Origin of the sequence: Microbacterium sp. WHRI 7836 (genome assembly GCF_040223885.2) — a bacterium.
In the GTDB taxonomy this organism is placed as follows: Bacteria; Actinomycetota; Actinomycetes; order Actinomycetales; family Microbacteriaceae; genus Microbacterium; species Microbacterium oxydans.
The window spans coordinates 2,929,473-2,983,784 of sequence record NZ_CP168171.1 but is presented as its reverse complement, the minus strand read 5'-3'; the positions used below and the strand labels follow the sequence as shown (position 1 = coordinate 2,983,784).

Annotated in this window: 65 protein-coding genes (2 of these 65 running past the window's edge); 54 read left to right on the top strand and 11 right to left on the bottom strand. The window is 67.4% G+C overall.

The window, feature by feature from the left end:
• Positions 1–492, top strand: partial view of a tetracycline efflux MFS transporter Tet(42) gene (gene tet(42) / locus ABRP18_RS14405; RefSeq protein WP_349884875.1) — the 3' end only. 795 nt of this gene lie to the left of the window's left edge; the window shows 492 of its 1,287 coding nt (coding positions 796–1,287); the start codon falls outside the window, past its left edge; its stop codon occupies positions 490–492.
• A gap of 3 nt (positions 493–495) precedes the next feature.
• Here tet(42) and ABRP18_RS14400 read toward each other — a convergent pair whose 3' ends face one another.
• The 5 genes from ABRP18_RS14400 to ABRP18_RS14380 all read right to left on the bottom strand — a co-directional run bounded on the left by ABRP18_RS14400 (position 496) and on the right by ABRP18_RS14380 (position 5,535).
• Positions 496–1,329: a nucleotidyltransferase domain-containing protein gene (locus ABRP18_RS14400; RefSeq protein ID WP_349884874.1), complete on the bottom strand. Its 834-nt coding sequence runs from the start codon at positions 1,327–1,329 to the stop codon at positions 496–498.
• A gap of 30 nt (positions 1,330–1,359) precedes the next feature.
• Positions 1,360–3,435 (bottom strand): DUF2156 domain-containing protein, encoded by a 2,076-nt coding sequence (locus tag ABRP18_RS14395; protein ID WP_349884873.1) that lies wholly within the window; start codon positions 3,433–3,435, stop codon positions 1,360–1,362.
• 45 nt (positions 3,436–3,480) lie between these two features.
• On the bottom strand, positions 3,481–4,293 hold the full coding sequence (locus ABRP18_RS14390; protein WP_349884872.1) for a tyrosine-protein phosphatase: 813 nt from the start codon (positions 4,291–4,293) through the stop codon (positions 3,481–3,483).
• Positions 4,294–4,382: 89 nt separating this feature from the next.
• Complete coding sequence (locus tag ABRP18_RS14385) at positions 4,383–5,036, bottom strand: thioredoxin domain-containing protein (protein WP_046747790.1); 654 nt, start codon at positions 5,034–5,036, stop codon at positions 4,383–4,385.
• Between the two features lie 70 nt (positions 5,037–5,106).
• Positions 5,107–5,535: a hypothetical protein gene (locus tag ABRP18_RS14380; protein ID WP_349884871.1), complete on the bottom strand. Its 429-nt coding sequence runs from the start codon at positions 5,533–5,535 to the stop codon at positions 5,107–5,109.
• Positions 5,536–5,610: 75 nt separating this feature from the next.
• Between ABRP18_RS14380 and ABRP18_RS14375 the strand changes: the two genes are divergently transcribed.
• From ABRP18_RS14375 to ABRP18_RS14365, 3 genes are read left to right on the top strand one after another with little or no spacing between them, the layout of a single operon-like run.
• Complete coding sequence (locus ABRP18_RS14375) at positions 5,611–5,961, top strand: PLD nuclease N-terminal domain-containing protein (protein ID WP_046747792.1); 351 nt, start codon at positions 5,611–5,613, stop codon at positions 5,959–5,961.
• Between the two features lie 14 nt (positions 5,962–5,975).
• Entirely contained in the window at positions 5,976–7,625 is a 1,650-nt protein-coding gene (gene menD, locus ABRP18_RS14370; RefSeq protein WP_349885362.1) for a 2-succinyl-5-enolpyruvyl-6-hydroxy-3-cyclohexene-1-carboxylic-acid synthase, read from the top strand.
• A gap of 16 nt (positions 7,626–7,641) precedes the next feature.
• Complete coding sequence (locus ABRP18_RS14365) at positions 7,642–8,484, top strand: polyphosphate kinase 2 family protein (RefSeq protein WP_349884870.1); 843 nt, start codon at positions 7,642–7,644, stop codon at positions 8,482–8,484.
• Between the two features lie 13 nt (positions 8,485–8,497).
• Here the strand turns inward: ABRP18_RS14365 and ABRP18_RS14360 are convergent, their stop codons facing one another.
• Positions 8,498–9,766 carry an isochorismate synthase MenF gene (locus tag ABRP18_RS14360; protein ID WP_061016897.1) on the bottom strand — a complete coding sequence of 423 codons (1,269 nt, stop codon included), beginning with the start codon at positions 9,764–9,766 and terminating at the stop codon, positions 8,498–8,500.
• Positions 9,767–9,822: 56 nt separating this feature from the next.
• Between ABRP18_RS14360 and ABRP18_RS14355 the strand changes: the two genes are divergently transcribed.
• The 5 genes from ABRP18_RS14355 (at position 9,823) to ABRP18_RS14335 (ending at position 14,724) form a co-directional block, all read left to right on the top strand.
• Positions 9,823–10,386, top strand: a complete 564-nt coding sequence (locus ABRP18_RS14355; protein ID WP_058632561.1) for a DUF402 domain-containing protein — start codon at positions 9,823–9,825, stop codon at positions 10,384–10,386.
• Positions 10,383–11,102, top strand: a complete 720-nt coding sequence (locus ABRP18_RS14350) for a class I SAM-dependent methyltransferase (RefSeq protein ID WP_349884869.1) — start codon at positions 10,383–10,385, stop codon at positions 11,100–11,102. The genes ABRP18_RS14355 and ABRP18_RS14350 overlap by 4 nt, the downstream gene beginning before the upstream one ends.
• A gap of 46 nt (positions 11,103–11,148) precedes the next feature.
• The gene (locus ABRP18_RS14345) at positions 11,149–12,210 is read left to right on the top strand and encodes a polyprenyl synthetase family protein (RefSeq protein ID WP_061016898.1); all 1,062 of its coding nucleotides are present in this window, start codon (positions 11,149–11,151) and stop codon (positions 12,208–12,210) included.
• A gap of 61 nt (positions 12,211–12,271) precedes the next feature.
• A complete protein-coding gene (locus tag ABRP18_RS14340; RefSeq protein WP_349884868.1) occupies positions 12,272–13,645 on the top strand; it encodes an FAD-dependent oxidoreductase in 1,374 nt (457 codons plus the stop codon).
• Between the two features lie 71 nt (positions 13,646–13,716).
• Complete coding sequence (locus ABRP18_RS14335) at positions 13,717–14,724, top strand: alpha/beta hydrolase (RefSeq protein ID WP_061016903.1); 1,008 nt, start codon at positions 13,717–13,719, stop codon at positions 14,722–14,724.
• 4 nt (positions 14,725–14,728) lie between these two features.
• On the opposite strand, the gene ABRP18_RS14330 is transcribed toward ABRP18_RS14335, so the two are convergent.
• The 3 genes from ABRP18_RS14330 to ABRP18_RS14320 all read right to left on the bottom strand — a co-directional run bounded on the left by ABRP18_RS14330 (position 14,729) and on the right by ABRP18_RS14320 (position 16,764).
• On the bottom strand, positions 14,729–15,361 hold the full coding sequence (locus ABRP18_RS14330) for a GntR family transcriptional regulator (protein WP_046747800.1): 633 nt from the start codon (positions 15,359–15,361) through the stop codon (positions 14,729–14,731).
• Between the two features lie 469 nt (positions 15,362–15,830).
• Entirely contained in the window at positions 15,831–16,319 is a 489-nt protein-coding gene (locus ABRP18_RS14325) for a YajQ family cyclic di-GMP-binding protein (protein WP_017829222.1), read from the bottom strand.
• A gap of 13 nt (positions 16,320–16,332) precedes the next feature.
• Entirely contained in the window at positions 16,333–16,764 is a 432-nt protein-coding gene (locus ABRP18_RS14320; RefSeq protein WP_046747801.1) for a hypothetical protein, read from the bottom strand.
• A 185-nt stretch (positions 16,765–16,949) separates the two neighbouring features.
• On the opposite strand from ABRP18_RS14320, the gene ABRP18_RS14315 reads away from it, so the two are divergent.
• From ABRP18_RS14315 to ABRP18_RS14210, 22 genes are all read left to right on the top strand, one after another.
• Positions 16,950–18,158: a maltose ABC transporter substrate-binding protein gene (locus tag ABRP18_RS14315; RefSeq protein WP_061016982.1), complete on the top strand. Its 1,209-nt coding sequence runs from the start codon at positions 16,950–16,952 to the stop codon at positions 18,156–18,158.
• A gap of 69 nt (positions 18,159–18,227) precedes the next feature.
• Positions 18,228–19,832, top strand: coding sequence for an ABC transporter permease subunit (locus ABRP18_RS14310; protein WP_349884867.1), 1,605 nt, complete (start codon positions 18,228–18,230; stop codon positions 19,830–19,832).
• 1 nt (position 19,833) lies between these two features.
• Positions 19,834–20,772 (top strand): sugar ABC transporter permease, encoded by a 939-nt coding sequence (locus ABRP18_RS14305; protein WP_349884866.1) that lies wholly within the window; start codon positions 19,834–19,836, stop codon positions 20,770–20,772.
• Positions 20,773–20,871: 99 nt separating this feature from the next.
• A complete protein-coding gene (locus tag ABRP18_RS14300) occupies positions 20,872–21,204 on the top strand; it encodes a PadR family transcriptional regulator (protein ID WP_349884865.1) in 333 nt (110 codons plus the stop codon).
• Complete coding sequence (locus tag ABRP18_RS14295; protein ID WP_349884864.1) at positions 21,201–21,857, top strand: hypothetical protein; 657 nt, start codon at positions 21,201–21,203, stop codon at positions 21,855–21,857. The genes ABRP18_RS14300 and ABRP18_RS14295 overlap by 4 nt, the downstream gene beginning before the upstream one ends.
• A gap of 70 nt (positions 21,858–21,927) precedes the next feature.
• Entirely contained in the window at positions 21,928–22,080 is a 153-nt protein-coding gene (locus ABRP18_RS14290; protein WP_164734115.1) for a hypothetical protein, read from the top strand.
• A 109-nt stretch (positions 22,081–22,189) separates the two neighbouring features.
• Positions 22,190–23,221: an ABC transporter gene (locus tag ABRP18_RS14285; RefSeq protein WP_179515821.1), complete on the top strand. Its 1,032-nt coding sequence runs from the start codon at positions 22,190–22,192 to the stop codon at positions 23,219–23,221.
• Between the two features lie 65 nt (positions 23,222–23,286).
• Positions 23,287–23,721, top strand: a complete 435-nt coding sequence (locus ABRP18_RS14280; RefSeq protein WP_113680394.1) for a hypothetical protein — start codon at positions 23,287–23,289, stop codon at positions 23,719–23,721.
• Between the two features lie 81 nt (positions 23,722–23,802).
• On the top strand, positions 23,803–24,450 hold the full coding sequence (locus ABRP18_RS14275) for a hypothetical protein (RefSeq protein WP_046747808.1): 648 nt from the start codon (positions 23,803–23,805) through the stop codon (positions 24,448–24,450).
• 217 nt (positions 24,451–24,667) lie between these two features.
• Positions 24,668–25,036, top strand: coding sequence for a 30S ribosomal protein S12 (rpsL, locus tag ABRP18_RS14270; protein WP_017201609.1), 369 nt, complete (start codon positions 24,668–24,670; stop codon positions 25,034–25,036).
• A 5-nt stretch (positions 25,037–25,041) separates the two neighbouring features.
• On the top strand, positions 25,042–25,512 hold the full coding sequence (rpsG, locus tag ABRP18_RS14265) for a 30S ribosomal protein S7 (protein ID WP_017201608.1): 471 nt from the start codon (positions 25,042–25,044) through the stop codon (positions 25,510–25,512).
• 87 nt (positions 25,513–25,599) lie between these two features.
• Positions 25,600–27,714 carry an elongation factor G gene (gene fusA / locus ABRP18_RS14260; protein WP_046747809.1) on the top strand — a complete coding sequence of 705 codons (2,115 nt, stop codon included), beginning with the start codon at positions 25,600–25,602 and terminating at the stop codon, positions 27,712–27,714.
• Between the two features lie 168 nt (positions 27,715–27,882).
• Entirely contained in the window at positions 27,883–29,073 is a 1,191-nt protein-coding gene (gene tuf / locus ABRP18_RS14255) for an elongation factor Tu (protein WP_046747810.1), read from the top strand.
• Positions 29,074–29,328: 255 nt separating this feature from the next.
• Entirely contained in the window at positions 29,329–29,916 is a 588-nt protein-coding gene (locus ABRP18_RS14250; RefSeq protein WP_061016826.1) for a hypothetical protein, read from the top strand.
• A complete protein-coding gene (locus tag ABRP18_RS14245; protein ID WP_113680396.1) occupies positions 29,913–31,721 on the top strand; it encodes a nucleoside-diphosphate sugar epimerase/dehydratase in 1,809 nt (602 codons plus the stop codon). Before ABRP18_RS14250 ends, ABRP18_RS14245 begins: the two co-directional genes overlap by 4 nt.
• Positions 31,718–32,854, top strand: coding sequence for an aminotransferase class I/II-fold pyridoxal phosphate-dependent enzyme (locus ABRP18_RS14240; protein ID WP_349884863.1), 1,137 nt, complete (start codon positions 31,718–31,720; stop codon positions 32,852–32,854). Before ABRP18_RS14245 ends, ABRP18_RS14240 begins: the two co-directional genes overlap by 4 nt.
• Complete coding sequence (locus ABRP18_RS14235) at positions 32,851–33,474, top strand: sugar transferase (RefSeq protein WP_193761390.1); 624 nt, start codon at positions 32,851–32,853, stop codon at positions 33,472–33,474. The genes ABRP18_RS14240 and ABRP18_RS14235 overlap by 4 nt, the downstream gene beginning before the upstream one ends.
• Entirely contained in the window at positions 33,467–34,129 is a 663-nt protein-coding gene (locus ABRP18_RS14230; RefSeq protein ID WP_349884862.1) for a NeuD/PglB/VioB family sugar acetyltransferase, read from the top strand. The genes ABRP18_RS14235 and ABRP18_RS14230 overlap by 8 nt, the downstream gene beginning before the upstream one ends.
• On the top strand, positions 34,126–35,058 hold the full coding sequence (locus ABRP18_RS14225) for an NAD-dependent epimerase/dehydratase family protein (RefSeq protein ID WP_113680399.1): 933 nt from the start codon (positions 34,126–34,128) through the stop codon (positions 35,056–35,058). Before ABRP18_RS14230 ends, ABRP18_RS14225 begins: the two co-directional genes overlap by 4 nt.
• The gene (locus tag ABRP18_RS14220; RefSeq protein WP_349884861.1) at positions 35,055–36,191 is read left to right on the top strand and encodes a glycosyltransferase family 4 protein; all 1,137 of its coding nucleotides are present in this window, start codon (positions 35,055–35,057) and stop codon (positions 36,189–36,191) included. Before ABRP18_RS14225 ends, ABRP18_RS14220 begins: the two co-directional genes overlap by 4 nt.
• Entirely contained in the window at positions 36,188–37,516 is a 1,329-nt protein-coding gene (locus ABRP18_RS14215; protein WP_113680401.1) for an oligosaccharide repeat unit polymerase, read from the top strand. Before ABRP18_RS14220 ends, ABRP18_RS14215 begins: the two co-directional genes overlap by 4 nt.
• Complete coding sequence (locus tag ABRP18_RS14210) at positions 37,513–38,535, top strand: hypothetical protein (RefSeq protein WP_193761392.1); 1,023 nt, start codon at positions 37,513–37,515, stop codon at positions 38,533–38,535. The genes ABRP18_RS14215 and ABRP18_RS14210 overlap by 4 nt, the downstream gene beginning before the upstream one ends.
• On the opposite strand, the gene ABRP18_RS14205 is transcribed toward ABRP18_RS14210, so the two are convergent.
• Both ABRP18_RS14205 and ABRP18_RS14200 read right to left on the bottom strand, forming a co-directional pair.
• Positions 38,514–39,668: a hypothetical protein gene (locus ABRP18_RS14205; protein ID WP_349884860.1), complete on the bottom strand. Its 1,155-nt coding sequence runs from the start codon at positions 39,666–39,668 to the stop codon at positions 38,514–38,516. The genes ABRP18_RS14210 and ABRP18_RS14205 overlap by 22 nt on opposite strands.
• Positions 39,665–40,918: a nucleotide sugar dehydrogenase gene (locus ABRP18_RS14200; RefSeq protein WP_220151072.1), complete on the bottom strand. Its 1,254-nt coding sequence runs from the start codon at positions 40,916–40,918 to the stop codon at positions 39,665–39,667. The genes ABRP18_RS14205 and ABRP18_RS14200 overlap by 4 nt, the downstream gene beginning before the upstream one ends.
• A gap of 91 nt (positions 40,919–41,009) precedes the next feature.
• Here ABRP18_RS14200 and ABRP18_RS14195 point away from each other — a divergent pair, with 91 nt between their 5' ends.
• The 23 genes from ABRP18_RS14195 to secY all read left to right on the top strand — a co-directional run.
• Positions 41,010–42,821 (top strand): DUF4012 domain-containing protein, encoded by a 1,812-nt coding sequence (locus tag ABRP18_RS14195; protein WP_147251191.1) that lies wholly within the window; start codon positions 41,010–41,012, stop codon positions 42,819–42,821.
• A 104-nt stretch (positions 42,822–42,925) separates the two neighbouring features.
• Positions 42,926–43,138: a hypothetical protein gene (locus ABRP18_RS14190; protein WP_045264638.1), complete on the top strand. Its 213-nt coding sequence runs from the start codon at positions 42,926–42,928 to the stop codon at positions 43,136–43,138.
• Positions 43,139–43,983: 845 nt separating this feature from the next.
• The gene (gene rpsJ / locus ABRP18_RS14185; protein ID WP_017201594.1) at positions 43,984–44,292 is read left to right on the top strand and encodes a 30S ribosomal protein S10; all 309 of its coding nucleotides are present in this window, start codon (positions 43,984–43,986) and stop codon (positions 44,290–44,292) included.
• Positions 44,293–44,300: 8 nt separating this feature from the next.
• Positions 44,301–44,960 (top strand): 50S ribosomal protein L3, encoded by a 660-nt coding sequence (gene rplC, locus ABRP18_RS14180; protein ID WP_021201123.1) that lies wholly within the window; start codon positions 44,301–44,303, stop codon positions 44,958–44,960.
• A 2-nt stretch (positions 44,961–44,962) separates the two neighbouring features.
• Positions 44,963–45,625, top strand: coding sequence for a 50S ribosomal protein L4 (gene rplD, locus ABRP18_RS14175; RefSeq protein ID WP_021201122.1), 663 nt, complete (start codon positions 44,963–44,965; stop codon positions 45,623–45,625).
• Positions 45,622–45,945 (top strand): 50S ribosomal protein L23, encoded by a 324-nt coding sequence (gene rplW, locus ABRP18_RS14170; RefSeq protein ID WP_017829206.1) that lies wholly within the window; start codon positions 45,622–45,624, stop codon positions 45,943–45,945. The genes rplD and rplW overlap by 4 nt, the downstream gene beginning before the upstream one ends.
• 20 nt (positions 45,946–45,965) lie before the next feature.
• Entirely contained in the window at positions 45,966–46,805 is an 840-nt protein-coding gene (gene rplB, locus ABRP18_RS14165; protein ID WP_017201590.1) for a 50S ribosomal protein L2, read from the top strand.
• A gap of 12 nt (positions 46,806–46,817) precedes the next feature.
• The gene (gene rpsS / locus ABRP18_RS14160; RefSeq protein WP_017829205.1) at positions 46,818–47,099 is read left to right on the top strand and encodes a 30S ribosomal protein S19; all 282 of its coding nucleotides are present in this window, start codon (positions 46,818–46,820) and stop codon (positions 47,097–47,099) included.
• Positions 47,099–47,497 carry a 50S ribosomal protein L22 gene (gene rplV, locus ABRP18_RS14155; RefSeq protein WP_045264641.1) on the top strand — a complete coding sequence of 133 codons (399 nt, stop codon included), beginning with the start codon at positions 47,099–47,101 and terminating at the stop codon, positions 47,495–47,497. Before rpsS ends, rplV begins: the two co-directional genes overlap by 1 nt.
• Positions 47,497–48,252, top strand: a complete 756-nt coding sequence (gene rpsC, locus ABRP18_RS14150) for a 30S ribosomal protein S3 (RefSeq protein WP_017201587.1) — start codon at positions 47,497–47,499, stop codon at positions 48,250–48,252. The genes rplV and rpsC overlap by 1 nt, the downstream gene beginning before the upstream one ends.
• Positions 48,252–48,671 carry a 50S ribosomal protein L16 gene (rplP, locus tag ABRP18_RS14145; RefSeq protein WP_017829203.1) on the top strand — a complete coding sequence of 140 codons (420 nt, stop codon included), beginning with the start codon at positions 48,252–48,254 and terminating at the stop codon, positions 48,669–48,671. The genes rpsC and rplP overlap by 1 nt, the downstream gene beginning before the upstream one ends.
• A complete protein-coding gene (rpmC, locus tag ABRP18_RS14140) occupies positions 48,671–48,988 on the top strand; it encodes a 50S ribosomal protein L29 (protein WP_017829202.1) in 318 nt (105 codons plus the stop codon). Before rplP ends, rpmC begins: the two co-directional genes overlap by 1 nt.
• Complete coding sequence (gene rpsQ, locus ABRP18_RS14135) at positions 48,988–49,320, top strand: 30S ribosomal protein S17 (RefSeq protein WP_017829201.1); 333 nt, start codon at positions 48,988–48,990, stop codon at positions 49,318–49,320. Before rpmC ends, rpsQ begins: the two co-directional genes overlap by 1 nt.
• Positions 49,317–49,685: a 50S ribosomal protein L14 gene (rplN, locus tag ABRP18_RS14130; protein WP_017201583.1), complete on the top strand. Its 369-nt coding sequence runs from the start codon at positions 49,317–49,319 to the stop codon at positions 49,683–49,685. The genes rpsQ and rplN overlap by 4 nt, the downstream gene beginning before the upstream one ends.
• Before the next feature lie 2 nt (positions 49,686–49,687).
• Complete coding sequence (gene rplX / locus ABRP18_RS14125) at positions 49,688–50,047, top strand: 50S ribosomal protein L24 (protein ID WP_045264644.1); 360 nt, start codon at positions 49,688–49,690, stop codon at positions 50,045–50,047.
• The gene (gene rplE / locus ABRP18_RS14120; protein ID WP_045264645.1) at positions 50,047–50,637 is read left to right on the top strand and encodes a 50S ribosomal protein L5; all 591 of its coding nucleotides are present in this window, start codon (positions 50,047–50,049) and stop codon (positions 50,635–50,637) included. The genes rplX and rplE overlap by 1 nt, the downstream gene beginning before the upstream one ends.
• Positions 50,638–50,769: 132 nt before the next feature.
• Positions 50,770–51,168, top strand: a complete 399-nt coding sequence (gene rpsH, locus ABRP18_RS14115) for a 30S ribosomal protein S8 (RefSeq protein ID WP_021201117.1) — start codon at positions 50,770–50,772, stop codon at positions 51,166–51,168.
• 6 nt (positions 51,169–51,174) lie between these two features.
• The gene (gene rplF / locus ABRP18_RS14110; protein WP_045264646.1) at positions 51,175–51,711 is read left to right on the top strand and encodes a 50S ribosomal protein L6; all 537 of its coding nucleotides are present in this window, start codon (positions 51,175–51,177) and stop codon (positions 51,709–51,711) included.
• 2 nt (positions 51,712–51,713) lie between these two features.
• A complete protein-coding gene (gene rplR, locus ABRP18_RS14105; RefSeq protein ID WP_017201578.1) occupies positions 51,714–52,073 on the top strand; it encodes a 50S ribosomal protein L18 in 360 nt (119 codons plus the stop codon).
• Between the two features lie 20 nt (positions 52,074–52,093).
• A complete protein-coding gene (rpsE, locus tag ABRP18_RS14100) occupies positions 52,094–52,774 on the top strand; it encodes a 30S ribosomal protein S5 (RefSeq protein WP_269430495.1) in 681 nt (226 codons plus the stop codon).
• The gene (rpmD, locus tag ABRP18_RS14095; RefSeq protein ID WP_017201575.1) at positions 52,774–52,959 is read left to right on the top strand and encodes a 50S ribosomal protein L30; all 186 of its coding nucleotides are present in this window, start codon (positions 52,774–52,776) and stop codon (positions 52,957–52,959) included. Before rpsE ends, rpmD begins: the two co-directional genes overlap by 1 nt.
• Positions 52,959–53,594, top strand: a complete 636-nt coding sequence (rplO, locus tag ABRP18_RS14090; RefSeq protein WP_061016850.1) for a 50S ribosomal protein L15 — start codon at positions 52,959–52,961, stop codon at positions 53,592–53,594. The genes rpmD and rplO overlap by 1 nt, the downstream gene beginning before the upstream one ends.
• A gap of 183 nt (positions 53,595–53,777) precedes the next feature.
• Positions 53,778–54,312 carry the 5' end (the start) of a preprotein translocase subunit SecY gene (gene secY, locus ABRP18_RS14085; protein WP_046747821.1) on the top strand. Its footprint extends 788 nt past the window's final position, so only the first 535 of its 1,323 coding nucleotides appear in the window; it begins with the start codon at positions 53,778–53,780; the stop codon falls past the right edge of the window.

Genomic DNA, 54,312 nt, shown 5'->3' with positions numbered 1-54,312 from the left:
GCCGTCGGCATCATCGACATCCTCATCCAGGGCGTGCTGCTGGGCATCCTGCTTCCGCGCATCGGCGAGCGCGGAGTGATCGTGAGCGGCATCGTCGCGCAGATGATCGGTCTCGCGGCCCTCGCCGTCGTGGCGTCCGTCTTCGCGCAGCCGTGGGTGTTCATCGTCGGCGCCCTCATGCTGGCCGCCGGCCAGGGGGCGTCCCAGGCCGCGATGGACGGGGCGATGTCCAACGCCGTCGGCGACGACGAGCAGGGCTGGCTCGGCGGAGCCACCCAGTCGTTGAACGCGGCGATGGGCACGGCAGCCCCGCTCATCGCCGGTGCGCTCTACGCACTGGTCAGCCACGCGGCCCCGTACTGGCTCGGGGTCGCGCTCATGATCGTGGCGGTGATCGTCGTCAGCCGCGCGCACATCGCGAACACCGCGAAGCGCCCGGCCGGCGAGACGACGGGCGACGCTCCCGCGGCACTCGTGGAGACGGCCGGCTGAGGTTCAGTCCGAGGGGGTTGTCGGGCGCGGCAGCCCCCTCAGCTGTGCGATCGACGCCAGCAACTCTTCCGGCGCGGTTCCGATGCTTCCGAGCACCGCGGCGGCTGCCGCGCTGAACCCCGCCGTGTCGATCGGGAGCCGTGCCACGTTCGGCACCAGTCCCTTCTCGTTCGTCACCCACTGGCCGGCGGCCGCGTGCCAGGCATGGGCGATCAGCATGGCCGCTGTGGTTCCGCACAGCGCCACGTAGGCGGCATCGCCCGTCTTCGCGCCCTTCGTGGCTGCGTTCAGCAGGAAGTCGACCTGCCAGAGATTCTCGATGAACGCCGCGCGAAGGGCGTCGGGGTACGGAGTCACGCTTTGAGCCAGCGCGACGAGGATCCCGTCCGGGTCGCAGAGCGGCACGCCGGTCGCCACCTCACCCGCATAGGCGACGTCGAGGAAGCCGAGCGGATGTCCCGGCTGGGAGTGGAAGGCGAACTCGCCACGGGCGGCGCGGGCGCACTGGCCCTCGACGCGGGTCACGTCGCGGAGGATGAGGTCGACCGGTGCGCCGTCGACGATCAGCCAGGCCCCGCTGTCGACCCAGGGTCCCCATCCGCCGCGGCCGGCGATCTCGACGTCTTCGCCGGTCCATCCGCTCGCTGCCTCCGCGAGGGCGGTCAGGTCGACGTCCGCCTCCACATACAGCCCCAGATCGATGTCGGAGTCGGGGCGGTGCGTCCCTCGCGCGCGGCTGCCGCCCAACGCGACGGCTCGCACCCCTGGCACCTTTCCCAGGTCGTCGGCCATGGAGCGGAGGCGGTGTTCATCGAGCACGACACCGATCGTACTCATGCGGATTCCCCGGTGCGGATCCCGCCGGCGTCAGTCCTTTCCGCCGCGCACGAGCTCGAGCCCTGCGCCGGCGAACTGCCGCAGGGTCGCGTCCGGGAGGAAGGCCCGGGTGAGCGCTCCGCCGATGCGGGTGAGGTCGCTCTCGTCACGGAACAGCAGGTACATGGTCTCGTACCGCGGGTGGAACTTCTGCTTGAAACGGTGCAGCGACCCGAAGCCGTACACCGGTTCCAGGGCCTCGGCGAGCCGGTCGCTGAGCGCTGCGATCATCCCGGCATCCGGTGGATAGTCGTGGGCGAGCGGTGCCCCTGAGAGCGACATGATCTGTGCGCCCTCGTCGGCGAACTGGCGGGCGGAGGATCCGATGAGGTACTCCATCACCGGCCCGAAGCCGCCCTCGCGACGCCGCATGAGGTCGAGGGTCCAGCCGCGCACGACGCCGCCTTCGCCGTAGACCGGCAGCCACGACAGGAACCCGTCGACGTCGCCGTTCGGTGCGAGGGCCAGCGCGAGTCGCACCTCCGGGTCTTCCGCCTCGTCGAGCGTGCCGAGCGTGAAACGCATCTCCGGCAGATCCTTGTCTCCCACCCAGGCCTCCGAGATCGCGCGCAACTGCTGCTGCACACCCCACGGTTCGGCCTTCAGGTGCGTCATCCGGAACGTCATCTCCTCGCGGCCCGCCTTGTTGAGCGAGGTGCGGACGGAGTTCCAGCGCTTGCCGGTGAACTCCAGGCCAGGGAGGTCGACGATCGTGTCGTCCGCCACCACGATGCTCCGCCATGTCGAGGGCACGGCGGCGCGCGTGGCTTCGTCGGCGCTGAAGAAGCACGGCACGAGACCGGCCAGCTCGGCGGCGTGGATGAAGTCGGTCACGGCCTCGGCGCGCGTCTGTGCCGGTCCGATCGGGTCGGCGAGGGCGAGGGCGACGCCGTTGCGCCGCTGGTAGGCCACGATGCCGCCGATGACTCTGGCGTAGCTGTTGCCCTCCCACGTCGTCATCCACGACAGCGTGCCGCCTCCGTGCGTGCGCAGCTGCTGCTTCATGTCCTCGACGGTGGGGGCGGGTTGCATGCCGAGCTTGGCTCGCCGCTTGGCGCGGAAAGCGCGGCGTACCCAGATCAGGTACACGAGCATGATCAGCCAGAGGAACCCGTTCGCCAGAGCGAGCTCGGTGTCTCCATCCCAACGGAAATCGACCTGAGCCTGGCTGTACACCGTGATCAGGATCAGCACGAGAGTGGCAGTGAGGACGTTGAAGATCCCCAGCAGCAGCGCGAGCACCCAGGTCCAGCGGCGCCCGCGCCGGAGGCCGTTCACCAACACGAGGATCACGACGAGGTCGATCGCCAGGTCGATGAATCCGCCGGACGCGGGATCGGTCTGGCCGAAGGGGCCGTCGGTCGCCACGAACGTCGTGATGATCTCCACGGCGCCGAGGACGAGCATCGCGACCACGGCGATCAGCCGCTGCTCGCGGACCGTGGTGTGCCGCACCCGCAGCGACCGGTCGACCACGAGGATCAGCAGCACCGCGAGGAGGTGTTCGAGGTCGGCGACCTTGCCCCAGAACAGCATCGCGATGAAGACGAAGCCGAGCAGGATGAGCCAGCCGCGCACTCGCCACGGCGGACGGAACAGCCCGACCGCGGCGGCGATGCAGGCCATGGTGCCGCCGGATGCCCCCACGTCGAGTGCCTGGGCCTGCTCCGTCGCCCAGGCCCAGGGGAACTGCGACAGCAGGAACAGCAGCAGCGCGGTGGCGAAGATCGCGAACAGCTGCCCGATCCAGTAGTAGGCGAGCGCGATGCGCGACCCGCGACGGAACTCCAGGTAGGCCATGCCCCAGAAGCCCGCGATGGTGAACAGATACACCCACGGCTCGTTGACGAAGAACGTGCCGGTGAGCGGAGTCCACCACTTGCCGTCGGCCAGGTTGGGAAGACCGTAGGCGACGCTCTGGAAGAGCGCGGTCTCCTCGAACGGTGTCCAGAGTCCGCGCGAGACCACCCCGACGACGAGGATCAGCAGCACCATCGTCAGCGTCGCGGGGATGCGCCGGACGACGGCGATCACGGGATGCGGAGAGGGGGAGTGCTCCTCGGTCATGCGCTCAGCGTAGCGAGGGAGGTGGCTCCGCCGCGGAGGCCGCTCCTACTCGCCGCGGAGAACCCGTCGGAGGTCGGCGATCTCCTCGGCCGTCATCCCACCGCTGCGCAGATAGCCCGACACGTCTCCGTGATTCGCGGTGATCCACTCCATCGCCGTCTCGATCGCCGACGCCGGCGACTCGGTGGCGAGGGTCTTCAGCGCCGGGGTGAGGGGGACTCCGAGAGAGGTGATCAGCGCGGTGAGGGCCTCGGCGAATCCGCGCGCGAGGTTCTTCTCCGTGAGGGTGTAGTCGGCGACGATCTCCTCACGGGGAACCTCCGCGACGAGCAGCAGGATCGCGGCAGCGAGGCCGGTGCGGTCCTTACCCGCAGTGCAGTGGAACAGCACTCCCGGCCGCTCGGTGCGCGCGGCGGCGAGCACCGTCCTGGCGATGGTGGCGAACTGCGGGGCACTGGACTCCAGGATCGAGGTGTAGAGCTCCTCCAGCGTCGGCACTTGCTTCAGCACCTCGGTGACCTGGGTCACGGAGAGACCAGCGCTCCCGGCCGCGGGGAGGAACTTCTTGACCATCTCGTCCATCGCCCCGCCCTGCATGGGAAGTTCGATCAGTGTCACGCTGCCGTCGTCGGGCAGTCGGTCGGCGGCACGGGAGCGCTCGCCGTCCGTGCGCAGGTCGATGACCGTGCCGATACGCAGATCGGTCAGGGCCTGCATCCCCTCATCCGTCAATGCAGCCAGCGCGTCCGACCGGAAGAGGAGGCCGGAGGCGAGCGTCCCGCCGTCGGAGGTCGGGAGTCCCGTGAGTTCGCGGGCGTTGTGGGTCGTCTGCAAAGCGGTTGAGATGTCGATGGTCATTCTGGCCTCTCCTGGGTGTGCGGCCAGAATATCGGTGTGGCGGGAACGCGCGGCTTCGACACGGAAACCGCGCGTTCCCGCCCGTCGTCTCAGCCGTTCACGGCCTTCTCGATGGCCTGCTCGAGGTCGTCCCACTCCTGCAGCACGACTTTCTCCCCGGCGACGAAGAAGGTCGGCGTGCTGTTGACCCCGAGCTTCTCACCGTCCGTCTTGTCGGACTGCACCCGCTCCGCGGTGGCCGGATCGGCGATCGCGGCGTCGTAGGCGGCCATGTCGAGGCCGAGCTCCTCGGCGAAGCCTCGGAACACCTCAGGGGTCTCCTCTGGCTGCTCGCCCCACTGCGCCTGGGTCTCGAACAGGCGGTGGTACATGTCCTCGAAGCGGTCCTGACGAGCGGCCGCCTCGGCGGCCAACGCGGCCTGCGTGGAGTTGATGTGACCGGGAAGCGGGAAGTAGCGCACGACGTAGGTGATCTCTCCGTCGTACTTCTCGCGGAGATCTTCCACCACGGGGTAGAACGCACCGCACGCCTCGCATTCGAAGTCGAGGAACTCGACGACGGTCACGGCGCCGTCGCCCCCGTCGTCGAGCACATGCGAGTCGGTGCGGACGGTCTGCTGCGGTTCTCCTTCTGCCGAGGGTGCGGCGGGTTGCTGCTGGCTGATCGCGAACACGATCCCGGCGATCAGCAGGACGATGGCGACGGCGATGGCGACCAGGGTCGCTTTGACAGAGTTCTTCATGGGGTCTCCAGACACACGGGTACGACGAGGGAAGGTGCCGCCGGCGGGCGGCGCGGACGCTCGTCGTGGATCAGGTGCGGGAGATGGAGAGCTGCGTGAGGGTGAGGGCGGAGACGAGGATGCCAGAGCCCGCCCGGCTCGGAGTCGCCGCGTGCGGAGAGTGGACGTCGAGCGTCCGTGTCGAATGGCCCGTGAGCCGGCGGAACAGCAGGATCAAGGCGACGGACCCCAGCACCGCGAGCAGGCAGATGCCCACGCCGGAGGACAGCACATCGACCGTCGCTGCGCTCTCGACATCGGCTGAGGTCGGGGCAGCCGCGGCCGACTCCGAGACACCGGAGGCGAGACACAGTGTCGCGTGCACGTCGGCGGAACCCCGAGACGTCGACCAGGCGCCGACGACGAGCAGGAGCGCGAGGCCGACGGCGATGATCACACGGGCGATCAGCAGCCGTTCGGCCCCCGCTCGCGGCGACGGATCAAGCGATGGGGGCAACATTTCCCGCGCAGTCTAGCAACGCCGCCTCTGTCCTCCCCGGGGCCGGAGCGGTCGCGACACGCCTAGACTGGAGGGGTGGCGAGACTACTGATCGTCGGCGGCTTCCTCGCCGCCGTGTTCTGGGTGTTCAGCATCGTCGACTGTGCAGTGCAGCCGGCGACGCGGCACCGGGGTGTGTCCAAACCGCTCTGGATCGCGATCGTCGTGCTCCTTCCCGTGATCGGCGGCATCCTCTGGTTCGTGATCGGCCGCCGTCGGGCCAACGATCCCGGTGTCCGTCCTGTCGTCGCACCGGATGACGACCCTGCTTTCCTCCGTAGCATCAGCAAGTCCGAGCAGGATGCGCGTATCCGCCGCCTCGAGGAAGAGCTGGCACGCCTCGACGACGAGACCGACGAGCCTCCTGCCACGGACCAGCGCCCGTGACGTCGTCGCCGGCGATGGACGCCGCGGCGACCCTGATCGCCGAGCTCGTCGGCCACGGTGTGCGCGACATCGTGGTGTCGCCGGGCTCGCGGTCGCAGGCACTCGCGCTCGCCGCTGTGCGTGCCGCCGATGACGGACACCTCCGCGTGCACGTCCGCATCGACGAGCGGGTCGCGGGGTTCACCGCCCTCGGCATCGCCAGGGAGACACGCATGCCCGCAGCGGTGGTGTGCACCTCGGGGACGGCCGTCGGCAACCTGCTTCCCGCGGTCATGGAGGCGTTCCACTCCGGGGTCCCGATGCTCCTGCTCACCGCCGACCGCCCCCCGGAGCTGCGCGGCGTCGGCGCCAACCAGGCGACGCTACAGGAAGGCCTCTTCCGTCCGTGGGTGCGTGACGCGCTCGATGCTCCCGTGCCGGGCGAGGGCGACTGGGCCGGACTCGCCGAACGGGCGGTCGCCGCGTCGATGGGGGCACGCGAGGTCGAGAGCGGCCTCCGTGGCGTCGCCGGGCCCGTGCACCTGAACCTTCCCACGAGAGAGCCCCTCTCGGGGGACCTTCCCTCCATCGAACCCGTCCGGGGCGAAGTTCCCTCGGGGCTGAAGGAGGAGCCGTTCGAACTCGACCGCAGCCGGCGCACCGTCGTGATCGCCGGCGCCGATGCCGGCCCCGATGCCGAAGAGATCGCGCATGCCGGTGGGTGGCCGCTGATCGCCGAGATCGTGAGCGGTGCGCGGTTCGGACGTCAGGTCGTGCACGGCTACCGTCGCCTGCTGGTTCGCGAAGACCTCGGCGGACGCATCGAGCGGGTCGTGGTGCTGGGCCATCCCACTCTCAGCCGCGAGGTCGCCGCGCTGCTCGCGCGACAGGACGTCGAGATCGTCGCCGTGCGCCACGGCGGCGAGGAGTTGAACCTCAACCATCGCACGCGCGGAGTCGACGCGGTCGCGGTCACCCCGGGGGCCGCCGATCGCGACTGGCTCGGTGAGTGGATGCGCGCGTCCGCCGCTGAGGTCGTGGACCTGAGCGAGCACGCCCCCGACCCGGAGGCGCTGGCATCCGCCGACTTCGCTGCGCGCAGAGAAGCGGTGAAAGCCGAGCTCGACGCGGTCCGCCGCCCGCTCGATCGCGAGCTCCTCGTCGATGCCGTGTGGCGCGCCACCTGGCCGCACGATCGCCTGGTGTTCGGATCCTCGCGCCTGGTGCGCGTCGCCGATCAGGTGCTCGGCGGCAAGAAGGTCCCCGTCCACGCCAACCGCGGTCTCGCCGGCATCGACGGCACGATAGCCACCGCGACAGGTGTCGCGATCTCCAGTCAGGCGGCCGGAGCACCAGGGATCACCCGTGTGCTGCTGGGCGATCTGGCCTTCCTGCACGATGTCGGCGCTCTGCTGCTGCCGCCGGACGAGACGGAGCCTCGGCTGCAGGTCATCGTCGGGAACGACGGCGGCGGCACGATCTTCGATGCCCTCGAGGTCGCATCCTCCGCGCGGCCGGGCGACCTCGACCGGGCCTTCTACACGCCGCACACCGTCCGCCTCGAACACCTCGCCCTCGCCTACGGCTGGGAGTACCAGCGCGTCACCACCCGCACGGCACTCGATCAGGCGCTGACCTCGCCGCGCGGCGGCCGTCAGATCATCGAGGTGCCGCTGGCGCGTTGACTGGCAGGATGTGCGTATGAACGCGCACACCTGGACGCAGAAGCTGCGAGTCGGCGCGGGATTCCGTCTCGCCGATGTCGACCCCGATGCCAAGCCCGGCTACGACCACGGCAAGTCGCACGGGGTCTCCGACCTCGCGGCAGGCCTGGCGGACCTCAACGTGCTGCAGGAACGGCTGTTCGCCGAGAGCCGCGTCGGCGTGGCGAAGGACGCCGTTCTCCTGGTGCTGCAGGCGATGGACTCCGCGGGCAAGGGCGGCATCGTGCGGCACGTTGTCGGCGGTGTCGATCCGCAGGGCGTCGCGCTCGCCGCATTCAAGGCGCCGACGGCCGAGGAGCGCGCGCACGACTTCCTCTGGCGTGTCGAGAAGCGTCTGCCGGAGCCGGGGTTCATCGGGGTGTTCGATCGCTCGCACTACGAGGATGTGCTGATCGGGCGCGTGCGCGAACTCGCCCCGCCCGCGGAGATCGAGCGCCGCTACGACGCCATCAACGAGTTCGAGGCGCGCGTCGCGGCATCGGGCACCCGGATCGTGAAGGTCATGCTGCACATCTCGCCCGAAGAGCAGAAGGCGCGGCTGATGGAGCGCCTCGAACGTCCGGACAAGTACTGGAAGTACAACCCGGGTGATGTGGACGAGCGGATGCTCTGGCCGCAGTACATGGACGCGTATCAGACCGTCTTCGACCGCACGTCGACCGACGCGGCCCCGTGGTTCGTGATCCCGGCGAATGCGAAATGGTACGCGCGACTCGCGGTGCAGGAGCTGCTGCTCGCGGCACTGGAGGACATCGATCCGCAGTGGCCGAGTGCCGACTTCGACGTCGAGGCCGAGAAGAAGCGCCTCGCCGCCAGTTGAGCGTGCGCCGCGGTCAGGCCAGCGCGTCGACCAGCGGACGGAACTTCACGCGCGTCTCGAGCAGTTCGCTCTCGGGATCGGAGCCGGCGACGATACCGGCGCCCGCGTATGCGGTCACGCCGATCTCTCCCGCCCGTTCGGTGAACTGGGCGCAGCGGAGCGCGATCGCCCACTCGCCGTTGCCTGCGGCGTCCACCCAGCCGACGGGGCCCGCGTAGCGCCCGCGATCGAAGGGCTCGAGCTCGCGGATCGCCGCGATCGCCGCGGGTGTCGGGGTGCCGGCCACAGCCGCAGTCGGGTGCAGCGCGCGGACGAGGTCGAGTGCCGTCTCGCCGGACGCGAGCTCGCCTTCGACATCGGTGGCCAGATGGAACAGGTTGGGGAGCTTCAGCAGGAAGGGCTGCTCGCTCGCCGCCAGAGCCCTGGTGTGGGCGCGCAGCGAGGCGAGCACGCTCTGCACGGCGTACTGGTGCTCGTCGAGATCCTTCACGCTCGACGCGAGATGAGCGGACGCGGCGGTATCGGCATCCGCATCGGCTCCGCGGCCGATCGTGCCCGCCAGCACCCGCGCGGTCACCGTGCCCCCGTGCACGGTCACGAGCGTCTCCGGGCTCGCGCCGATCAAGCCGTCGACGGCGAAGGCCCAGGTGTCGGGGTAGCCGGTCGACAGGGCGCGCACCAGACGCCGCAGGTCCGATCCGGCGGGGATGCTGCCGGTGAGGTCGCGTGCGAGCACGACCTTGCTCACCTCGCCGTCGGCGATGCGGGTGAGGGCGCGGCGCACCGAGTCCTGGTAGCCCTGAGGCGTCTGGGCCCCCGGACCCACCGTGCCGGCCCAGTGCGGTCCATAGGGCTGCGTGACCAGGTCGACCTGATGCTCCGGCGCACCTGCCTGCGCGGCGCCGGCGAAGCGGATCGTGGTGCGCCAGAAGCGGTCGCCGTGTCGTCCGATCACCTGCGTCGGGATCACCAGCACGCTGTCGGCTGTCGAATCCTCATCGAATGCGATGGTTCCGAAGGCGACGAGCCCGGTGCCGGGAAGCTCCATCGGGTCGGACACCTCGGCATGCGCGGCCATGTCCCGCCAGGCGCTCGCGAGCGACGTGACGCGTGACGCTTCCGCATGTGCGGGAGGCCGGATCTCGCTGAGGGTCTGGCCGACGGCGACGATCCCGTCTCCGCGCCGCAACCAGGCCAGAGGACGGGCGGGGTCGGCGTACGCCAGGAGGTCTTCGACCGGGTCGATCTCTCGGGTCTCCACGACCAGGTGGGGGGTATGCACGCATCCAGCCTATGCCGCTCAGACGACAGGGATCCGCGTGGCCGTAGGGTGAGCGGATGAGCGATGCACGCCCCGCACCCGGCACCGAGATGGTCTTCCAGTGGCGCAAGTGGGACGGCTCGCCGCACTGGCGGCACGAGTGCGTGTATCTCGGTGCCGACCGGTGGGGCGATTGGCTCGGACAGCCCGTGGGGTGGCACAGCGTGCGACCGGGCGCGGAGTTCCACGCCGGGGGTCCGAACGTCACCCTGGTTCCGGCCGACGGCGACCATGCCGTGACCGTCAACCGCCGTCACCGCAGGGGCATGCGCATCTACATCGACCTGGGGTGGGACATCCACTGGTCCGACGATCCGCTCCTCGTGACCGGGATCGACATGGACCTCGACGTGGTGCGGGTCGCGGGCGAGCGCGGCACCTGGGTCGACGACCGCGACGAGTGGGCCGAGCACAGTGTGCGCTACGGGTATCCCGCGGACGTCATGGCCCATCTCGAATCCCTGGCCCTCGACCTCGAGACGCGGGTGCGTGCGCAGGTCGCCCCGTTCGACGACGCCACCGTCGACCCCTGGCTCGACCGCCTCGAAGCGCTGGGCCTCCCGCCTAGACTGGACTCGTGACCTCGAACGAGAAGAACCGCGCCGATCTCGGCAAGGACCCCGCCCGCGTCAGCGGCATGTTCGACCAGGTCGCCGCGGGCTACGACCGCACGAACACCGCCATGACGTTCGGCAACGACGTGCTCTGGCGGGCAGCCACCACGCGAGCCGTGGCTCCGAAGCCGGGTGAGCGCATCCTCGACCTCGGTGCCGGAACGGCGTCGTCGTCGGCCTCCCTCGCGCGCAGCGGCGCCGAGGTGGTCGCAGCCGACTTCTCCCCGGGGATGCTCGCCGAGGGGGAGCGGCGGCACGGCGCGATGCGCAACCTGTCGTTCGTGCAGGCCGATGCCACCGATCTGCCGTTCCCCGACTCCTCGTTCGACGCGGTCACCATGTCTTACGCGCTGCGCAACGTGAACGATCCGAAGAAGGCGCTTCGCGAGCTGTATCGGGTCACGAAGCCCGGGGGCCGGCTCGTGATCAACGAGTTCTCGACGCCGCCGGGGAAGCTCTTCCGCAGCGCATACAGGTTCTACAACGCGCAGGTGCTGCCCCGTGTCGCCCGCGTGGCCGGCACCAACGGCGATGCCTACGACTATCTGAACGAGTCGATCAGGGAGTGGCCCGATCAGAAGCGGCTCTCCGCGTGGATCCGTGAGGCGGGCTGGAGCGAGGTCGCGTACCGCAATCTCTCGTTCGGCATCGTGGCCCTGCACAGAGCGCGCAAGCCGGAGTGAACCGTCCGGGCGAAACCGTGACATCGGACGAAGGTAGGCTGAGAACGTGACTTCGAGCCCCATCGCCCCGGGTTCGCGACTGGCGAGCCGTCTCGGCTTCAGCGATCGCGTCTTCATCGGCCCCGCCGCCCGCCGCGTCGCCCGCGCCATCGAGGACGGGCTGGAACTCGTCGAGACCGGTCTGGCCGACGACGTCCGTGTCGCCGACCCTCTGGCCGATGCCGCGAGTCGCTATCTGTACGAGGCAGGTGGCAAGCGCATCCGCCCCGTGCTCACCCTCCTCGCCGCCCAGCTCGGCGACGGCAACACCACCCAGGTCATCGACGTCGCGAAGGCGCTCGAGATCACGCATCTCGGATCGCTCTATCACGACGATGTGATGGACGGAGCCGATCGCCGTCGCGGGGTACCGGCTGCCCACGCCGTGTGGGGCAACAACATCGCGATCCTCACGGGCGACATCCTGTTCTCCCGTGCCAGCCAGTTGATGTCCCGACTCGGTGAGCGCGCGATCCGTCTTCAGGCCGACACCTTCGAGCGGCTCGTCCTCGGTCAGATGCACGAGACCCTGGGCCCGCAGGAGGGCGACGACCCGATCGAGTTCTACATCCAGGTGCTCGCCGACAAGACGGGTTCGCTGATCGCCGCGGCCACGCAGGGCGGTGTGATCTTCTCGAACGCTCCGTCGGAGTACGAGGAGCCGCTGCGCGTGTACGGCGAGAAGATCGGCGTGGCTTTCCAGCTGCTCGACGATGTGATCGACCTCTCGGCGAAGCCCGAGGAGACCGGCAAGGTGCCGGGCACCGACCTGCGCGCCGGCGTTCCGACCATGCCCTACCTCCTGTTGAAAGCGGAGGACGACGCGGGTGCGGTCGATCTCGCGGCGCGCATCGACGACGGTGTGGCCCTGATCGCCGACGGCGCGGACTCCGCGATCCTCGACGGCCCGCTGGATGAGCTGCGCGATCACGCGGTCACGCAGAAGACCCTCGAGCTCGCGCACGCCTGGACACAGGATGCGATCGATGCCCTCACGCGCCTGCCGCGGGGGACCGTGCGCGAGGCACTGACCCGCTTCGCAGAGACCCTCGCCGAACGCTCCAGCTGAATCCGCGCGGGCGGCCCGTCGGGTCGCGCGCCTGTTGCGACGGCATACGAAAGGACCTCCCATGACCAAGCTCAGACTGGCCATCGTCGGTGCAGGCCCCGCCGGCATCTACGCCGCGGACATCCTGCTGAAGGCGGAGCGCAAGTTCGACGTCTCGATCGATCTGTTCGAGCAGCTTCCCGCGCCCTACGGTCTGGTGCGCTACGGTGTGGCCCCCGACCACCCTCGCATCAAGGGGATCATCACGGCCCTGCGCGACGTTCTCGACCGCGGTGACATCCGCCTGTTCGGCAACGTGCGCTTCGGCGAGGACATCACCCTCGAAGACCTGAAGAAGCACTACAACGCGGTGATCTTCGCCACGGGTGCCATCCGCGACACGTCTCTGGACATCCCCGGCATCGACGCTGTCGCCTCCTACGGAGCGGCCGACTACGTCAGCTGGTTCGACGGACACCCTGACGTTCCGCGCGAATGGCCGCTGGATGCGGCATCCGTCGGTGTGCTGGGCAATGGCAACGTGGCGCTCGATGTCGCACGCATGCTGGCCAAGCACGCGGAGGATCTGCTGGTCACCGAGGTGCCGTCGAACGTCTACGAGGGCCTCAAGGCCAGCGAGATCACCGACGTGCACGTGTTCGGCCGTCGTGGGCCGGCGCAGGTGAAGTTCACGCCGCTCGAGCTGCGCGAGCTCGGCGAACTGCGGGACGTCGACATGGTCGTCTACGACGAGGACTTCGACTACGACGATGCGGCGAAGGATGCCGTCGCCAGCAACAAGCAGGTCATGGTCATCGACCGCATCCTGCAGTCGTGGCGCAAGCGCGATTCGGTGAACAACGCCGGCGGCACGGCCTCGCGACGCCTGCACCTGCACTTCTGGGCGAAGCCGGTCGAGGTCCGCAAGGACGAGAACGGTCGCGTCGCGGCGCTCGTCTACGAGCGCACCCAGCCCGACGGCCAGGGCGGGGCGATCGGCACCGGTGAGCTGCGCGAGGTGCCCTTGCAGGCCCTGTACCGCGCCATCGGCTACTTCGGCTCGCCCCTTCCCGGCGTCCCGTTCGACAAGAAGCACGGCGTGATCCCCAACCGTGAGGGCCAGGTGCTCGCGAAGGACTCGAACGAGCGCGTCCCCGGCATCTACGCCACGGGGTGGATCAAGCGCGGGCCGGTGGGTCTGATCGGGCACACCAAGTCCGATGCGATGGAGACCGTGCGCCACATCATCAACGACCAGGGCTCCTGGTGGCACCCGGAGGACCCCTCCGAGGAGGCCATCGTCGACCTCCTGCAGGAGCGCGGTGTGCGCTGGACCGACCTGGACGGATGGCACCGCCTCGACGAGCACGAGATCGCTCTCGGCGCGCCTGAGGAGCGGGCCCGCGTCAAGGTGGTCCCGCGCGACGAGATGGTCCGCGTCTCCCGCGGCGAGTAACGCCGCCTCGGTCTGGCCTCCCCGTCCCTTCGGCACGCTCCGCTAGCCTGGCGTGAACGGGGGAGGAATGCATGGCCGACTGGATTCCCGATGTGCTCGGTGACGAGTTCCAGCAGCGCACTCTCGACCTCGGTGTCGACGATCAGGGTCCGGTCGTGGCCACGCTGGTGCGCGCGCTGCCGACAGAGCCGGGCCTCTGGGAAAGGGTGCGCGGACACCGTCCGCTCCTCGACGGAGTCGATGTGCTGTACGTGCACGGCTGGTCCGACTACTTCTTCCAGAAGCGTCTCGCCCGCTTCTGGACCACGCGGGGCGCCCGTTTCTTCGCGCTCGATCTGCGCAAGTACGGCCGCAGCCTCCGCGACGGGCAGACGCCGGGATACATCGCCGATCTCGCGATCTACGACGAGGACATCGCTGCGGCACTGGACGCCATGGGGCGTGGGGAAGGAGGCGTCGAATCCGACCGGCGCCTGATCCTGCTCGGACACTCCACCGGCGGTCTGACACTGAGCCTGTGGGCGTCTCGGCATCCGGGAGCGGCCGACGCGGTGATCCTCAACAGTCCCTGGCTGGAGTTCCAGTTCGCCCCGGCGAGAGCGGCGATCGCCCCGATGGTCGAACTCCAGGCGAGGATCCGTCCGATGGAGGTGGCACCGCAGGTCGACCTCGGCTTCTACACGCGAGCACAGCAGGAGGTGGCCGACCCTGACGACCCGATGGAGGTGAACCCGGTCTGGCGCCCGGCGCAGACCATGGCCGTGTACGCGGGGTGGCTGCACGCCATCCTGTCGGGGCACAAGGCCGTGGCATCGGGCCTGTCCATCACGGCGCCGGTGTGCGTGCTGCTCTCCGCGAGATTCGTGCCCCCGACGCGATGGTCGGAGGACCTCACCTCAGCCGATTCCGTGCTGGTCGTCGACGACATCGCCCGTGCGGCACTCCGTCTCGGACCCAGCGTCACCGTGGAGCGCATCGACGGTGCCCTGCACGACGTGTTCCTCTCCCGGCACGAGGCACGGGAGGACGCCTATCGGCGGCTGGACCGGTGGGTCACCGCATGGCGAGCGGTGCAGTGAGCTCTCACAGGTAGTACATCGCCCGGACGAGGCGCTCTGCGGTGTCGCCGTCCGCACTTCGAACGGCATCGCCGAAGTCGGAGTACACCTGACCCATGCGTGCGCGATCCGACGGAGGCACCACCCAATCGCGGAGGTTGCGGAACAGCACCATGCTCGCGTCGTCGATCAGCGTGCGATGCTGCGAGTTGCCGCTGTGATCGCCGAGGTAGGAGAACACCGCCCAGCGCGCGTTCGACGTCTCGGTGCCGTCCTCGAGTGATGCGTGCAAGCCCTCGACCAGGGCGACGACGTGCTCGCGCTGGGCCATCGTGATCCTCGGTACGGCCAGTCTCGCGGCGATGCCCGCCTGGTAGCCGGCGAACTCGAGCGACTGCGCCACGGTCTCCGGGGTCACCGCCGTCACCTCCGTGTACCGGCTCGGATACATCGTCACCATCCCGAGGCGTTCCAGTCGCTGGAGCGCCTCCCGCACCGGTGTCCGTGACACGTGCAGCTCCTCCGCCACGTCGACGTCACGGATGCGCTCACCCGCGGCCAACGTGCCGTCGATGATCTGTCCGCCGATGTGGTGGAAGACTTCTTCGGCCAGGAGCTGCTTGCTCTCGCCGATGTTCGTCGATCCGGTACTCCCCATGGATCCGCCCCCAGTTGCCCTTCTGATCCCGAGCGCCCCATGATTCGCCCGGGAGGGCAACTACATCATGAAGTCGCTTCGGATGCCAATATCCCCCACCGGAGTCCGCGGTCCGCGTGGGGGCGCGCAGCGCGGGCCCCGGTGGGCTCTTCTTACGTGTGGTCGCCCGCTCGCGGTTTCCGTGACCGGCGGATGCTCAGCATCCGCCGGCCACCGAAGACGCGAGCGCATGGAACTGCCGCGGCCTCGTCCCCACGAGGGCAAGCTCGCAATACCGAAATCGCGCAGCCCTACGACGGCAGTGCGTCACGCGGCGTTCGCGTCGTCGGTCGAGTCGACCGCTTCCCAGTCTTGGGTACGGAAACCCATATATTGGTATGCAATTCAACAATCTGGCACGCAGTCCAGAAATCACGACGGAGGGGCCGGAAGCGATCGCATCCGGCCCCTCCGTCGTCGAGCGCGACGCTTACCGGTAGTTGATGAACTGCAGGTCGAGATCGAGGTCGGCGCCCTTCAACAGCGCGATGACCGACTGCAGGTCGTCGCGGCTCTTGGACTGCACGCGCAGCTCGTCGCCCTGGATCTGGCTCTTCACGCCCTTGGGGCCCTCGTCCCGGATGATCTTGTTGATCTTCTTCGCGTTCTCGGAGGAGATGCCGTCCTTGAGCGTCGAGACGATGCGGAACTCCTTGCCGCTGGCGAACGGGTCGCCGGACTCGAGGCTCTTCAGCGAGATGCCGCGCTTGATGAGCTTGGACTGGAACACGTCGAGCACGGCCTTGGCGCGCTCCTCGGTGTTCGCGATGATGAGGATGCTCTCGCCGCTCCAGGCGATCGACGCACCGGTGCCCTTGAAGTCGTAGCGCTGCTCGATCTCCTTGCGGGCCTGGTTCAGAGCGTTCTCCGCTTCCTGGTGGTCGACCTTCGAGACGATGTCAAATGAGCTGTCAGCCATGGTTTCATCCTACTCAGGGGCTCAGCGCGTAGACGTTGTCGGAGACCCGGGTGGCTCCGTCCGGCGTGGGGTAGTCGTCGGGGACGGTCACGAAGTGCCCGGCGGGACCACTCATCTCCACGGGGGCGCCTTCTCCGCCGCACGCCATGCCCCACTCGCCATCCTCGGGGAAGGCGAGCACGCATACCGCTCCGTGTTCGACGCCGCGCAGCAGCCAGATCGAGCTGCCGGAGTGTTCACCCACCAGGCGGGCCGACGAAAGGTCGGCGACGTCTCCGGAGTCCTGCTCCGCCACCGCGTCCGGGACGGCGTCTTCCGGCTCTGCTTCTCGATCCAGGACGCCATAGCTCGGGGCGAACACGGTGCACCCGCTCAGCGCCATCGCCGTGAGCGCCAACGCGAGCGCTGCCGTGATCCTGCGGATGCGAAGTGTGCCACCAGCCATGACCACAGTCTACGGAGCGGGTTTCGTCGGACCCGTGGAAGCGTTTCCATCCGAGTGAAGCGGATTTCGGTGCATCACGGGTTGATATCGACGGCCTCTCTCATTGCGAACACCCCTGATTTCGATGCATACTGTAAGCGCTTGCAGTCCTTGCAGGTGATCAGCACTGAGAGAGGCACACACCAATGAAGGTGAACAAGAGGGGCATCGTCGCCGCGGGCGCGATCGCCATCGTTTCGACTCTGACGCTTGCCGGCTGCTCCACGGGGACCAGCAACGACGACACCTCCGGCTCCGACGACAGCAGTGCGCTGGTCGTCTGGGTCGACGCCGAGCGGGTCGACGCGCTTCAGGGCGCCGCAGATGCCTACGAGGAGAAGACCGGCGTCAAGGTCCAGCTCACGGGCAAGTCGGTCGACGACATGAAGGACGACTTCATCCAGCAGGTCCCGACCGGCAAGGGCCCCGACATCGTCATGGGCGCGCACGACTGGCTGGGCGAGCTCTCCACGAACGGCGTGGTCGCTCCGATCGAGCTGGGCGACAGCTCCGAGGACTACCTCCCCGTCGCGCTGCAGGCGGCGACGTACGACGGCACCGTCTACATGCTCCCGTACGCCGTGGAGAACATCGCCGTGCTCCGCAACGCCGACCTGGTTCCGGCTCCCGCGACCAGCTTCGACGACATGATCTCCAAGGGGAAGTTCGTCGTCGAGCAGGGGACCGAGGGCAACCCGTACCACCTGTACCCGTTCCAGACCGCGTTCGGCGCCCCGGTGTTCGGCACCGACGACACCGGCAGCTACGACTCCACCGACCTCCAGCTCGGCAGCGAGGGCGGCTTCGCCTTCGCCGACTGGCTGGGCGCGCAGGGCGCTGCCGGCGTGCTCAACACCGATGTCGACGGTGAGATCGCCAAGCAGCAGTTCCTCGACGGCACCGCCGCCTTCTGGCTGACCGGTCCGTGGAACGTGGGTGCGGCCACCGACGCCGGCATCAACGTCGCGATCGACCCGATCCCGAGCCCGACCGGTGAGACCGCATCGCCGTTCGCCGGAGTGAAGGGCTTCTTCGTGAGCTCCGAGTCGAAGAACAAGGTCGCCGCGAACGACTTCCTCGTGAACTACATCGGCACCGAAGACGTGCAGCTCGAGCTGTTCAAGGCCGGCAACGTGCTTCCCGCGCTCACCGCTGCGGCCGACACCGCGGCCGCCGACCCGATCATCGCCGGCTTCCAGGCCGTCGGTGCCGACGCCGTGCCGATGCCCGCCATCCCGGCCATGGGTGCGGTCTGGCAGTACTGGGGCGTGGCCGAGGCCGCGATCATCAACGGCGAGGACCCGGCGACGACGTGGCAGAAGCTCGTCGACGACGTGACCGCCGCGATCAAGTAACAGCCAGGACACTGACTCTGCCGGGGTGGGCGCCTTCGCCCGCCCCGGCAGGATCATGACGAGGACGACATGACTGACACCGAAGAGCGCACAGCTCCTCCGACCAAGCGCCAGCGCCAGGCCGCCAAGATCGCCGAGGCTGCATCAGGGCCGATCGGCTGGATGCTGCTGAAGATCCTCCTGCTGGCGGTCGTCGATGCGATCGCCCTGTACGCCGCGTTCGTGCTGTTCGCGCACCAGGAGTGGTTGATCCTCGGCATCGTGGTCGTCGTCGCGGTCCTGGTCAACTACATCTACTTCTCCCGCAAGCGCATCGCGGCGAAGTACCTGACGCCCGGCATCATCTTCCTGATCGTGTTCCAGGTCTTCACGCTGCTCTACACCGGGTACATCGGCTTCACGAACTACGGCACCGGCCACAACGGAACCAAGGACCAGGCGATCTCCTCGCTCCTCGCATCGGCGCAGGAACGGGTCGAGGACTCGCCGACGTACCCCGTCACCGTGGTCGAGCAGTTCGGCACCTACGGCCTGCTGGCGACAGACCCGGACACCGGCGATGCACTCCTCGGCACGGCGGAGCAGCCGCTCGCAGAGGTCGAAGCGCAGTTCGAAGGTGACAAGGCCGTCGCGGTCGACGGGTGGACCACGCTTCCCCTCGCCACCGTGTTCACGCTGTCGGAGGAGCTGGAGCAGCTCTCCGTCCCGTTCAGCGACGACCCCAACGAGGGCAGCCTGCGCGCTCCCGACGGGCAGAAGGGCTACCTCTACGTCTCGACGCTCGAGTACGACGAGGCTGCAGACACGATCACCGACACCACCACAGGGATCGTCTACTCCGACACGGGTGACGGTGCGTTCACAGCCGAAGGCGGAGAGCAGCTCCTCCCCGGATGGCAGACGACGGTCGGTTTCGACAACTTCGTGCGCGCTGTCACCGACTCCTCCATCCGCGGTCCGCTCATCTCGGTGACGCTCTGGACCTTCGCGTTCGCCCTGATCTCGGTCGCGACCACGTTCTTCCTCGGTCTGCTGCTCGCGCTGGTGTTCAACAACACCCGTATGCGCTTCCGCAACGGCTACCGCATCATCCTGATCCTCCCGTACGCGTTCCCCGCGTTCCTGTCCGCGCTGGTCTGGGCGGGCATGATGAACGAGAGCTTCGGCTTCATCAACCAGGTGATCTTCGGCGGGGCCGCGATCCCGTGGCTGACCGATCCCACGCTCGCCAAGGTGTCGGTGCTGCTGGTGAACCTGTGGCTCGGGTTCCCGTACATGTTCCTGGTCTGCATGGGGGCGCTGCAGGGCATCCCGGAGGACGTCAACGAAGCCGCCGTGATGGACGGCGCGAACCCGTGGCAGGTCTTCCGCCGCATCAAGCTGCCGCTGCTGCTCGTGACCGTGGCGCCGCTGCTGATCTCGTCGTTCGCGTTCAACTTCAACAACTTCAACCTGATCTACATGCTCACCAAGGGCGGGCCGCGCTTCAGCGATGTGTCCATCCCCGTGGGCCACACCGACATCCTGATCTCGATGGTCTACAAGGTGGCCTTCACGGGTCAGACCCGCGACTACGGTCTGGCGTCGGCCTTCACGATCCTGATCTTCATCGTGGTCGCGACGATCTCCATCATCAGCTTCCGCAAGACCAAGGCCCTCGAGGAGCTGAACTGACATGAGCACCGACAGCCCCATCACCGAGCGTCCCGCCACAACCCGGTCCGCCGAGCAGGCGCAGACCCTCGCTCCGCGCCGCCGCAGCGTCGGCGCCTGGTTCGCCGACACCGGATGGCGTCACCTCGTGGCGATCGTCGTGAGCGCGTTCGCGCTGTTCCCGCTGCTGTACGTCGTCTCGGCCTCGCTGAACCCGAAGGGGACGCTGACGGGCTCGAACCAGCTGTTCTCCGCGATCGGGATCGACAGCTACGTGCGCATCCTCAGCGACCCGCAGAACCCGTACGGCACGTGGTTCCTCAATACGCTCCTGATCGCCGTCGTCACCGGCGCGGTCACGGTCTTCATCGGAGCGTGCGCCGCCTACGCCTTCTCGCGCATGAGGTTCGCCGGGCGCCGCGTGGGCCTCGTGACGATCGTGGTCGTGCAGATGTTCCCGCAGCTGCTCGCCGTGGTCGCGATCTTCCTCCTCATGTCGACCCTGGGGGACTGGTTCCCGGCCATCGGTCTGAACACCCATACGGGTCTGATCCTGGTGTACCTCGGTGGAGCGCTCGGTGTGAACACCTACCTGATGTACGGCTTCTTCAACACGATCCCCAAGGAGATCGACGAGGCTGCCCGCATCGACGGTGCCGGTCATGCACGCATCTTCTTCACGATCATCCTTCGTCTGGTCGCGCCGATCCTCGCGGTGGTCGGACTGCTCTCGTTCATCGGCACCGTCAACGAGTACGTCATCGCGAGCGTCATGCTCGTCGACGTCGATCAGCAGACGCTCGTGGTCGGTCTGACGAAGCTCGTCGCGAACCCGCGGTATGCGGACTGGTCGGCGTTCTCGGCGGGGGCCGTGATGGCCGCGATCCCGGTGATGATCCTGTTCCTGTTCCTGCAGAAGTACATCGTGGGCGGTCTGACGGCCGGAGCGACGAAGGGCTGAGCCGCTGGTCTGCCCGCCGGCGTCGTGATCCGGTGGGCACGGGTGCCCGCACGGTCGGACTCCGCACGCTCTCTTGTCTCGCATGCTACCTTGTCTTGCATGACAGCTGATGTTGGCGCTCAGATGCGCAAGGGAGTGGTCGAGTACTGCGTGCTCGGGCTGCTCGCGCGCGAGCCGATGTACGGCTGGCAGCTGGCGGAGGCGCTCACCGGCGCGGGCCTGATCGCCAGCATCGGCACGCTGTACCCGCTGCTCGGGAGGCTGAAGGACAACGGGTGGGTCACCACGTTCGATCAGCCCTCCGACAGTGGTCCGGTGCGCAAGTACTACCGGCTCACCGGCAGCGGGATCGATCAGTTGGACCGTTTCCGCGCCCAGTGGACACCATTCGCCCGTGTCGTCACGGGCATCGTCGGAGAGGGACGACCATGACAGAGCTCACCGCAGACGACCTCCGCACCGAGTACCTCGCGCGGCTCGACGAGGCCATGCGCAACCTGCCGCACGGTGTCGCGAGCGATATCCGTGCCGGCATCCTCGAGGAGCTGCAGGGGCTCGATGCCGAAGCGACGGCGGCACGCATCGCGGATCTCGGCGATCCTGTCGCGATCGCCGATGGGGCTCAGGCGGAAGTCCCGTCCGGGCCGACGATCATCGGCGCGCCCGCGGTCGCCGCGCCCCCGGTGCCGCGTCCGCCGGCGACCTCGACGAGAGGGTTCGCGATCGCTGCGGCGCTGACGTTGAGCTTCGGAGGGATCGTCGTGCCCGTACTCGGCTGGTTCGTCGGCGCCGCGCTCGTGAGCGCGAGCTCGCTCTGGAGGACGTGGGAAAAGGTGGTCGCGATCGTCGTACCCTTCGTCGTCACCGGCATCTCGTTCCTCACGGTCTCCACGCTGACGGCCTTCTCCTCGACGGAGTCGGGTGGGAGCTCCTCGGGGACCGGGACGCCCGCGGAGGTCCCCGCCGTCAACCCGCTCGTGCCCGGCGTGGGGGAGTGGCACGTCCTCATCCTCCTCGGATTCCTCCTCGTCCCGCTCTCCGGGCTGTGGCTGCTGTGGCGACTCCGGGGGCGCGCCGCAGGATGAAGCGGGTGCCGCGCACCGGATATCGGCGTTGCTCCTCGGGGGATCGGTGCTTCGGGCCTAGCGTGGAGTCATGGCACGGGTGGGGGGTCGCAACCTCGGGATGAGCTGGTTCGCCGGCATCGTGTGCGTCGGCGTCATCGGCGCCCTCGTGTGGCTGTCGCTTCCGATGGTCCCCGTGCTCGCCCAGTTCGCCGGGGATGCGCTTCGCACCGCTCTTCCCTGACCTGGGACGACGTATCCGCATGAATGCCGACACGTCGGCACGCCTCCGCGAGCGTCCGTTCGCGCGGAGGTACCCTCGCAATGCACGATTCCGATGAGAGGCGCACCCCATGAGTGACCCCGACGTTCCCCAGCCCGAGAAGCCGGCTGACGTTGACGACGTCGTCGGCAGCGCGAACGCGGGTCTGGATGCCGCCGCGGCCGCAGGTGCGGATGTTCCCGGCTCCGGCGAGACCGTGGCAGACGGTGGCGACGTCACGCCGGCCGCCGCACCCGTGGATCCCGACCTCGCCGCTTTCGAAGCGGCCGAGCGCGAACACCCCGGAACCTTCGCTTCGCCGCCCCCCGCGGTGACCCCCGCTTCCTCCGCTGCATCGTACGACCGCGCCGAAGAGATCAGGGCTCAGGCCGACGCCGAGACCACCTCCTTCTACCCGGAGCCCGTCGTGGGCGAGCCCGTGCCCTTCGGTCACGAGCAGTCCGGCATGGCGGGAGCCGCCTACGCCCAGTACGGCGATGAGGCCGAGACGCGTGTCGTCCCCTCGGAGCCGCTGGTGGTCGCGGCCGCAGCGCAGCCGCAGCCGATCTTCGTCCAGGCTCCCGAGCCTCCCCGTGACCGGGGCAACCGCGGCACGGCAGGGGCCATCGGGCTTCTCGCCACCCTCGTCTTCGCGGTCCTGTACCTCGGTGCATGGCTCGGTCTCGGCGCGATCGCCGGTGACGTGACCGGAGAGAACATCGGTCAGAGTGCTGTCGCCCCGCTGTCCACCTGGGGGTTCTGGACGCCCGTCGTCGTGTTCTTCCTCGGGTTCTGGCTGCTCGGCGCGATCATCAACCGCGGTCGCTGGGGACTCTGGGTCGTCTTCGGTCTCATCGTCGGCGTCATCGCGTACGGCGGCCACATCCTCGGGCAGCTCTTCGAAGCCCCGTTCTGGAAGCTCAGCTCGAGCCAGGGGCTCGATCTCGTCGGCGAGCAACTGCTCGCTCCGCTCGCGATCGCGGCATTCGTGTTCGCCCGCGAGCTCACGATCTGGTTCGGCGCGTGGGTCGCACGCAGTGGCGCCCGCAAGACCGAGCTGAACGCCGAGGCGCAGCGCGAGTACGAGCGCACGCTCGAAGCCGGCCCGACGCTGGCGAGGTAATCACGAACTCCACCACGCCGAACCCCCGCGGACCCGAGTCCGCGGGGGTTTCGGCCATCCTGGCGGTGGTCCTCGCCACCATCGGCTTCTTCGCGCTCGCCGTCTTCGGGCTCGGAGCGGTGAGCGTCGCCACGGACACCGACATCATCGCGGTCCCGAACCTGGGCCAGGTGCCGGGAGTGGCCGGGATGATCGCCGCCGTCGTCTCCTTCGCCCTCGTCCTGTGGTCGACGCTGCGTCGGTCGCAGCCCTCCTATGTGGCGACGGTCGCGATCGCCCTGACGGCGGGACTCGCCCACCTCGTCGTGGTCTGGTTCGCCGTACTCATCGGCGACGGAGATCTCGTGCTCGCGACTGCGGTCGCCGGAGACCTGGTGCGAGGCGGTGCGAGCGCTGTCATCGTGCTGGCTGCGCTGATCGCCGGGTGGGGCGGTATCGCCCTGCGGCGCACCCGTGCGGAGCATCCACGCTGGCCCTGGGAGCGCGAAGAGGAGGAGTGACCTTCGGGCGCTCGTCCGTCTTCGCCCCGCCGGGCTGGGGAAATCGCGACGGCGAGGGGCGACGCGCCGTACGCTGGTGGAGTGGAGCGCTCGTTGGAGACGCAGGTCGACCAGGCCGTCGAAGCCTGGTTGCGCTGGGTGCCGCGCTGGGAGCCGGCGACCCACCGCGGTCGCGTCGCGCCGTGTCGTCGGTGTCTCGGCTCTCCGATCCTCTCGGCGGCCGGCATCGGGGCGAACGTGCCGCACGGGGTGCAGCACGGGCTGTCGACCAGGATCAAGACCATCGTCGATCATGCCGTCGCGGAGTACACGGCGAGGAACCTGCCGATGCTGCAGCGCGAACTCGACCAGCAGGCCGCGCGCAACCGTGCCCGCAGCTATCGCCCGGCGGAGGATCTCGACCCCGAGTTCGACGGCCTCCCGCTCGATCCCGATCCGGTTCCTGGCGCCCCGTTCCTGTTCACCATCGCCGGGCTCGCGGACGACTCTGCCGCGGAGCTCCCCGCGCTGCCTCCGCTCACGGAGGAGGCCAAGATCGCGCTCCGGCAGGAGGTGGCACTCGCCGACGAGTACGCCAACCTGGTGGGCCGCGAGATCTGCGGCATCCTGCTGCGGCACCGGATCTCGATCCAGGCCGCGGTCTCGCAGCACGTCGAGCCGCAGATCGAGGCTCTGCTGGCCGAGCTGACCGAATCGCTCGACTCGCCGTTCGACCCCGACCTGCCCTGAGGTGCGAGCGCAGGCACGCCCATTTGACCGCTACGTTACGCGGCATTACACTTGATCAGGTGTGTGCACGCCTCCGCGTGCGCACTGGGCGCCGGCACCTGTCGGTCTGCCCCCACGGCATACCCATCACACCAAAAGCTCGTCGGTTCCGGCGTGCCGGTGGGTCATGATGTGAAACCCATCACGCTGTCACCGTGCAGCACTATGAGGAGAGAACGTGCCAACCATTCAGCAGTTGGTTCGCAAGGGTCGCTCGCCCAAGGTCACCAAGACCAAGGCGCCGGCGCTCAAGTCGAACCCGCAGCAGGCCGGGGTCTGCACCCGCGTCTACACCACCACGCCGAAGAAGCCGAACTCCGCGATGCGCAAGGTCGCTCGTGTGAAGCTCCGCAACGGCACCGAGGTCACCGCGTACATCCCCGGTGAGGGCCACAACCTGCAGGAGCACTCGCTCGTGCTCGTGCGTGGCGGTCGTGTCAAGGACCTCCCCGGTGTGCGTTACAAGATCGTCCGCGGCGCCCTGGACACCCAGGCAGTCAAGAACCGTAAGCAGGCTCGTTCCCGCTACGGCGCGAAGAAGGGTTGAGTTAGATGCCTCGTAAGGGACCAGCCCCCAAGCGCCCCGTCGTCAACGACCCGGTATACGGCGCACCGATCGTCACCTCGCTGGTGAACAAGATCCTCGTCGACGGCAAGAAGTCGCTGGCCGAGTCGATCGTCTACGGCGCCCTCCGCGGTGTCGAGGCGAAGAACGGTCAGGACGCCGTCGCCACCCTGAAGAAGGCGCTCGACAACGTGCGCCCGACCCTCGAGGTCCGCAGCCGCCGCGTCGGTGGCTCGACCTACCAGGTGCCGGTCGAGGTCAAGCCTCACCGCGCCAACACGCTCGCACTGCGCTGGCTCGTGAGCTACGCGAAGGGCCGTCGTGAGAAGACGATGACCGAGCGTCTGCAGAACGAGATCCTCGACGCGTCGAACGGCCTGGGTGCCGCGGTCAAGCGCCGCGAGGACACGCACAAGATGGCCGAGTCGAACCGCGCGTTCGCTCACTACCGCTGGTAAACAGCTCCGCCGGCCCCTCGGCCACCCGCCGAGGGGCCGGCACCCCCTCTTCGCAGTACACCTGCTCCAAAAGATAAGGACACTCCTGTGGCACAAGACGTGCTCACGGACCTGAGCAAGGTCCGCAACATCGGCATCATGGCGCACATCGATGCCGGCAAGACCACGACGACCGAGCGCATCCTGTTCTACACGGGCGTCAACCACAAGCTCGGCGAGACGCACGACGGCGCCTCGACCACCGACTGGATGGAGCAGGAGAAGGAGCGCGGCATCACGATCACGTCTGCCGCCGTGACCTGCTACTGGAACAAGAACCAGATCAACATCATCGACACCCCCGGCCACGTGGACTTCACGGTCGAGGTGGAGCGTTCGCTCCGCGTGCTCGACGGTGCGGTCGCCGTGTTCGACGGCAAGGAGGGCGTCGAGCCCCAGTCCGAGACCGTCTGGCGTCAGGCCGACAAGTACAACGTCCCGCGCATCTGCTTCGTCAACAAGATGGACAAGCTCGGCGCCGACTTCTACTTCACGGTCGACACCATCATCAACCGCCTCGGCGCCAAGCCGCTCGTGATCCAGCTGCCGATCGGCGCGGAGAGCGACTTCATCGGCGTGGTCGACCTGATCGAGATGCGTGCACTGGTCTGGGCCGGAGACTCCAAGGGTGACGTCACCATGGGCGCCTCCTACGAGATCCAGGAGATCCCGGAAGACCTCAAGGAGAAGGCGGCGGAGTACCGTCAGCAGCTCCTCGAGACCGTCGCCGAGACCGACGACGCGCTGCTGGAGAAGTTCTTCGGTGGCGAGGAGCTCACGGTCGCCGAGATCAAGGGCGCCATCCGCAAGCTGACCGTGGCGAGCGAGATCTACCCGGTGCTCTGCGGCTCCGCGTTCAAGAACCGCGGCGTCCAGCCGATGCTCGACGCGGTCGTCGACTACCTCCCGAACCCGCTCGACGTGGGCTCGATCGAGGCGCACGACCCGAAGGACTACGACACGATCATCGAGCGTCACCCCGACGCCAATGACCCGTTCGCAGCTCTCGCGTTCAAGGTCGCCGTGCACCCGTTCTTCGGTCGCCTCACCTACGTGCGCGTCTACTCGGGCCACCTCGACTCCGGTTCGGCCGTCGTCAACTCGACCAAGAACAAGAAGGAGCGCATCGGGAAGATCTTCCAGATGCACGCCAACAAGGAGATCCCGGTCCCCTCGGTCACCGCCGGCAACATCTACGCGGTCATCGGCCTCAAGGACACCACCACGGGTGACACCCTCACCGACCCGACGGCGCCCGTCGTCCTCGAGTCGATGACGTTCCCGGAGCCCGTCATCGAGGTCGCGATCGAGCCGAAGACCAAGGCCGACCAGGAGAAGCTGGGTGTCGCCATCCAGAAGCTCGCTGAAGAGGACCCGACCTTCCGCACGGAGCTCAACCCCGAGACCGGTCAGACGACCATCAAGGGCATGGGCGAGCTGCACCTCGACATCCTCGTCGACCGCATGAAGCGCGAGTTCAACGTCGAGGCCAACGTCGGCAAGCCGCAGGTGGCGTACCGCGAGACGATCCGCAAGACCGTCGAGAAGCACGACTACACGCACAAGAAGCAGACCGGTGGTTCTGGACAGTTCGCCAAGATCCAGTTCACCATCGAGCCGCTCGACCTCGACTCCGAGAAGACCTACGAGTTCGTGAACGCCGTCACCGGTGGTCGCATCCCTCGTGAGTACATCGGCTCGATCGACGCCGGTTTCCAGGACGCGATGAACGTCGGTGTGCTCGCGGGCTACCCGATGGTCGGCGTCAAGGCGACCATCGTCGACGGTGCGGCCCACGACGTCGACTCCTCGGAGATGGCGTTCAAGATCGCGGGCTCCATGGGCTTCAAGGAGGCCGCGCGTCGTGCCAACCCCGTGTTGCTCGAGCCGCTGATGGCCGTCGAGGTCCGTACTCCTGAGGAGTACATGGGCGACGTCATCGGCGACCTGAACTCGCGTCGTGGCCAGATCCAGTCGATGGAAGACGCTGCCGGCGTCAAGGTCGTCCGCGCTCAGGTCCCGCTGTCCGAGATGTTCGGCTACATCGGCGACCTGCGCTCGAAGACCTCGGGCCGTGCCGTCTACTCGATGGAGTTCCACAGCTACGCTGAGGTGCCCCGCGCTGTGGCCGACGAGATCGTCCAGAAGACCAAGGGCGAGTAATCGCTCTTCTGGGAGCCCTGGGTCGCTGAGCCTGTCGAAGCACCCGGGGTTCCCAGGTCACCTACAACTTCACATTCCCTCTCTACTAAACTGAGAACCTAACCCGTAGAGAACCGGTCGCAAACCAGTGCCCGGTCACCTCTACAACGACGTCCTGAGGAGGACCCAGTGGCTAAGGCCAAGTTCGAGCGGACCAAGCCGCACGTCAACATCGGAACGATCGGTCACGTCGACCACGGCAAGACCACGCTCTCCGCAGCGATCTCGAAGGTGCTTGCTGACAAGTTCCCGTCCGACACCAACGTGCAGCGTGACTTCGCTTCCATCGACTCGGCGCCGGAAGAGCGCCAGCGTGGAATCACCATCAACATCTCGCACATCGAGTACGAGACCCCCAAGCGCCACTACGCGCACGTTGACGCTCCCGGCCACGCCGACTACGTCAAGAACATGATCACCGGTGCGGCTCAGATGGACGGCGCGATCCTCGTGGTCGCCGCCACCGACGGCCCGATGGCTCAGACGCGTGAGCACGTGCTGCTCGCCAAGCAGGTCGGCGTTCCGTACCTGCTGGTCGCGCTGAACAAGTCCGACATGGTCGACGACGAGGAGATCCTGGAGCTCGTCGAGCTCGAGGTCCGCGAGCTGCTCGCAGGCCAGGGCTTCGACGAGGACGCTCCTGTCGTCCGCGTCTCGGCTCTCAAGGCCCTCGAGGGCGACGAGAAGTGGACCCAGGCGATCCTGGACCTGATGCAGGCTGTCGACGACAGCGTTCCGGACCCGGAGCGTGACCGTGACAAGCCGTTCCTGATGCCCGTCGAGGACGTCTTCACGATCACCGGTCGTGGCACCGTCGTCACGGGTCGCGCCGAGCGTGGCACGCTGGCCATCAACTCCGAGGTCGAGATCGTCGGACTCCGTCCGACCGTCAAGACCACGGTCACGGGTATCGAGATGTTCCACAAGCAGCTCGACGAGGCCTGGGCCGGCGAGAACTGTGGTCTGCTGCTCCGCGGCACCAAGCGTGAGGACGTCGAGCGCGGCCAGGTCATCGTGAAGCCGGGTTCGGTCACGCCGCACACCGACTTCGAGGGCACCGCTTACATCCTGTCCAAGGACGAGGGTGGGCGTCACAACCCGTTCTACACGAACTACCGCCCGCAGTTCTACTTCCGCACCACCGACGTCACCGGCGTCATCTCGCTGCCCGAGGGCACCGAGATGGTCATGCCCGGCGACACCACCGACATGACGGTCGAGCTGATCCAGCCGATCGCCATGGAGGAGGGCCTCGGCTTCGCCATCCGTGAGGGTGGACGCACCGTCGGCGCCGGTACGGTCACGAAGATCATCAAGTAAGCACCTGCTTCCTCGCAAAGGGGTCGGACCTTCGGGTCCGGCCCCTTTGTCGTGCAGCGGGCGCTCACGACGGCGTCGGGCTCGGGCGATGTCGGCATGGGGTGCGACATTTCATCCAATAGAATGACTAGACCGCGCAGGAGCGGCAGCGTCGTACATCGGGATTGTTGGCGTGTTTTGACCGTCCGACTCCGATGTATTGGGATGCTGGATTACAGAGTCGTTCCGTGCCCATGTGGTTCGAAGAGGAGAAGCATGTCGCCGGAGGAGTGGTTCGGCGCGTTCAGACGCGCATGGGTGGGCATGACGGCCGTCTTCCTGCTGAGCGTGCTCGCTTCGACGGCGGTGCTCGTCTTCACGCCTCCGACCTATGAGGCGGAAGCGGAGATCGTGTTCAGCGCGGGCGACACCCGGGAGACCTTCGTCCCTCGCACAGTGGCTTCGAATGCTGCCGTCCGCGCCCGTTCGGAGAGCGTCCTCGCCCCGATCGCCGAGGACTTCGGCGTATCGCGGAGCGAACTCGCCGACCGCGTCTCCGCAACGTGGCGTCCGGAGACTTCGATCACCGCGGTGACCGTCTCGCACACGGACCCTCGGACGGCGGCGGCCATGGCGACCGCGATCGCCGAGTCCGCGGCGGAGCAGGCCGGATCCGGCGTCAGCGCGGAGACGTTCGAAGCGGTGACGCCGGTGGCGCCCGTCCAGCCGCTCGCGGTGACCGTGCTCCCGGTGGGGGCACTCATCGGCCTGGCGCTGGCCGTCGCATACGCCGGTCTCCGCTTCGTGATGGGGGGCCGCACGACGGTCGGAGCGACGGCTGACCGACACGGAGGGAACGAATGAGCATCGGAGAAGGTACGGGTATCCGTACGGTCAATCGGCTGATCCCGGACGCGGTGGCGTGGGCCATCGCCGCGTTGCTGGTGGTGCTGCTGCGCTATGACTTCCTCGTCCCGCTGACGGTGTGGCCGTTCGCGTTGATCGTGATCGCGGGCCTCATCGCCGCGCAGTTCGCTGCCGGGTTCGTCCTTCACTTGTATCGCGGGCGCTACCTGTACGGCTCCATCGAGGAAGTCCGCGCACTGGGGCTCGCCGCGCTCCTCGTGGGTGTCCTCATGGGGGTCGTGCTGCTCGTCTGGATGCGTCAGCCGGCGGAGGCCCTTCGAACCGCCCTCTCCGTGACGGCGATCGCGTTGGTCCTGATGCTGGTCTTCCGCTACGTGCCGCTCGTCTTCAGCCGGAAGAGCGATGACGTTCCGGGAGGATCGCGCAAGGTGCTGGTGTTCGGCGCCGGGTGGGTGGGCCAGCAGCTGATCAGCCGAATGCTCAACGAGACGAAGGAGCCGGTCTTCAGTCCCGTCGGTCTGATCGACGATGACCTCAAGAAGCGGAACCTGCGGGTCAAGGGGGTTCCCGTCCTCGGGACGCTCGCTCAGCTGAGGGCTGCCGTCGAGCTGAGCGGCGCGACGGAGCTCATCATCGCGGTAGGACGCGCCGACGCCGCACTGCTGCGTCGCGTCACCGACGCGGGCAACGCTGCCGGTCTCAACGTGCTCGTGCTCCCCGAACTCGACAAGGTCCTGCAGGGCGCGAGCCGCATCCGGGACCTGAGGGATGTCAGCATCGAAGACCTCATCGGCCGTCAACCCGTCGACACCGATGTCAAGTCGATCGCGGGATACGTGACGGGGAAGCGTGTGCTCGTCACCGGGGCCGGCGGGTCGATCGGCGGCGAGCTCTGCCGCCAGCTCTCGCAGTTCGGTCCGGACGTGCTCGTCATGCTCGACCGCGACGAGAGCGGCCTGCAGGGAAGTCAGCTCAGCATTTCCGGCCACGGCCTTCTCGACACCGAGGATGTCGTCCTCGCCGACATCCGCGATGTCGAATCGCTCCGCGAGATCTTCCGTCGTCATCGCCCCGAAGTCGTCTTCCACGCTGCGGCGCTGAAACATCTGCCCATGCTCGAGCAGTATCCCGAAGAGGCCTGGAAGACGAACGTGCTCGGCACCCGGAACGTGCTCGAAGCCGCCCTCGATGTCGATGTCGAGACGTTCGTGAACATCTCCACCGACAAGGCGGCGAACCCCTCGAGCGTTCTCGGACACTCCAAGCGCGTGGCGGAGAAGCTCACGGTGTGGGCCGCGAAGAGCTCGCATCGGCGGTACCTCTCCGTGCGCTTCGGCAACGTGATCGGCAGCAGGGGCTCCATGCTCCCCATGTTCCGGACCCTGATCGAGGCAGGCGGGCCCGTGACCGTGACCCACCCGGAGGTCACTCGATACTTCATGACGATCTCCGAAGCGTGCCAACTGGTGATCCAGGCCGGAAGCATCGGCCGGCCGGGCGAAGTGCTCATCCTCGACATGGGTGAGCCGGTGAAGATCCTCGACATCGCGCAACGCATGATCGCGATGTCCGGCGAGTACATCGAGATCGTCTACACAGGTCTGCGCCCAGGCGAGAAGCTGCACGAGGAACTGGTCGGTGAAGACGAGGTCGTCGAACGACCCTTCCACCCCCAGATCCAGCACACATCGATCGGGAGCATCAGCCCGGAGGCGCTCGACCTCGGCGGCTGGATGCGCCGGCTCGTTCCCGCAGAGGCTGCCGTGTCCGCCCATGGTCGAGAAGGAGACCTCCCGCGATGAACGACCGGATCTACATGTCGTCTCCCGATGTCGGAGAGCTCGAGGAGAAGGCGATCGTCGCCGCCCTGCGGTCGGGATGGGTCGCTCCGCTCGGTCCGGACGTGGACGCCTTCGAGCGCGAGATGTGCGACAGGGTCGGAGTGCGCCACGCGGTCGCGCTGAGCTCGGGGACGGCAGGGCTCCACCTCGGACTTCTCGCGCTCGGGGTCGGTGCCGGCGACATCGTCGTCACGTCGAGCTTCACGTTCGCTGCCACCGCCAATGCGATCGCCTACACGGGCGCGACGCCGTACTTCATCGACGCGGACCCGGTGACGGGCAACATGGATGTGGGCCTGCTCCGCGAGGTCATCACGGAACTCGAGGCGAAGGGCACACCGCCGAAGGCGATCGTCCCCGTCGACCTGCTCGGCAAGGTCGCCGATCTCGAGGCGATCGAGCAGATCGCCGACGCGTACGGGATCCCGGTGCTCGCCGATGCCGCCGAGTCGCTCGGAGCCCGCCGCGGCGGCCGACCCGCAGGCAGCTTCGGGCGCGCGTCGGTCTTCTCCTTCAACGGCAACAAGATCATGACGACCTCCGGCGGCGGCATGCTGGTGACCGATGACGCGGAGATCGCAGATCGCGTCCGCTATCTCGCGACGCAGGCGCGACAGCCGGTCGCGCACTACGAGCACACCGACATCGGCTACAACTACCGGCTCAGCAACCTCCTCGCCGCGCTCGGTCGCGCACAGCTGTCCCGCCTCGACGACATGATCCGCCGACGTCACCGCTGGCGCGACGAGTACCGCGCGCTGTTCGCGGACGTCGACGGCGTCTCGGTGTTCGGCGGAGACCACGATGCCGAGGACAACGCGTGGCTCACCGCCGTGCTCGTCGACGAGGACGTCACCGGCTGGAGTGCCTCCGAGCTCTCCGCGCACCTCGGTTCTCATGACGTCGAATCCCGACCGCTGTGGAAGCCGATGCACCTGCAGCCCGTCTTCGCCGAGGCCCCGGCCGCGGTGAACGGGGTCTCGGAGCGCTTCTTCCGCGTGGGCATCACGCTGCCGTCGGGGTCGGCGCTGTCCGAGGAGCAGATGGAGCGTGTGCAGACCCTGATCCGCGGTTTCCTGGCTGAGCGCGCATGAGCAGAGTCTTCTTCGATGCGGCCAAACGCACGCTCGACCTCGGTGTCGCCGCCGTGGTCCTGATCCTCTCCCTTCCCCTGCAGATCATCGTGGCTGCGCTGGTGCTGGTGAACCTCGGTCGCCCGGTGATCTTCCGGCAGCCGCGGCCGGGACGCGAGGGGAAGGTCTTCACCCTCTACAAGTTCCGCACCATGCGCCCCGCCGATCCTGCGGTCGGCACCGCCGACGACGCGGCGCGGCTGACCGCGTTCGGGCGTCTGCTGCGCGGCACCAGCCTCGACGAGCTGCCGACCTTCTGGAACGTGCTGCTCGGCGATATGAGCCTGGTGGGTCCACGCCCTCTCCTCGTCTCCTACCTCGACCGGTACACGCCAGTGCAGGCTCGTCGGCATGAGGTGCGACCAGGGGTCACCGGGTTGGCGCAGGTGAGCGGTCGGAACACCGTCGACTGGGATGAGCGGTTGCAGCTCGACGTGAAGTACGTCGACACACGATCGATGAGGCTCGACCTCTGGATCCTGTGGCGCACGGTCGCCGTCGTGGTGCGCCGTGACGGGGTCAGCGCCGACGGGCACGCGACGATGCCGGAGTTCCGAGGTCTGAAGGATGCCGATGCGTGAGCTGATCATCCTCGGCGCCGGAGGCTTCGCGCGCGAGACGCTGGACGTCGTCGAAGCCCTGAACGCGGTGTCGCCCCGCTTCGACGTGCTCGGTTTCGCCGACGACGCCCCCAGCCCTCTCGCTCTGGAGCGTCTGGCCGATCGGGGCCATCGCCATCTCGGCACCATCGATGCGGCACTCGCCGCGCACCCGGCGTCGTCATTCGTCATCGCGGTGGGGTCGCCCGAACATCGCGCGCACATCGCCGCGCGGGTGGGAAGCGACCGGGCGGAGACGCTGGTGCACCCCGGCGCGTCGATCGGGTCCCTGACGACGATCGGCGTCGGCGCGGTCGTGTGCGCCGGTGTGCTGGTGTCGACGAATGTCCGGGTCGGACGACACGCTCACTTGAATCCGGGAGCCATCGTCGGCCATGACAGCGTCCTCGCGGATACGGTGTCCTTGAATCCGGGATCGGTGGTGTCGGGGGACGTGCGCATCGGAGAGCGCGTGCTCATCGGCGCGAAATCGGTGGTGCTGCAGGGATTGAGCATCGGTGCGGACGTCACGGTCGGTGCGGCTGCGTGCGTGACCAAGGACGCCCCTGCACGGGTGACACTGGTGGGAGTGCCCGCTCGTATCCACAGAACAACAGAAAAGAGTCACAGCTCGTGAAGGTAGTCATCACCGGCGGTGCCGGGTTCATCGGTTCGAACCTCGTGCGACGGTTCAACGACGAGGCGCCCGATGTCGATGTCCACGTGCTGGACGACTTCAGCACGGGACGCGAATCCAACCTCGCCGGAACGCGGATCACGCTGCACCGCGGGTCCGTCGCCGATGCCGAAGCGGTTGCCGCCGCCACGGTCGGCGCGGACGCGGTCGTCCACCTGGGCGCGCTCGGCAGCGTCCCGCGGTCCATCGACGACCCCGTCGCCTCTCACGTCGCCAACCTGACGGGGACGCTGACCGTGCTCGAAGCGGCCCGGCGCGAGAACGCCTACGTGGTGATGGCATCCTCGAGCTCCGTGTACGGCGCCAACCCCGCTCTGCCGAAGTCGGAGTTCGACTGGACGCGGCCGATGAGCCCGTACGCGGCGACCAAGCTCGGGGGAGAGGCCTACGTGCTGGCCTACCAGTACTCCTACGGTCTTCCGACCTTGGCGTTCCGCTTCTTCAACGTCTACGGTCCCTACCAGCCGGCCGATCATGTGTACGCCGCCGTGATCCCGAGGTTCGTCGACGCGGCCCTCGCCGGACGGGCGCTCACCATCCACGGCGACGGCCTGCAGTCGCGGGACTTCACGAGCGTCGACACGGTGACGCATGCGCTCATGGTCGCCGTCCGAGACCGCGTGACGTCGGGACATCCCGTGAATCTCGCGTTCGGAACCAACACCACGCTGCGCGAGCTGGTGACCGTCATCGAAGATCAGACCGGCCGCACGGTGAGCGTCGAGCACGTCGATCCGCGTCCTGGCGATGTACGTGCCTCCCAGTCCGACGGCGTTCGTCTGCGGGAGCTGTTCCCCGACGTGCAGCCCGTCCCGCTCGAGGAAGGAATCGCGAAGACCGTCGCGTGGTTCCGGAGCAAGGACTCGTGACCCCGGCCGCGACCGCTCGCATACTGATCGGCGTCACGGCGGACGTCTCCATCGGCCTGCTGTCCGGGCTGCCGCAGCGGCTGGTCGCTGACGGATGGGAGGTGCACGTCGCGAGCTCGCCCGGCGAGAGACTCGAGGCGCTCGCAACGTCTCCCGGCGTCTCGGTGCATCCGCTCCCTATGGCCAGAGAGATCGACATCGTCGGGGACGTCCGAGGGCTGCGGGACTGGATGCGGCTGATCCGCCGCCTCCGGCCCGACGTCGTCTTCGTCGGCACTCCGAAAGCAGGCCTGCTCGGCATCACCGCCGCCCGACTGCTCGGCGTTCGCACTCGCGTGTATCACCTGCGCGGGCTCCGACTGGAGACCGCAGCGGGGATGACTCGGCGGGTGCTGACGATCATGGAGCGTCTGACGATCCGCCTCGCGACCACCACGCTGGCGGTGAGTCCGAGTCTCCGACAGCGCGTCGTGTCCCTGCGGCTCGCGCCGGCCGCACGCATCACCGTGCGCGGCAGAGGCAGCTCCAACGGTGTGGATGTGGATCGCTTCGCCCCCGGCAACACGGCGGCGCAGGTCGATGGCCTCCTGCCCGGTCTCCCCGTCATCGGCTTCGTCGGCAGACTCAACCACGACAAGGGCCTCGAGGTCCTCGCCGAGGCCTGCCGCCTCCTGGACGATCGCGGGGCGGCATACCAGCTGCTGATCGTGGGCGGCGTCGACGGTGCGGAACTGGGTTCCTTCTCTCGACTGCGGCGGGCCCCGATCGTGCTCGGGGCCGTGCCGGACACATCGATGTACTATCCCCTGATGCGATCCCTCTGCCTCCCGACCCTGCGCGAGGGCTTCCCCAACGTCGTGCTGGAGGCGGGGGCGACGGGGATCGCCGTCGTCACCACGGATGCGACCGGAGCGGTGGATTCCGTGATCCCCGAGCGCACCGGACTCATGGTGACGGCGGGGGACGCGGGTCAGCTCGCCGACGCTCTGCAGCGGGTGATCGAGGATCCGCATCTCGCGGCGGACCTGGGCGCGAACGCCCGCGACTTCGTGGTCGAGCATTTCCGACGTGACGCGGTCCATGCCTCGGTGTCCGACTTCCTGCGGAGTGAGATGGAGCGAGGTCGGCGATGACGGACGTCTCCAACGGTGTCGGCGCGCTCGTCGTCGTCGCCGTGCTCATCGGACTGACCGTCCTGACCTGGTTCATCGCGCGACGAGCGTTCCTTCCCGTGGTCGTGCACAACGCGGTGTGGGCGGTGACGCTGGTCCTCGTCGGGTCGGGGCTCATCGCCTATCACGGTGCATCGATCGCCGCGTGGGGCGTGCTGCTGGTCGGTATCGCGTTCTTCTCCGTCGGGGCGTGGGGAGGTATCGCGCTCGCAGCCCGCAAGGCACGCAGCGCCGACCTGGCACCGCGGGACCATGCGCTCGTCAGCCGACGAGTCCTGCTGATCCTCGCCGGCGCCTACGCGCTGGGTTTCGGGGTGTACATCTGGACCATCCTCCAGCGCTTCGGGTGGGAGACCTTCTGGTTCCATCCCGGAACGATCCGTGGGGCTGCCGAGTCGTACCTCGCCGGGGTGCCCCTGTGGGCACGTCTGCTGATGTACGTCGGACCTCTTCTGCTCGCGATCCTCATCGTCCCGGGGTCGGTCCGGAACGGACTCGCGTGGTGGTGGCGCGTGCCGGCTGCGGTCCTGCTCGCCGCCTCGATGCTCGCCCTGCTGCAGCGGACGAACCTCTTCGCGGGGGTTCTGCTCGCGATCGCTGCCCTTCTCCTCCTCTACGCGCGCTCCTGGCGCGGCGGCCGCGTGCGGGCGTGGTACCTCCGCCCCTGGGTGATGATGATGTCGATCGCAGCCATCGGCGCCGGTGCGCTACTCGCCTTCCAGGTGCTCGCGGGTGCGCTGGGCAAGACGGGTGATGTCGGCAGCAACGTCTCGCCATTGCTGAGCGCCTCCGGGCTGTCCAGCCCGTTCATCTATCTGACCGCGGGCGTGCCCGCGTTCCTGTCTCTGGTGGATTCCACCAACGGCGCGTGGCCCCCGGTGGGCGGGCCTCGCATCGTCTACGGCGATTTCAACCCGCAGACATTCGGAACCGCCTTCTTCGAACCCGTCCTGAGTCTGATCCCCGGACTGCGCACCTGGAACCCAGTAGCGCCGTTCGTCAACGTGGGGACTCTGACGAACGTGTATACATGGCTGGAGCCGTTCTATCGGGACTGGCGGGTCGTCGGCGTCGCCCTCGGCGCGGCGGCGATCGGTGCGCTCGTGGCCTACCTCTACTCCACGCGGCGAGCATCCCCGGCGCGCTGGTGGCTTTCGGCCCTGCTGGTGTCGACGCTGTTCCTGGTCACGTTCACGCAGAAGACCAACAACACGCTGTACCTCGTCACAGCCGCGATCATCGTGGTGCTCGGGGTGATCGGCTCTCGCCGGCGGGCGGCATCATGACGGCGCTGCACACGTACACCAGTTACGGGCGCAGTGCGGGAAGCGCACGGGTCCGCGTCTTCGACTGGCTCGACAGGCTGGAGGTGCCCGCGGTCACGCACTCGTATCTCGACGGGGCGACCAACTCCGGACGGTCTCTCCTGAAGTCTCCTCGGCGGCTGCTCGCGGCCGAGGCGGAGCTGCGTCGCAGGCCTCCGCGCGACGCGCGAGTGCTGGTGTCGCGGCAGGCGAGTCCGCTGAGCCGCGGTGGTGTGGAGAGACGTCTGCTGAGTGGCGAGCGCGTCGGGATCTATGATTTCGACGACGCCCTCCACCTCGACCGCCGGGGCCCGTTCCCGAAGGCGGCGATCTGGCGAGCGGCGGTCGGCGCGGCCGATGTCGTCATCGCGGGAAACGCCGCACTCGCCGAGGCGGCGAGTCGGATCAACCCTCGCGTGACCGTGATCCCGAGCTGCGTGGATCCGGCAGACTACTCGCGCAAGACGAGCTTCGACATCGGGGAGACGCCGCGCGCGATATGGATCGGCTCGCCCGCCACGGAGCGCTATCTGCGCGACATCGAGTCTGCGCTGCTGTACGCGCATGAGCGGACGGGCATGCGGCTCACCGTCGTCAGCGCGGGGGACGCGGAGCTCGGACCGCTGGACGCGATCGTCGACCGGGTGGCGTGGTCGCCGCAGACCTTCGGTGCCGTGCTCGCCGACGCCGATCTCGGGCTGATGCCGACACCGGATTCCGCCTGGTCGCGAGGCAAGTGCGGCTACAAGCTGCTGCAGTACGGCGCGGCCGGGATTCCGATGATGGGCGACCCGGTCGGGGTGAACGCCGAGATCCTCCGCAGAGGAGACGGCATCGCGCCCGAGAGCGCGGACGACTGGGCGGACGCTCTCACCGGCTTCTTCTCGGAGAGCGCGACGCGACGTGCTGAGCGGGGAGCCGCAGGTCACCGCACAGTCCGGGATCACTACAGCTTCTCGGCGTGGGAGTCGGTCTGGCGTCAGGCGGTGACCGGCAGCTGACCCGCGCGGCGGGCGACGAGCAGCCAGAAGAGCGACGACAGCAGGGTGGAGAGGGCGTATGCCCATATCGCTCCGCTCAGCCCGCCCAGCAGAGCACCCGCCAGCGGCCCGACGACGCCCAGCGCGGTCTGGACGAGCCGCGCCGCGAGCAGGCCGCGTCGTGAGGCCCGCAGCCTGGACACGATGTAGAAGGTGTGCCCCACCATGTTCGCCATGACGAAGATCGCGGTCGGTGCGGCGAACGGAATGAGGTCCCGGAGAGTGCCGAGCGGCCAGGACGTCTCGCCGAGCAGCAGCAGCACCCCGGCGGCGAGACCGCCGAGCACGATACCGCCGGCCACGACCGCGCCGACGGTCGCCGCAGACATCCGCAGTCGGGCGATGCGCGGCCGGATCGGATTCAGCAGCAGGCGCACCGGTGCGGCGACGTTCGACACGGCCCGGTAGACACCGAACGGGCCCACTCCTAAGATCGGGGCCAGCGCGTAGGGGGTACCGATCGACGAGGCATCCATGATCAGGGAGTCGCGCACGAGGGGAGCGATGGCGGTCCAGCGCTGACGGGTCCAGCGCACGAGCACGCCAGGTCGACTCAGAGCCGGCCACCTCGAGAACACGGCGGCGACGACGCTCGACGCCGCCCAGGTGCCGAGGACCCAGGAGAGCTCGCCGCTGTGGAGGGTGAGGGTCACGACGCTGAGGACGACGGCGACGATGGCGGCGATGGCGTCACCGAGGACCGACCCGCGTGTGTCGCCGTTCTCGACCGCGTAGAACCGTGCGGTCGAGCGGTAGGCGCTGCCGCCGATGGCGAGCGCGATCAGCCACCAGTACGGCGTCAGGGGCGAGTTCGTCAGGGAGACGACGAGTGCGGAGACGGCGGCGAAGATCAGGGCGAACTCCGTCGACGCACCGCTGAAGTCCGGCCAGGAGGTGGGGACGTCCTGGCGTGAACGGGTCGCCGCCTCGCAGATGAGGGAGAGTGCGAGCGACAGCGCGAAGGCGCCGGCGAGATAGACGATCGAGAAGAGCCCGAAGTCCGTGGGGGCGAGGGTGATGAGGCCGAGGACCTGAACGGAGAGTGTCGCGACCGCGGCAGCCGAGGACGTGAGGATCAGGCGCAGCGAGCTCACAAACGAACGACCCTGGGTCCCGAGAGCCGGCCCTTGGTGTCGAGCACCGGCGTCGGGGACTCGTGCAGCAGCGTCAGGTCGAAGTCGGAGTGATCGGTCACCAGGATGACCAGATCAGCGGCCTCGACTTCCGCAGCGGAGAGCTCCACGCGCTCGACGGCGGTCGGCCACCGGTGCGACTCGACGTGGCGGTCCGCGCCGCGGATGGACGCACCGAAGGAGGTGAGCAGCTCGATGAGGCGCAGGGAGGGGGACTCGCGGATGTCGGCGGTGTCGCGTTTGTACGCGAGTCCGACCAGCAGGATCGTCGACCCGTTCAGCGAGCGCCGGTCTTCGTTGAGCAGTTCCATGGAACGCTGGGCGACGTAGTCCGGCATGTGGTCGTTGACATCGTTGGCGAGTTCGACGAAGCGGAAGCTACGTCCGAGCTTGCGCCGCACCTGCCACGAGAGGTAGCTCGGATCCACGGGAAGGCAGTGGCCGCCGACACCGGGGCCCGGGGTGAACTTCATGTACCCGAACGGCTTGGTCGCCGCGGCATCGATCGATTCCCAGATGTCGACGCCCAGCTCGTGCGCGAACACGGCGAGTTCGTTCACCAGGGCGATGTTGACGTGGCGGAACGTGTTCTCGAGAAGCTTGGTGAGCTCGGCCTCCTTGGGCGTGGTCACGCTCACCGTTCGGTCCACGAGGAGGTCGTAGAAGGCCTTCACCTTGCCGAGTGACTGCTCGTCGATGCCGGAGACGACCTTCGGTGTGTTGACGAAGCCCCACGTGGGGTTGCCTGGGTCGATCCGCTCCGGGCTGTATCCGACGGCGAAGTCCTGTCCTGCCCGGAGCCCGGACCCGGCCTCGAGGAGGGGGACGAGGATCTCCTCTGTCGTGCCCGGGTAGGTCGTGGACTCGAGCACGACCGTCGCCCCGCGGGTGAGTCGGGTCGCCAACGATGCTCCCGCCGACTCGATGTAGGAGATGTCGGGGAGGCCCTCGCGGAGCGGGGTGGGGACCGTGATCACCGCGACGTCGAAGCCCTCGGTGTCGTCGTAGTCGGAGGACGCGAGATAGCGACCGGAAGCGATCGCCTCCTTCAGCTGCTCCGACGAGATGTCATCGACGTACGACTCACCGGCGTGCAGAGCGGCGATCCGCACGCTGTCGACATCGAGTCCGACGACGGTCATGCCCACCTGCACGGCGCGCATGGCTACCGGAAGCCCGACATATCCCTGACCGACGATGACAGCTTTCACGTGCACTCCTCCATGGTGTGGGCGAACCCCCGCCATGGGCGTGCGTCGCGGTCTGCGACGCTGCTCAGGTCCACCTCGGTAGTATATTGCGGTGACCCGAGACTCCAGACGCGCGCGTCGAGCCCAGAACGAGCAGCAGCGTCGAAAGAGTCGCCGCACCCGGATCATCCTGTGGGTGGTGGGCGTCGTGCTCGCACTGCTCATCGCCGTCGCCGTGATCGCGGCGATCCTCATTCCGAAGGCGCTCGACGCCAAGGACAAGCTCGAGGCTTCGGTGCCGCTGGCCCAGAGCATCCCCGGGCTGATCGCCTCCGGTGACACTGCGGGCGCGCAGGCCGCGGCGGAGGAGCTGACGAAGACCGCCGCTTCCGCGCACGAGCAGACCAGCGGATTCCTCTGGGAATCGCTGGAGTGGGTGCCGGTGATCGGCCCCAACCTCCATGGCGTCCGCATGGCGACCGCGGCCGTCGACGAGCTGGCCACCAAGGCGCTCCTTCCCGCTTCGGGGATCGACATCGCAGCACTTCGTCCTTCCGACGGCGGGCTCGACCTCCAGGCGATCCACGGCATCGGGGACATCGCGCGGTCGGCCGACCAGGCCGTGCGCGATGCCTCATCGATGCTGGCGGGCGTCGATCATGACGCGCTCCTCGGGCCCGTGGCATCCGGTGTGGAACGCATCGAGAAGGTTCTGAAGCCGGCTGCGAGCACACTCGCCGGCGTCATGCCGCTTGTCGAAGCCCTCCCCGAGATGCTGGGAGAGGGGGGACCCCGCGACGTGCTGGTCATCTTCCAGAACAATGGAGAGGTGATGTCCGGTGGCGGCACGATCGGCTCCATGGCCCAGGTGCACATCGACAACGGCGCCATCTCGATCGTGAACCAGTCGTCGGCTTCCGGTCGCGACTTCCCGAACTTCCGTCCACCGGTCGGGGGAGTGACGCAGGAGGAGACCGACCTGTACGGCTCGCTGTTCGGCAGCTACGTTCAGGCGCTCACCCGCTCGCCCCGTTTCGACAGGACGTTCGAGATCGCACGCGACATGTGGCGAGAGGCCAAGGGCGTCGAGGTCGACGCGGTCGTCTCCCTCGATACCGTCGCCCTGAGCTACCTCCTGGTCGCGACCGGGCCGGTCGCTATCCCCGGCGGTCCGGAGATCTCGAACTCCAACGCGGTGGCGATGCTGCTCGGCGACCTCTACAAGACGTACGAGCCCGCAGAGGTCGACATGATCAACCAGGTCTTCGCTGGGCTGACACTGCAGAAGCTGATGGGCGGTCAGGTCGATTTCGCCAAGCTGTCCTCTGTGCTCGGGCTCGCAGCGAAGGAGGGCCGGATCGCGATCTGGAGCGCCCGCGAGTCGGAGCAGCAGCTCATCGCCGGCACGGACCTCGATCGTCGCGGGCCGAGGGCGGCGGAAGGTACGGAGGCGTTCGGCGTCTACTTCATCGACTGGACGCCCGGGAAGATGCAGCGGTACATGACCCAGTCGATCGACGTGAGTCAGCCGGTCTGCGCCGCCGACGGACGCCGTCACGTGTTCGTGACGGTGACGCTTGCCAACACCGTCGATCCCGCTTCGGTGCGAGGGCTTCCCGAGTACGTCACCGGCGTCGGGATCGAGACGCCGAAGGGATCGATGCAGGTGGAGACCCTCGCCTTCGCCCCTCCGGGATACTCGCCGGTCGGGCAGAGGGCAGACGCCGAGCTCGCGCAGTCGGAGGTGCGCAAGGACCAGGAGTTCACCGTCGGAACGATGCGGTTGACGCTGGCGCCGCAGGAGAGCAGGACGCTCACCTACGAGTTCGTCGCCGACTCCGACGCCCCCACGAAGATCGAGCTCGACAGCACCCCGGTCGTCACTCCGACGGTCCTCACGCAGGACGCCGTCACCTGCCAGTGACCGACGCCACGGGATGCTGCTCTGCCGCAGCTGATCCCCCTGGTGATAGCGCGGCGGTTCGTGCAGACTAGACGCACATCGCACACCGCCTCCTAAGGGGAATCATGGGTATCGAGGACGCCGTCAACAAGGGCAAGGACCTGTACGAGCAGAACAAGGACAAGATCGCCGAGGCGGTCAAGAGCGAGCAGGCCGAGGACATCAGCGACAAGGTGCTCGACGGCGTGGCCGACTTCGCCAAGAAGATCGCTCCCGGCGCCGCAGACAAGATCGACGAGATCCGCGACAGCGCCGACAAGGCCGTCGGCAACGAGTAGCACGCAGCACAGCCTCTGAGCGGCGATCCACTCCGGTGGGTCGCCGCTCTTCTGTGCCTGTCCGGCGCCTCCGGCTTCGGAATGTCGTCGGATGTGGCGCATCCGCAGCTGTATCCAGTAGGATCATCGAGACCGCCTGGGGATCTTGCGGTCGGGGAAGCCGAAGGGGTTCGGTTTCCCGAAGCACGCGGACTTCCGCGTACGAAACTGGGGATAAGCGATCTTGGGGATCATCGTGCGACGCGCGCCATCACGGCGCCTGAGCGTCTCCCTGCCTGCGCGGCGGGTCTTCCGCCGCGCCCTCGGTCGAGGAGTTCGGCGTCCCTTCACGCCGGGCTGCTCGCGTTCGGTGTGCCCCCTCGCACTGAACGCCCTCCCCAAGCGGGGCGAGGCATGGGGATGCCTCGCCCCGCTATCTCCTGTGATCTGAGCCGTCTCCGACGCCTCACCGGGACTGCCGGGCCAGCGCGACACGCCCGGGTTTGCGCAAGTGAAATCAGCCGTGGCAGAATAGACAGGTTCGATATTCCGTCGCCGCTGTGCGCGCGAGGGATCACTGCCAGGGCAGTGCATAGACGGCGCCTCCTCCGGGACGGTGCAGGGTTCTAGGCCGCGGGTAGCAGAACACACCCCGACACCCCTCAATATGAAGGGTTCTGCCGTGCGCGGCGGGAGGTCGGCATCCGGTCGCTTCACGGCGTCCGGCTGACAGAAGAACAGTGGTGCAGCAGATCGACTCGCAAGAGCCGTTCTCGTGCCGAGGCGCGAACAGCGCCGACGTGCGTCCAATGCCCCAGGGCCACCCGGTCCCGGACGGTAAGACGCTTAAAGAGAGAGAGCAGACAATGGCGGGACAGAAGATCCGCATTCGCCTGAAGTCGTATGACCACGAGGTCATCGACACGTCCGCACGCAAGATCGTCGACACCGTGACCCGTGCGGGCGCAACCGTCGTCGGCCCCGTGCCCCTTCCGACCGAGAAGAACGTCGTGTGCGTCATCCGGTCGCCGCACAAGTACAAGGACAGCCGCGAGCACTTCGAGATGCGCACCCACAAGCGTCTGATCGACATCGTCGACCCGACGCCCAAGGCCGTCGACTCGCTGATGCGTCTCGACCTGCCGGCCGATGTCAACATCGAGATCAAGCTCTGAGGTTCGACATGGCTGACATCAACTCCAAGGTTTCCAAGGGCATGCTGGGCACGAAGCTCGGCATGACCCAGGTGTGGAACGAGAGCGGCAAGCTCGTTCCCGTCACCGTCATCGAGCTGGCACCCAACGTGGTCACCCAGGTCCGCACGCCCGAGAAGGACGGCTACAACGCCGTGCAGATCGCGTACGGCCAGATCGACCCCCGCAAGGTGAACAAGCCGCTCTCCGCCCACTTCGAGGCAGCAGGCGTCACGCCGCGTCGTCACGTCACCGAGATCCGCACCGCGGACGCCGGCGACTACAACCTGGGCCAGGAGCTCACGGTCGACGGCACCTTCGAGGCCGGCCAGCTCGTCGACGTCGTCGGCACGAGCAAGGGCAAGGGCTTCGCCGGTGTCATGAAGCGTCACAACTTCAAGGGCGTCTCGGCTTCGCACGGTTCGCACCGCAACCACCGCAAGCCCGGCTCCATCGGCGCATCGTCGACCCCGAGCCGCGTCTTCAAGGGCATGCGCATGGCCGGCCGTATGGGTGGCGAGCGCGTGACCGTCCTCAACCTCACGGTGCACTCCATCGACATCGAGAAGGGACTCATGCTCGTCAAGGGCGCCGTCCCCGGTGCTCGTGGCCGCATCGTCTATGTCCGCAACGCAGTGAAGGGTGCCTGATCATGGCTGACTCCACTCTCGCGCTCGACGTCCTCAAGGCAGACGGCAAGAAGGCAGGCTCGATCGAGCTTCCCGCCGCGCTGTTCGACGCCAAGACGAACATCCCGCTCATCCACCAGGTCGTCGTCGCGCAGCTCGCGGCGGCTCGCCAGGGCACGCACTCGACCAAGCGTCGTGGCGAGGTCTCCGGTGCCGGCCGCAAGCCCTTCAAGCAGAAGGGCACGGGTAACGCCCGTCAGGGTTCCATCCGCGCGCCGCACATGACCGGTGGTGGCATCGTGCACGGCCCCAAGCCGCGCGACTACTCGCAGCGCACCCCCAAGAAGATGATCGCCGCCGCCCTGCTGGGCGCGCTCAGCGACCGCTTCCGCGGTGACCGCATCCACGCCATCGAGTCCTTCGGGATCGACGGCACGCCTTCGACCAAGACCGCGGTGAACTTCCTCACCAACGTCGTCTCGTCGAAGAACGTGCTCGTCGTGATCGAGCGCAACGACGACGTGACGCTGAAGAGCATCCGCAACCTGTCGAACCTGCACGTGCTGACGTTCGACCAGCTCAACGCATACGACGTGCTCGTCTCCGACGACATCGTCTTCACCCAGGCCGCGCTCGAGGGCTTCATCGCCTCCAAGTCCGGCGCCAACCAGGAGGTCTCCGCATGAGCGAGCAGGCATCTGTTCTCCAGACGGCCCTGAACAAGGACCCGCGCGACATCATCCTGAAGCCGGTCGTGTCCGAGAAGAGCTACGGTCTCATCGATGAAGGCAAGTACACCTTCCTCGTCGACCCGCGCGCTTCGAAGACCGAGATCAAGCTCGCCATCGAGAAGATCTTCGGCGTCAAGGTCGCAGGGGTCAACACCCTCAACCGCGTCGGCAAGGCTCGTCGCACCCGCTTCGGCACCGGCAAGCGCAAGGACACCAAGCGCGCCATCGTCACCCTGAAGTCGGGCACCATCGACATCTTCACGGCAATCGGCTGATCCGGGGGATAAGGACAATAATGGCTATTCGCAAGTACAAGCCCACGACCCCGGGCCGTCGCGGCTCGTCGGTGGCTGACTTCGCCGAGATCACTCGATCGACGCCGGAGAAGTCGCTGCTGCGCCCGCTCTCGAAGACCGGTGGTCGCAACAACCAGGGCCGCATCACGACCCGTCACATCGGTGGTGGCCACAAGCGCCAGTACCGCGTCATCGACTTCCGTCGTAACGACAAGGACGGCGTCAACGCCAAGGTCGCTCACATCGAGTACGACCCCAACCGCACCGCGCGCATCGCGCTGCTGCACTACTTCGACGGTGAGAAGCGCTACATCCTCGCTCCGGCGAAGCTGAAGCAGGGCGACATCGTCGAGTCGGGTGCCGGGGCTGACATCAAGCCGGGTAACAACCTCCCGCTGAAGAACATCCCCACAGGTACCGTGATCCACGCGATCGAGCTCCGCCCCGGCGGCGGCGCGAAGATGGCACGTTCGGCCGGCGCGTCCGTCCGTCTCGTCGCCAAGGACGGCCCCTACGCCCAGCTGCGTCTGCCCTCGGGCGAGATCCGCAACGTCGATGCGCGCTGCCGCGCGACCATCGGCGAGGTCGGCAACGCCGAGCAGTCGAACATCAACTGGGGCAAGGCCGGCCGCATGCGCTGGAAGGGCGTCCGCCCGACCGTGCGTGGTGTCGCGATGAACCCGGTGGATCACCCGCACGGTGGTGGTGAGGGTAAGACCTCTGGTGGTCGTCACCCCGTCTCCCCGTGGGGCCAGGCTGAGGGTCGTACCCGTCACGCCAACAAGGAAAGCGACAAGTACATCGTGCGTCGTCGTAACGCCGGCAAGAAGCGTAAGTAGGAGTAAGAGAAGATGCCTCGCAGTCTTAAGAAGGGCCCCTTCGTCGACGATCACCTGCTTCGCAAGGTGGTCGTGCAGAACGAAGCCGGCACCAAGAACGTCATCAAGACCTGGTCCCGTCGGTCCATGATCATCCCGGCCATGCTGGGTCACACGATCGCGGTCCACGACGGACGCAAGCACATCCCTGTGTTCGTGTCCGAGACCATGGTCGGTCACAAGTTGGGCGAGTTCGCGCCCACCCGCACCTTCCGCGGCCACGAGAAGGACGACAAGAAGGGGCGGCGCCGCTAATGGTCGAATCGATCGCACGCGTGAAGCACATTCGCGTGACCCCTCAGAAGGCTCGTCGTGTCGTCGCGCTCATCAAGGGCAAGCAGGCCCAGGAGGCTCTGGCGATCCTGAAGTTCGCTCAGCAGTCCGCCAGTGAGCCGATCTACAAGCTCGTCGCGTCGGCCATGGCCAACGCGCAGGTGAAGGCAGATCGCGACGGCGAGTTCCTCGACGAGAAGGACCTGTACGTGGCCAACGCGTACGTCGACGAGGGCACCACGCTCAAGCGTTTCCAGCCCCGTGCACAGGGTCGCGCTTTCCAGATCAAGAAGCGCACGAGCCACATCACGGTCGTGCTCTCGACGCCTGAGGTGGCTCCGGCCGCCGCGGGCGACAGCAACAAGAAGGCGAGCAAGTAATGGGACAGAAGGTAAACCCGTACGGCTTCCGTCTCGGCATCACGACGGACCACGTCTCGCGTTGGTTCTCTGACTCGACGAAGCCGGGTCAGCGCTACGCCGACTACGTCGCCGAAGACATCAAGATCCGTAACCTGCTCAAGACGCAGCTCGACCGCGCCGGTGTCTCGAACATCGAGATCGAGCGCACCCGTGACCGCGTCCGCGTCGACATCCACACCGCCCGTCCGGGCATCGTGATCGGTCGTCGTGGAGCCGAGGCCGAGCGCATCCGCGGCGACCTCGAGAAGCTCTCGGGCAAGCAGATCCAGCTGAACATCCTCGAGGTCAAGAACCCCGAGGCCGATGCACAGCTCGTCGCACAGGGCATCGCCGAGCAGCTCTCTGCTCGTGTGGCGTTCCGTCGTGCGATGCGCAAGGGTCTGCAGGGCGCTCAGCGCGCCGGCGCCAAGGGCATCCGTATCCAGGTCTCCGGCCGCCTCGGCGGCGCCGAGATGAGCCGTTCGGAGTTCTACCGTGAGGGTCGTGTGCCGCTGCACACGCTGCGCGCGAACATCGACTACGGCTTCTACGAGGCGAAGACCACCTTCGGCCGCATCGGCGTGAAGGTCTGGATCTACAAGGGCGACCTGACCGCGAAGGAGCTCGCTCGCGAGCAGGCCAACGCACCCAAGGCTCGTCGTGACGACCGTGGTGGCGACCGCCGCCGTGCCCCGCGCAACGAGGCACCTGTCGCAGAAGGAGCGTCGGCATAATGCTCATCCCCCGTAAGGTCAAGTTCCGCAAGCAGCACCACCCGGGTCGCTCGGGTCAGGCCACCGGCGGCACGAAGGTCTCCTTCGGCGAGTACGGTATCCAGGCCCTCACGCCCGCTTACGTGACGAACCGTCAGATCGAGTCCGCTCGTATCGCGATGACCCGTCACATCAAGCGTGGTGGAAAGGTGTGGATCAACATCTACCCCGACCGTCCGCTCACGAAGAAGCCGGCCGAAACCCGCATGGGTTCCGGTAAGGGTTCCCCCGAGTGGTGGGTCGCCAACGTCAAGCCGGGCCGTGTCCTCTTCGAGGTCGCGGGTGTCGACGAGGAGCTCGCTCGCGAAGCTCTGACCCGTGCAATTCACAAGCTGCCGCTCAAGGCACGCATCATCAAGCGCGAGGAGGGCGACGCGTAATGGCGATCGGCACCAAGGAGCTCGCCCCGGCAGAGCTCGACACATTCGAAGACCAGCGCCTCGTCGAGGAGCTGCGCAAGGCCAAGGAGGAGCTGTTCAACCTCCGTTTCCAGTCGGCCACCGGCCAGCTGGAGAGCCACGGCCGCATCCGCGCCGTCAAGCGCGACATCGCGCGCCTCTACACCGTGATCCGCGAACGCGAGCTGGGCATCCGTGCGACGCCCGCTCCGGTCGAGGCTCCGGCGAAGAAGGCGACCAAGTCGAAGGCGAAGAAGGCGGACTCCGCCGACGACGCCGTGAAGGAAGAGGCTGAGTGATGGCCACCAAGAAGGAAGCGACTGTGGAGACGCAGGCCGCAGGACACGAGTCGTCCGAGCACGACGTCCGCGACGCCGCTGCCCGCGGTTACCGCAAGGCACGCCGCGGCTACGTCGTCAGCGACAAGATGGACAAGACCATCGTGGTCGAGGTCGAGGACCGCGTGAAGCACCCGCTTTACGGCAAGGTCATCCGCCGCACCTCGAAGGTCAAGGCGCACGATGAGGCGAACTCCGCCGGCATCGGCGACCTGGTCCTGATCAACGAGACCCGCCCGCTGAGCGCCACGAAGCGCTGGCGTCTGGTGGAGATTCTGGAGAAGGCCAAGTGATCCAGCAGGAATCCCGACTCAAGGTCGCCGACAACACCGGCGCCAAGGAGCTGCTCACCATCCGCGTTCTCGGTGGCTCGAAGCGCCGTTACGCGGGCCTCGGCGACACCATCGTCGCGACCGTCAAGGACGCGATCCCCGGTGGAAACGTCAAGAAGGGCGACGTCGTCAAGGCGGTCATCGTCCGCACCAAGAAGGAGGTCCGTCGTCCGGACGGCTCCTACATCAAGTTCGACGAGAACGCCGCAGTGATCCTGAAGAACGACGGGGAGCCCCGCGGCACCCGTATCTTCGGGCCGGTCGGTCGTGAGCTTCGCGACAAGAAGTTCATGAAGATCGTCTCGCTGGCGCCGGAGGTCATCTAATCATGGCGAAGATCAAGAAGGGTGACCTGGTTCAGGTCATCACCGGTGCCACGCAGGAGCGTGGCGGCGACCGTGGCAAGCAGGGCAAGGTCCTGGATGTCCTCGCCGACAAGAACCGCGTGATCGTCGAAGGCGTGAACTACGTCACCAAGCACACGCGCGTCGGCCAGACGCAGCGTGGCACCAAGACCGGAGGCATCGAGACCGTCGAAGCCTCCATCCACATCTCGAACGTCGCACTCGTCGACCCCTCGACCAAGAAGCCGACCAAGGTCGGCCACCGGGTCGAGGAGCAGACGAAGGACGGCGTGAAGCGCACCGTCCGTGTGCGCTACGCGAAGAAGAGCGGTAAGGACCTCTGATGAGCACCGACACTGCCGCGCCGGCTGGCAAGATCCAGCCGCGCCTGAAGCAGAAGTACAACACCGAGATCAAGAAGGCTCTGCAGGAAGAGTTCGGCTACGCGAACGTCATGCAGATCCCCGGACTGGTCAAGGTCGTCGTGAACACCGGTGTCGGCGAGGCAGCTCGCGACAGCAAGGTGATCGATGGCGCGGTCGACGATCTCACCAAGATCACCGGCCAGAAGCCGATCGTCACGAAGGCTCGCAAGTCCATCGCGCAGTTCAAGCTGCGCGAGGGACAGGCCATCGGCGCGCACGTCACCCTCCGTGGTGACCGCGCGTGGGAGTTCGTGGATCGCCTCGTCTCGCTCGCACTGCCCCGTATCCGCGACTTCCGCGGTCTCTCGGGCAAGCAGTTCGACGGCAACGGCAACTACACCTTCGGTCTCCAGGAGCAGAGCGTGTTCCACGAGATCGATCAGGACAAGATCGACCGGGTTCGCGGTTTCGACATCACCGTCGTCACCACCGCGAAGACGGATGACGAGGGCCGGGCACTGCTCCGCCACCTCGGCTTCCCGTTCCGCTCGGAAGACGCACAGGCGTAACACCCTCGACGGGCTCAGTGGTCTCGTGTCACTGAGCCCGTCGATGTGCACGTACAATTGAAAATTGCGTGTCATCGCAGGCCGTCTGTCGTGTAACGGCAGCCGGAACCTCATGAACAAAGGAAAACAACAATGACAATGACAGACCCGGTCGCAGATCTGCTGACCCGTCTGCGCAACGCGAACTCGGCGCACCACGATTCCGTGACCCTGCCGTCGAGCAAGCTCAAGACGCACATCGCTCAGATCCTCCAGCAGGAGGGCTACATCGCCGGCTGGGAGACCTCTGACGCCCGCGTCGGACAGAACCTCACGCTGACGCTGAAGTACGGTCCCAACCGTGAGCGCTCCATCGCTGGCATCAAGCGCGTCTCGAAGCCCGGTCTCCGCGTGTACGCGAAGTCGACCGAGCTCCCCACGGTCCTCGGCGGCCTTGGCGTGGCGATCCTGTCCACCTCCTCCGGTCTTCTCACCGACCGTCAGGCAGAGCAGAAGGGCGTGGGCGGAGAAGTTCTCGCCTACGTGTGGTAATTCGAAATGTCGCGTATTGGACGACTTCCCATCGACGTTCCTGCGGGCGTGACCGTTTCGGTCAACGGCCGTGAGGTCGCGGTGAAGGGCCCCAAGGGTGAGCTCACCCTCACGGTGGCCAGCCCCATCGAGGTCGCGGTCGAGGAGAACCAGGTTCTGGTCTCCCGTCCCGACGACGAGCGCGAGTCGCGGTCGCTTCACGGCCTGACCCGCACGCTCATCAACAACAACATCATCGGCGTGACCCAGGGCTACACCAAGGGTCTCGAGGTCGTCGGTACCGGTTACCGCGTGCAGCAGAAGGGCAGCTCGGTCGAGTTCGCCCTCGGCTTCTCGCACCCGGTCCTGATCGACCCGCCCGCCGGCATCACGCTCACGGTCGAGGGCACCACGAAGCTCACCGTCAGCGGGATCGACAAGCAGGCTGTCGGCGAGGCAGCTGCCAACATCCGCAAGATCCGCAAGCCCGAGCCGTACAAGGGCAAGGGTGTGCGCTACGCCGGCGAGAACGTGCGTCGCAAGGCCGGAAAGAGTGGTAAGTAACCATGGCTCTCAAGTCAAAGTCTGACGCCCGCGCGCGTCGTCACGCCCGCCTTCGCAAGAAGGTCGTCGGCACCGAGGCGCGTCCGCGTCTCGTCGTCAACCGCTCGGCCCGCCACGTCTTCGTGCAGCTGGTCGACGACAGCAAGGGTCACACCGTTGCGTCGGCTTCGACGCTCGAGACCGACCTGCGCTCGCTCGAGGGTGACAAGACCGCCAAGGCCCGCAAGGTCGGCGAGCTCCTCGCCGAGCGTGCGAAGGCTGCCGGCGTTTCCGAGGCAGTGTTCGACCGTGGCGGCAACCGCTACGCCGGTCGTGTCGCCGCCATCGCCGACGGCGCCCGCGAGGGGGGTCTGGCACTGTGAGTGACAACAAGGAGAACGAAGTGACCGAAGCGGCTGCTGCCACTTCCGAGACGGCTGCCGGCACCACGCAGGCCGAGCCGGCTCGCGACTCGCGTGACGGCCGCCGCGGCGGCCGTGGCGACCGCAACCAGGGTGGCGGTCGTGACCGCAACTCCCGTGACCGCGGCGACAACCAGTTCCTGGAGCGCGTCGTCACCATCAACCGCGTCTCGAAGGTCGTGAAGGGTGGTCGTCGCTTCAGCTTCACCGCCCTCGTGGTCGTCGGTGACGGCAACGGTCTGGTCGGTGTCGGCTACGGCAAGGCCCGCGAGGTCCCTCTGGCGATCTCGAAGGGTGTCGAAGAGGCCAAGCGCAACTTCTTCCGCGTTCCGCGCGTCGGCAGCACCATCCCGCACCCCGTGCAGGGTGAGGCGGCCGCCGGTGTGGTCCTGCTCCGTCCGGCTGCCGCCGGTACCGGTGTCATCGCCGGTGGTCCGGTCCGCGCCGTGCTCGAGTGCGCCGGTATCCACGACGTGCTGTCGAAGTCGCTCGGCTCGTCGAACACGATCAACATCGTGCACGCGACGGTCACCGCCCTGAAGCAGCTCGAGGAGCCTCGTGCGGTCGCCGCACGTCGTGGCCTCGAGTTCGACCAGGTTGCCCCTGCGCGTCTCGTGCGCGCCGAGGCAGACGCCATCGCCGCACAGAAGGTAGGTGCCTGATGGCCGCGCGACTGAAGGTCACGCAGATCAAGTCCAAGGTGAGCGAGAAGCAGAACCAGCGCGACACGCTGCGCAGCCTCGGTCTGAAGCGGATCGGTGACACCACCGTCCGCCCCGACGACGCGCAGACGCGCGGTTACGTCAAGACCGTCGCCCACCTCGTCAAGGTTGAGGAGATCGACTAATGGCCGAGAAGAACGAGGCCGTCGAGGCTGAGAAGGCCCCGAAGAAGGCTGCGGCTCCCAAGGCTGCCGCCGAGAAGAAGCCGGCTGCGAAGAAGGCTCCGGCCAAGACCGCTGCCGCCGATGCCAAGGCTGAGGGCGCTGCCAAGAAGCCTGCCGCCAAGAAGGCGACGCCGGCGAAGGATGCTCCGGCATCCCGCCCCGGCGTGCTGAAGGTGCACCACCTGCGTCCGGTCCCCGGATCCAACACCGCCAAGACTCGCGTCGGCCGTGGTGAGGGTTCCAAGGGTAAGACCGCTGGTCGTGGAACCAAGGGCACCAAGGCGCGCAACACCGTTCGCGTCGGCTTCGAGGGTGGGCAGATGCCGCTGCACATGCGCACCCCGAAGCTGCGCGGGTTCAAGAACCCGTTCCGCGTGGAGTACCAGGTCGTGAACCTGGAGAAGCTCGCGGAGCTGTACCCGAAGGGTGGCGACGTCACCGTCGGCGACCTGGTCGCCAAGGGTGCCGTTCGCAAGAACGAGAAGGTCAAGGTTCTCGGAAACGGCGACATCGCCGTGAAGCTCACCGTTTCGGTCGACAAGGTCTCGGGTTCTGCCGAGCAGAAGATCGTCGCGGCTGGCGGATCCGTCAAGTAACCGCACAGCAAGAGGGGCCGGAGATTCTCCGGCCCCTCTTGTGGTTTCACACTCCGAGACCTTGCTCTGGGGCCGCATCCGGCGGGCCTGGTATCGGTGGCGAATTCCGGGAAGCCCGGTTTGCGTTACCCTGGTCTTTCAGCCGTCCTTCGGGAATCGGCAACCTTTTCAGGAGGAACGTCCTTGTTTAGCGCCATCGCGCGGATCTTCCGCACCCCAGACCTGCGGCGGAAGATCGGTTTCACTCTCGCCATCGTCGCGATCTACCGACTCGGCTCCAACGTCCCGGCTCCGTTCGTGGACTTCCCGAACGTCGAGGAGTGTCTCGCCGCCAACGCCGGCACCGATGGGCTGCTCGGGCTGGTCAACCTGTTCTCCGGTGGTGCACTGCTGCAGCTGTCGATCTTCGCGCTCGGTGTCATGCCGTACATCACCGCGACGATCATCACGCAGCTCCTGCGCGTGGTCATCCCGCACTTCGAGGCGCTGCACAAGGAAGGACAGGCCGGTCAGGCCCGTCTGACGCAGTACACGCGTTACCTCACGATCGCCCTCGCGCTGCTGCAGTCGACGACCCTCGTCACAGTGGCGCGCAGCGGCCAGCTCTTCGGAACCACCGACCTCGCGGCCTGCCAGCAGCTTCTGACGAACGACGTGTGGTGGGCGCAGCTGCTCATCATCATGGCGATGACGGCCGGTACCGGTCTGATCATGTGGT

Bases quoted from the DNA above. Each gene is read 5' to 3' on its own strand.
- ABRP18_RS14400 (WP_349884874.1), bottom strand. From the start codon at position 1,329: ATGAGTACGATCGGTGTCGTGCTCGATGAACACCGCCTCCGCTCCATG.
- ABRP18_RS14395 (WP_349884873.1), bottom strand. From the start codon at position 3,435: ATGACCGAGGAGCACTCCCCCTCTCCGCATCCCGTGATCGCCGTCGTC.
- ABRP18_RS14390 (WP_349884872.1), bottom strand. From the start codon at position 4,293: ATGACCATCGACATCTCAACCGCTTTGCAGACGACCCACAACGCCCGC.
- ABRP18_RS14385 (WP_046747790.1), bottom strand. From the start codon at position 5,036: ATGAAGAACTCTGTCAAAGCGACCCTGGTCGCCATCGCCGTCGCCATC.
- ABRP18_RS14380 (WP_349884871.1), bottom strand. From the start codon at position 5,535: ATGTTGCCCCCATCGCTTGATCCGTCGCCGCGAGCGGGGGCCGAACGG.
- menD (WP_349885362.1), top strand. From the start codon at position 5,976: ATGGACGCCGCGGCGACCCTGATCGCCGAGCTCGTCGGCCACGGTGTG.
- ABRP18_RS14365 (WP_349884870.1), top strand. From the start codon at position 7,642: ATGAACGCGCACACCTGGACGCAGAAGCTGCGAGTCGGCGCGGGATTC.
- ABRP18_RS14355 (WP_058632561.1), top strand. From the start codon at position 9,823: ATGAGCGATGCACGCCCCGCACCCGGCACCGAGATGGTCTTCCAGTGG.
- ABRP18_RS14340 (WP_349884868.1), top strand. From the start codon at position 12,272: ATGACCAAGCTCAGACTGGCCATCGTCGGTGCAGGCCCCGCCGGCATC.
- ABRP18_RS14335 (WP_061016903.1), top strand. From the start codon at position 13,717: ATGGCCGACTGGATTCCCGATGTGCTCGGTGACGAGTTCCAGCAGCGC.
- ABRP18_RS14330 (WP_046747800.1), bottom strand. From the start codon at position 15,361: ATGGGGAGTACCGGATCGACGAACATCGGCGAGAGCAAGCAGCTCCTG.
- ABRP18_RS14325 (WP_017829222.1), bottom strand. From the start codon at position 16,319: ATGGCTGACAGCTCATTTGACATCGTCTCGAAGGTCGACCACCAGGAA.
- ABRP18_RS14320 (WP_046747801.1), bottom strand. From the start codon at position 16,764: ATGGCTGGTGGCACACTTCGCATCCGCAGGATCACGGCAGCGCTCGCG.
- ABRP18_RS14315 (WP_061016982.1), top strand. From the start codon at position 16,950: ATGAAGGTGAACAAGAGGGGCATCGTCGCCGCGGGCGCGATCGCCATC.
- ABRP18_RS14310 (WP_349884867.1), top strand. From the start codon at position 18,228: ATGACTGACACCGAAGAGCGCACAGCTCCTCCGACCAAGCGCCAGCGC.
- ABRP18_RS14305 (WP_349884866.1), top strand. From the start codon at position 19,834: ATGAGCACCGACAGCCCCATCACCGAGCGTCCCGCCACAACCCGGTCC.
- ABRP18_RS14300 (WP_349884865.1), top strand. From the start codon at position 20,872: ATGACAGCTGATGTTGGCGCTCAGATGCGCAAGGGAGTGGTCGAGTAC.
- ABRP18_RS14295 (WP_349884864.1), top strand. From the start codon at position 21,201: ATGACAGAGCTCACCGCAGACGACCTCCGCACCGAGTACCTCGCGCGG.
- ABRP18_RS14290 (WP_164734115.1), top strand. From the start codon at position 21,928: ATGGCACGGGTGGGGGGTCGCAACCTCGGGATGAGCTGGTTCGCCGGC.
- ABRP18_RS14285 (WP_179515821.1), top strand. From the start codon at position 22,190: ATGAGTGACCCCGACGTTCCCCAGCCCGAGAAGCCGGCTGACGTTGAC.
- rpsG (WP_017201608.1), top strand. From the start codon at position 25,042: ATGCCTCGTAAGGGACCAGCCCCCAAGCGCCCCGTCGTCAACGACCCG.
- ABRP18_RS14250 (WP_061016826.1), top strand. From the start codon at position 29,329: ATGTCGCCGGAGGAGTGGTTCGGCGCGTTCAGACGCGCATGGGTGGGC.
- ABRP18_RS14245 (WP_113680396.1), top strand. From the start codon at position 29,913: ATGAGCATCGGAGAAGGTACGGGTATCCGTACGGTCAATCGGCTGATC.
- ABRP18_RS14240 (WP_349884863.1), top strand. From the start codon at position 31,718: ATGAACGACCGGATCTACATGTCGTCTCCCGATGTCGGAGAGCTCGAG.
- ABRP18_RS14235 (WP_193761390.1), top strand. From the start codon at position 32,851: ATGAGCAGAGTCTTCTTCGATGCGGCCAAACGCACGCTCGACCTCGGT.
- ABRP18_RS14230 (WP_349884862.1), top strand. From the start codon at position 33,467: ATGCGTGAGCTGATCATCCTCGGCGCCGGAGGCTTCGCGCGCGAGACG.
- ABRP18_RS14215 (WP_113680401.1), top strand. From the start codon at position 36,188: ATGACGGACGTCTCCAACGGTGTCGGCGCGCTCGTCGTCGTCGCCGTG.
- ABRP18_RS14210 (WP_193761392.1), top strand. From the start codon at position 37,513: ATGACGGCGCTGCACACGTACACCAGTTACGGGCGCAGTGCGGGAAGC.
- ABRP18_RS14190 (WP_045264638.1), top strand. From the start codon at position 42,926: ATGGGTATCGAGGACGCCGTCAACAAGGGCAAGGACCTGTACGAGCAG.
- rpsJ (WP_017201594.1), top strand. From the start codon at position 43,984: ATGGCGGGACAGAAGATCCGCATTCGCCTGAAGTCGTATGACCACGAG.
- rplC (WP_021201123.1), top strand. From the start codon at position 44,301: ATGGCTGACATCAACTCCAAGGTTTCCAAGGGCATGCTGGGCACGAAG.
- rplD (WP_021201122.1), top strand. From the start codon at position 44,963: ATGGCTGACTCCACTCTCGCGCTCGACGTCCTCAAGGCAGACGGCAAG.
- rplW (WP_017829206.1), top strand. From the start codon at position 45,622: ATGAGCGAGCAGGCATCTGTTCTCCAGACGGCCCTGAACAAGGACCCG.
- rplB (WP_017201590.1), top strand. From the start codon at position 45,966: ATGGCTATTCGCAAGTACAAGCCCACGACCCCGGGCCGTCGCGGCTCG.
- rpsS (WP_017829205.1), top strand. From the start codon at position 46,818: ATGCCTCGCAGTCTTAAGAAGGGCCCCTTCGTCGACGATCACCTGCTT.
- rplV (WP_045264641.1), top strand. From the start codon at position 47,099: ATGGTCGAATCGATCGCACGCGTGAAGCACATTCGCGTGACCCCTCAG.
- rpsC (WP_017201587.1), top strand. From the start codon at position 47,497: ATGGGACAGAAGGTAAACCCGTACGGCTTCCGTCTCGGCATCACGACG.
- rplP (WP_017829203.1), top strand. From the start codon at position 48,252: ATGCTCATCCCCCGTAAGGTCAAGTTCCGCAAGCAGCACCACCCGGGT.
- rpmC (WP_017829202.1), top strand. From the start codon at position 48,671: ATGGCGATCGGCACCAAGGAGCTCGCCCCGGCAGAGCTCGACACATTC.
- rpsQ (WP_017829201.1), top strand. From the start codon at position 48,988: ATGGCCACCAAGAAGGAAGCGACTGTGGAGACGCAGGCCGCAGGACAC.
- rplX (WP_045264644.1), top strand. From the start codon at position 49,688: ATGGCGAAGATCAAGAAGGGTGACCTGGTTCAGGTCATCACCGGTGCC.
- rplE (WP_045264645.1), top strand. From the start codon at position 50,047: ATGAGCACCGACACTGCCGCGCCGGCTGGCAAGATCCAGCCGCGCCTG.
- rpsH (WP_021201117.1), top strand. From the start codon at position 50,770: ATGACAATGACAGACCCGGTCGCAGATCTGCTGACCCGTCTGCGCAAC.
- rplF (WP_045264646.1), top strand. From the start codon at position 51,175: ATGTCGCGTATTGGACGACTTCCCATCGACGTTCCTGCGGGCGTGACC.
- rplR (WP_017201578.1), top strand. From the start codon at position 51,714: ATGGCTCTCAAGTCAAAGTCTGACGCCCGCGCGCGTCGTCACGCCCGC.
- rpmD (WP_017201575.1), top strand. From the start codon at position 52,774: ATGGCCGCGCGACTGAAGGTCACGCAGATCAAGTCCAAGGTGAGCGAG.
- rplO (WP_061016850.1), top strand. From the start codon at position 52,959: ATGGCCGAGAAGAACGAGGCCGTCGAGGCTGAGAAGGCCCCGAAGAAG.